Here is a 56541-nt window from a genome sequence, read left to right as displayed (position 1 = left end):
GCTGGAGGCCGAGATCGCCGTGCTGGAGAAGACGCGCCAGGACCTGCGCGAGGCGATCGTCAGGTCCGCCGCCGTCCGCAAGGAAATGGAGGGGAAGATCCTCGACGGCGAGAAGCGCCTGGAGGGCATGCGTGCGGAGGAGGATGCCGTGCGCGCCTCGCTGCACGAGCGGCGCGGCCTGCTCGCCGAGGTGCTGGCGGCGCTGCAGCGCATGGGCCGCAACCCGCCGCCTGCGCTCCTCGTCAAGCCCGAGGATGCGCTCTCCTCCGTGCGCAGCGCCATCCTGCTCGGCGCCGTCGTGCCCGGCATCCGCAGCGAGACGGAGGAGCTCGCCGCCGACCTCACGGCGCTCTCCGACGTGCGCCGGCAGATCGAGGCGGAGAAGGCCGATCTCGCCTCCGCCATGCGCCTGCGCATCGAGGAGGAGAAGCGCTCCGAGCTCCTGATCGCCCGCAACGAGGCGCTCAAGGAGACGAACAGCCGCACGCTCGCCGCCGAACGCCGCCGCGCCGAGGAGCTCGCCGCCCGCGCCGGAAGCCTCGAGGGCCTGATCGGCAGCCTGGAGCGCGAGATCGGCTCGGTGCGCGATGCCGCGGCACTCGCGCGCGCCAGGGAAGAGGAGCGGCGCAACCAGAGCGAGGCCGAGCGCGAGAGGGCGAGGGCGCTCGCCCAGAGCGGCGTGCCCGACAAAAACCGCATTGCTCCGGCATATCCGTTCCAGGAACTGCACGAGAAGCTCGACTATCCGGTGGCCGGCGACGTGCTGCGCCGATTCGGCGACGCCGACGGCACGGGCCACGAATCGCAAGGGGTGATCCTCGCCGCCAATCCCGGCGCGCTCGTGACCGCCCCCGCCGACGGATGGATCGTCTTCGCCGGCACGTTCCGCAGTTACGGCCGCATGATCATCCTCAACGCCGGGGACGGCTTTCACCTCGTCCTGTCCGGCATGGACCGGGTGAACGTGCGGGAAGGGCAGTTCGTCGTCGCCGGCGAGCCGCTCGCCGTGATGGGTGAGAAAAGGGTGGCGAGTGTCAACGCCTTGACGCTGGAAACGGACAAGCCGACACTTTACATTGAGTTCCGAAAGAATGGAAAACCGGTTGATTCCCGGCCCTGGTGGTCCGCGAAAGACTCTGGAAAGGCACGCAATGATTCGTAGGGCTTCACTTGTTCTCGTCGGCGCACTGATGGGTGCGACGGCCATGAGCGTCATCAACACGGCGACCCTGCCTGCGGAGGCCGCCGGTTCGTCGACCTACCGCGAGCTGTCGATCTTCGGCGACGTCTTCGAGCGCGTGCGCGCGCAATACGTGACGCCGCCCAAGGAGGACCAGCTGATCGAGAACGCCATCAACGGCATGCTGACCTCGCTCGATCCGCACTCCTCCTACATGAACGCCAAGGACGCCGAGGACATGCGCACGCAGACGCGCGGCGAATTCGGCGGGCTGGGCATCGAGGTGACGATGGAGGACGAGCTCGTCAAGGTCATCGCGCCGATCGACGACACGCCCGCCGCCCGCGCCGGCGTGCTCGCCGGCGACTTCATTTCCAAGATCGACGGCAAGGACGTGCGCGGCCTGAAGCTGGAAGAGGCGGTCGAGAAGATGCGCGGCGCGGTCAACACGCCGATCAAGCTGACGCTGATCCGCAAGGGCGCCGACAAGCCGATCGAGCTGACGATCATGCGCGACATCATCGCCGTCAAGGCGGTGAAGTTCCGCGTCGAGAACGACGTCGGCTACCTGCGCGTCCTCTCCTTCACGGAGAAGACCTACGACGACTTGGAAAACGCCTTCGCCAAGATCAAGGAAGAGGTGCCGGCCGACAAGCTGAAGGGCTACGTGCTGGATCTCCGCCTCAACCCCGGCGGCCTGCTCGACCAGGCGATCAACGTCTCCGACGCCTTCCTGGAGCGCGGCGAGGTGGTCTCCACCCGCGGCCGCAACGAGGACGAGACGCGCCGCTTCAACGCCTCGCCGGGCGACCTCTCCGACGGCAAGCCGGTGGTCGTGATGATCAACGGCGGCTCGGCCTCGGCCTCGGAGATCGTCGCCGGCGCGCTGCAGGACCTGCGCCGCGCCACCGTGCTCGGCACGCGTTCCTTCGGCAAGGGCTCGGTGCAGACCATCATCCCGATGGGCGAGGCCGGCGCGCTGCGCCTGACGACGGCGCTCTACTACACGCCGTCGGGCAAGTCGATCCAGGGCACGGGCATCACGCCCGACATCATCGTCGACCAGCCGCTGCCGCCCGAATTGCAGGGCAAGCTGGAGGCCGCCGGCGAATCCAACCTGCGCGGGCACATCCAGGGCCAGAACGAGACGGAGGAAGGGTCCGGTTCGGCCGCCTACGTGCCGCCGGAGGCCAAGGACGACCTGCAGCTTCAATACGCGCTGCAGCTCCTGCGCGGCGAGAAGACCGATCCGTCCTTCCCCGCCAGTCCGGAAAAGGCGGAACTGAAGCAGTAACCTCCGTCCGGGCTCCCGGTCGCCGGGGGCCCGGATGCCTTTCGTTTCACGCAATTCCGGACAAACCGCTACACATTTTTGCTGGAATTGCCGCAGCATATCCGGCGGGCCGCGAGCGACCTTGGGCACTGACATTCACGCACCACTCGGCCGGGACCGCAAGGCGAGGCCGGATCCGGCGGGACCGTCGCGGTTCTCCGCCGGAACGGTCTTTTCCGCGCTCGCGGCGGTCGGGCTGCTCGCCTTCTCCGGCTGGACGGCGCTTGCGCCGAGCGGCCTCAGCCATGCGCCCCCGACGGTGCCCGCCGAGGAGGCCGCCACCGACGGCGACACGGCCGTCGCCGGCCGGGCGCCGGCGGAAAGGGATGGCGTGCGGCGCGAGAAGGGCCTGTCCGGCGCCCGCGTTTCCGAGACGATGACCGACGACGGCAGCGTGGTGCGCACCTTCACCCCCGGCACGCGCGACGGCAAGGGCCCGCTGATCCTGGAGGCGAGCCGCATCGGCCAGGACGCGCGCTCGGCCGCCTTCCCCAACGAGGACCTGCTGGAGGAGACGCCGGAGGGCAGGATCCCCGTCATCGGCCTCGACGGCACGCGGCCGATGGACCAGTACGCCCGGCCCTGGTCCGGCGCGCGCGGCACGCGCATCGCCATCGTCGTCGGCGGCCTCGGCCTCAGCCAGACCGGCACGCAGCGGGCGATCCGCGAGCTGCCGGGCGAGGTGACGCTCGCCTTCGCCGCCAGCGGCAACAGCCTCGCGCGCTGGATGCAGGATGCGCGCCGCGACGGCCACGAGATTCTGCTGCAGATGCCCATGGAGCCGTTCGACTATCCGCAGAACGATCCCGGCCCCTATACGTTGCGCACCGACACCGGCCGGCAGAAGACCATCGCCGACCTCCATCGCGCCATGGCGCGGATCACCAACTATACCGGCATCGTCAATTTCATGGGCGGCCGCTTCCTCGCCGACGCCGACGCGCTGGAGCCGGTGATGCGCGACATCGCCGGCCGCGGCCTCCTCTTCCTCGACGACGGCAGCTCGGCGCAGTCGCTCTCCGGCACGATCGCCGGCGCCATCGAGGCACCGCATGCCTTCGCCGACCTGCAGCTCGACGGCGAGCTCGCCCGCGAGGCGATCCTGAGGAAGCTCGACGAGCTGGAGCGCATCGCGCGGCGCAACGGCACGGCGATCGGCATCGCCTCGGCCTTCGACGAAAGCGTGGACGCGATCCGCGAATGGTGCGAAGAAGCGGGCGGGCGCGGCATCGAGATCGTCGGCGTCGCCTCGCTTGCCGGCATGCCCGCCGGACAATAGCTTTTCCGGGGAATTTCCATGGCCAAGACCGTGCGCGCCGAAGACCTGCCCTATCGTCCCTGCGTCGGCATCATGGTGCTGAACGCCGAGAACCGCGTCTGGGCCGGCCACCGGCTCGCCGTCGGCAATTCGGAATACGACGGCTCGCCGCAGCTCTGGCAGATGCCGCAGGGCGGCATCGACAAGGGCGAGGACCCGCTGGAAGCCGCCCATCGCGAGCTCTACGAGGAGACCGGCATCAGGAGCGTCTCGCTGATCGCCGATGCCGGCCGCTGGATCAACTACGACCTGCCGGAGCACCTGATCGGCATCGGCCTCAAGGGGAAATACCGCGGCCAGACGCAGCGCTGGTTCGCCTTCCGCTTTACGGGCGACGAGAGCGAGATCGCCATCAATCCGCCGCCGGGCGGCCACGCCCCGGAATTCGACGCCTGGGACTGGAAGCCGATGCGCAACCTGCCGGAGCTCATCGTCCCCTTCAAGCGCAAGGTCTACGAGGAGGTCGTCGCGACCTTCGCCCATCTTGCGCCGTGAACGCGAAAAGCCCTCCCCGGCAAAGCCGGGGAGGGCGTTCTCCGTCGCCGCTCAGAGGAGGTCGAAGTCGCCCGTCGACAGCGTCCTGACACCCTGAAGCGTGGCGACCAGCTCGAGATCGGCCGCCGTCCCCTTGCCGTCTGCATCGAACCAGAGGCGGCCGTTGTCGGTCTCGAACAGGAACGTCCCCTTCGCACTCGTGGCCACCGGATCGGCACCGATCGCCAGCGTCACCGCCTTGTCGCCCGAAGCGATGCCGTAGGCCGCCCGGTCGATCACCAGCTTGTCCTGGCCGCGCGCGAAGTCGGTGATCGTGTCGCCCTCGCCGTCGCGCCCGGCGCGATCGAAGACGAACAGGTCGCGGCCGGCGCCGCCGCTCAGCCAGTCGTCGCCCGCCCCGCCGACCAGCGTGTCGTTGCCGGCACGCCCCTGCAGCACGTCGTCGGCGCCGTTGCCGTGGAGCACGTTGGCACCGGCGTCGCCGCGGATGTCGTCGTCGCCCGCGCTGCCGTGGATGACCTCGACGTTCCTGACGGTGAGGCCGAGCGCCATGCCCTTGTTCTTCGCCTGGTTCTCGAGGTCGATCACGACGGACGTCTGCCCGAGCCCGAACATCAGCGTGTCGGTGCCGGAACCGCCGTCGAAGACGTCCTTGCCGGTGAACTCGGAGCGCAGCAGGCGGTCGTTGCCCGCGTCGCCGAACAGCTGGTCGCTGCCGGCGCCGTCCTCGAGGAGGTCGTTGCCGCCGCCGCCGCGCAGCACGTCGTTGCCGGCATTGCCGTCGAGCGTGTCGGCGAGGTTGCCGCCGGTGACGGTGTCCACGCCCTTGCTGCCGGAATATTCCAGCGCCTCGAAGCCCTTGAAGCTCGTCGTGCCGTCGACCTTGACGGTGCCGGTCGAGAACTTGAAGGAGATGGCCTTGGACTGTTCCGCCACGTTGAGGTTGAGCACGTCGCTGCCCGTGCCGCCGTCGGCGAAGTCGCCGATGCCGGCATGCGCCCGGTCGTTGCCGGCGCCGCCGTAGAGCTTGTCGCGCCCGCCGGTGCGGCCGAAGCCGTCGCCGTAGAGGATGTCGTTGCCGTCGCCCCCGTTCAGCGTGTCGTGACCGGCGTCGCCCGACAGCAGATCGTTGCCGGCGCCGCCGCTGAGGCGGTCGTTGTTGTTCCCGCCGCGCAGGTCGTCGGCGAGCTTGCCGCCGGTGAACGTGTCCTTGCCGGAACCGCCGACGAGGCCGACGCGCTCGACGTTCTTCACGACGACCGGCGCGTTCTTCACGATGACGTTCGGCGACAGCGTGAAGGTGATGTCCTTCGAGTAGCGGCTGAAGTCGATGGCGGCGAAGTCCGTTCCCGTGCCGCCGTCTAGCTTCAGCTTGCCGGTGGAGGCTGTGCGGTAGAAGCTGTCGTTGCCGGAACCGAGGCTGACGGTGTTGTGGCCGGTCACGCCGCTGAGGCTGTTGCCGACCTCGACGCGGTCGTTGCCGGAGCCGGCGCTGATCTTGTTGACGCCGCCGAAGTCGTAGAGCCGGTCGTTGCCGGAGCCCGACACGAGGGAGTCGTTGCCCGTGCCGCCGTCGAGAACGTCGCCGCCCTTCGTGCCGATCAGCTTGTCGTTGCCGGCGCCGCCGGAAAAGACCACGGACTTCGCCGAGCCGACCGACTTCACCACGTCGTTGCCGGCACCGAAGGACACCTCGATGTGCTCGAAGTTCTTCAGGCTCGTGCCGTCGCTGAGCTTGGCCGAGGCGCCGGTCGCCTGGAAGGTCAGCGAGGACTTGCCGTCGCGGCGGTCGACGGCGACCGTGTCGGTGCCCGTGCCGCCGTCGGCCGCATCCGCGCCGCCGCTGCCGAGGCTGACATAGTCGTTGCCGGCACCCGCCGACACCTTGTCGCGGCCGGTGCCGGCATGCAGCCGGTCGTAGCCGGCGCCGCCGCCGAGCACATCGTTGCCCGCACCCGAATCCACCACGTCGTTGCCCGAGCCGGTAGTGATCCGGTTGGCGCCGGAGCCCGTCGCATAGATCGTGTAGTGCTCGATCCCCTTGAAGGACGTGCCGCCGTCGATCGTGTTGGCGAGGCTTGCGGCCTTGGCGGTGAAGTTGCCGTTGAAGGCGTTGATCGCCAGCCGGTCGCTGCCGGCGCTGTCGGTGATCGTGTCCCGGCCCTGGCCGAAGGTGTAGACGATCGTGTCGTGGCCGGCGCCGCCCTCGATGCGGTCGTTGCCGCGGCCGCCCTCGAGGTAGTCGTTGCCCTCGCCGCCGTTGACGGTGTCGTCGCCGTCGCCGCCGGAGACGACGTCGTCGCCCCGGTCGCCGGCAAGCCGGTCGTTGCCGGCATCGCCGTAGACATAGTCCGCGCCGTCGCCGCCATAGACCGTATCGACGCCGTCGCCGCCGTAGAGCAGGTCGCTGCCGGCGTCACCGTAGAGCGTGTCGTTGTCCGCGCCGCCCGTGACGTAGTCGCTGCCGTATCCGCCGCGCAGCGTGTCGCTGCCCTCGTCGCCCGACAGCATGTCGGCGCCGCGGCCGCCCGACAGGATGTCGTTGCCCCGCCCGCCGGTCAGCATGTCGGCATAGTTGCCGCCGGTGATGCGGTCGTTGAAGTCCGTGCCGGTGATCTGGAAGCTCTCGACATTGGTCACGCGCACGTTGCCGGTGAGCGTCTGCGGCGAGATCCAGTCGCGGATGGTGATGTCGAGCCCAGCGCTCTGGTCGGAATAGTCGATCATCAGCCGGTCCGTGCCGGAGCCGCCGTCGACGACGTCGCCCGAGGCGGTCTCGAGCCGGCCGACCATCAGCGTGTCGCGGCCGGAGCCGCCGTTCAGCGTGTCGGCACCGTAGCCGCCGTCGATCATGTCGTCGCCGCTGCCGCCCGAGAGCGTATCGTTGCCCTCGTCGCCGATGATGAAGTCGCCCTGGAAGGCGCCGTCGACGACGTCGTCGCCGCTGCCGGCGAAGATCTGGTCGGCGCCCATGCCGCCGTCGACCCTGTCGGCGCCGTCGAGCGCCATGATGAAGTCATTCTCGAGATCGCTGCCGACCAGCGTGTCGGCGGCGTTCGTACCCATGATCGTACCCATTCGGTTCTCCTGGTCTATCCCGGCACGGCTCCGCCCTGCGCGTCCGCCTGCAGGCGGATCGCGCCGGAGCATCCGGGGTTCTGGGAAGGCGTCCTGCCGGACGCCGGGGAGGCATTTCGTCCGATCGAGCACGGACGGATGCGTCCGTGTTCTTGCCGGCTATATTCGGCAGAAAAATTTGCTTCCCTGTTCCCCCGGGAACTGACGGAGGGGCAAGACCGGGTGCGCCGGACGGACCCTGTTCCCGCGGGAACAGGGTCGGAAACGAAAAATCCCCGGACGAGGCCGGGGATTTCTTCGATCTTCGCGATGCGGGAGGCTTATTCGGCTTCGTTCGCCGGGGCGGCGTTGAGCTGGCCGTACTTCTCCTCGCCGAGCTTGCCGAGCAGCTCGAGCTGGGTCTCGAGGAAGTCGATATGCCCTTCCTCGTCGGCCAGCAGTTCCTCGAAAAGCTTCATGCTGACGTAATCGCCAGCGTCATGACAGATGTCGCGCGACTTCTTGTAGGCCGTGCGGGCGTCGTATTCGCCGGCGAGGTCGGCTTCCAGCACTTCCCGGACGGTCTGGCCGATGCGCAGCGGCGCCACGGTCTGGAGATTGGGGTGGCCTTCGAGGAAGATGATGCGCGAGACGAGCTTGTCGGCGTGGTGCATCTCCTCGATCGACTCGGCACGCTCCTTCTTGGCGAGAAGCGTGTAACCCCAGTCTTCGAGAAGGCGGTAGTGGAGCCAGTACTGGTTGACAGCGCCCAGCTCGAGATAGAGCGCTTCGTTAAGCTGCTCGATGACTTTTTTGTCGCCTTTCAAGGTCCGCTCTCCTGTTATCTTCATGGAATTGTTTGAGGCGGATCATGAAATCAAATATCTCGGCTTCCGTCGAGTCGCGGCGGGCGTGATACTGCTCGGTGGTGCGGACGATGATGTCGACGACGTTGGGGAAACAGCCGCAGCAACGGCCCCGTTTCTGCATCGCATGGTAGACTTTCGCGGGCACGATCAACTGCCAACAGTCCTCGTCGAGGAGGGTGTTGATCACATCCACGATTTCCTTTTCGGAGATGAAATTGCAGCTGCAAACCAGCATTTCGTCGTGCCTGCCATACGCAATGTACTGAGTTTCCGGGATTAAGCAAAAGAGGACATTTGCTGTCAAGAAAGAACAGGTCAACCCTGCTGTCCCATTAATTTAGACCGATTCTAAACTTGACAAATAACATCGTATTTTCATGCCGTTACGTGAGAGGAAACGCGCGGGCGGCGACCATTTTGTCGCAGGCGCCGGCCGATCACATTTTATTGCAATCCCCCGATTCCGGCCCCGGCCGGCGGATGGCCCGTGCCGGCCGCCGCCGGGTCGAATCGATGCCCGCCGCGGCGGCGGCGGCCGGTTTCGCAAAATCCGCCCTCGAAAAGCGGGAAAAATCGTCTATATGACGGGCAAAGGAGACCCCATGGCCCGCATCGACCAGACCGAGGATTGGCGCAACCGCCACGCGCCGACGATCAGCACGTTCGAATCGCTGGCGCTCGAAGCCTATGGTCATCTGCCGGAGGAGTTCCGCGCGCTGACCGGCAACCTCATCATCGAGATCGCCGAGTTCCCGAGCGACGACGTCTATGAGGACATGGCGCTGGAAACGCCCTTCGACCTGCTCGGCCTGTTCGAGGGCCGCGGCATCGGCGAGCGCTTCACGGTCGAGACCGGCGAGATGCCGAACCGCATCACCCTCTACCGCCGCCCGATCCTCGACTACTGGGCGGAGAACGAGGAGACGCTGGGCGACATCATCACCCACGTGCTGATCCACGAGATCGGCCATCACTTCGGCCTGTCGGACGACGACATGGAGAGGATCGAGGCGAGCGCCGAGATCGCGGCGGGCTGAGCCCGCACGCCCTCTACTGTTCCGAGAGCTTGATGTCCGGCGTGTAGTCCTTGCCCGGCACGTCCTTCACCACCGCCTGGCCGCACTGCATCTGCCGCGTCTCGTCGTTGTAGGCATAGGACGGCGAGCCGTGCAGCTCCCAGCCCCTGTTCAGCGCCAGCGTGACCTTGTGGCAGAAGGAGGCGTCGTCCGGACCGGTCAGGAATCGATAGACTTTCATCGGCGCTTCTTCCTCTCGTTGATCAGGTCGGCCTTGGCGAGCAGCCGCTCGGCCTGTTCGGCATGCAGCTTCTCGACCATCCGGCCGCGCAGGTTGACGACGCCCCTGCCGGCATTTTCCGGCGCCGAGAAGGCGGAGACGATGGCGAGCGCCTCGGCCGCGTCCCCCTCGTCGACGCCGAAGGCCTCGTTGGCGACGTCGATCTGCGCCGGATGGATCAGCATCTTGCCGTCGAAGCCCATCAGCCGGCCCTGCCGGCATTCCGCCGCAAGCCCCTCGCTGTCGGCGAAGTCGTTGAAGACGCTGTCGACGACGTCGAGCCCCGAGGCGCGCGCGGCGACGATCACCTGCATCAGGAGCGGCACGAGGTAGGGCCGGCCGGCGACGTCGGCGATGCCCGTTTCCTTGCGCAGGTCGTTGAGGCCGACGACGAAGCAGTCGAGCCGGCCGCCATGGGTGCGCCCCGTCTCGGCGATGGCGCCGATGTTGAGGAGGGCGGCGGCCGTCTCGATCATCGCCCAGAGGCGCGGGGTCTCGTCCGCCCCGGCTTCCGAAAGCCAGTCCGCGGCCGTCAGGATGTCCTGCGGCTCGCTCACCTTCGGCAGCAGCACCGCATCCGGCATGCAGGCGAGCACCGCCTCGAGGTCGGCGGCTCCGTCCGGCCCCGACAGCGCATTGATCCGGATGACGTGCTCGCGCCCGACCGACCGGTCGAACGCCGCGAAATGGGCGACGAGGGCCTCGCGCGCCTCCGCCTTCTTCTCCGGCAGGACGGAATCCTCCAGGTCGAAGATGATCGCGTCGCAATCGAGGCTCGCGGACTTCGCGAGCGCCCGGGCGTTCGCGGCGGGAACGCTCAGCACCGAACGGCGCAGGCGGAGCGGATGGTGGTGGGGCGTCCTGTTCATGCGACCCTTTTTGCCGCGCTTTGCCGCAGCCGGCAAGTCCGACCGAATTCCGCCTTGCAATGGACAAGATCGCCCCCCACATTGCCTTCAGAGAAAGGGCACAATCCAATGCAGCGCATCCGCTCCGCCATCTTCACCGTCTTCGCCATCCTCGTCGCCGGCGCGACCGTCCTGTTCGCCGCCTCCGTCGGCCTCGCCATCGCCGGCATCCTCGCCGTGCTGGCGCTCGGCAGCATGCTCGCCGGCAAGCTCCAGCCGGCCCCGGTCCGCGCCACGGCGCGCTGCCGCAAGGCCGCGCCCGGCGGGCGCGAGCCGCGCATCTGGAACGACGGCCGCGGCACCATTATCGACCTCTGAGCCTGCAGCCCGGCGGCTCCACCGGGTGCTCCGGCGCCCGGTTTCCCGCGCGTCTGCGCGGCGAAGGCCAAGATTTCCCTTCAAATCGCGGGGAAACTGATCTAAACGCTTGGCCACGACATCATTCCCATTCGAGGTATCCGCCATGGAAAAGTTCGTCAGGCTGACCGGCGTCGCCGCGCCGCTTCCCGTCGTCAACATCGACACGGACATGATCATCCCGAAGGACTACCTGAAGACCATCAAGCGCACCGGTCTCGGCAAGGGCCTCTTCGCGGAGGCGCGCTATCTCGAGGACGGCAGCCCGAACCCGGATTTCGTGCTGAACAAGCCCGCCTACCAGAACGCGACCATCCTGGTCGCCGGCGACAATTTCGGCTGCGGCTCCTCGCGCGAGCACGCGCCCTGGGCGCTCCTCGACTTCGGCATCCGCTGCGTCATCTCGACGAGCTTCGCCGACATCTTCTACAACAACTGTTTCAAGAACGGCATCCTGCCGATCGTCGTCAGCCAGGAAGACCTCGACAAGCTGATGGACGACGCCAGCCGCGGCTCGAACGCCGTCCTGACGGTCGACCTGGAAGCCCAGGAAATCACCGGCCCGGACGGCGGCCGCATCGGCTTCAAGATCGACGCCTTCCGCCGCCATTGCCTGCTGAACGGCCTCGACGACATCGGCCTGACGCTGGAGAAGGCGTCGGCCATCGACACGTTCGAGAAGCAGACCGCCACGTCGCGTCCCTGGGCCTGATCCCTTGGTTCTAATCCCTTGGTTCTAATCCCGGGGGCCCGATGCGCCGGCTGATCTCCTCCGGCTCCCCCTTCGAGACGACGGCGGGCTATTCCCGCGCCGTCGTCGACGGCGACTGGTGCTTCGTCTCCGGCACCACCGGCTACGACTACACGACGATGACCATGCCGGAGAGCGTCGAGGACCAGACGCGCACTTGCCTCGCCACCATCGGCAGGGTGCTGGAGGACGCGGGCTTTTCCCTCGCCGACGTCGTGCGCTGCCATTATTACGTAACCGACGCCGCCTTCGCCGACCGCGTCTTCCCGATCCTCGGAGAGACCTTCGGGCCGGTGCGGCCGGCCGCCACCATGGTCGTCTGCGGCCTCATCCGCCCGGAGATGCTGATCGAGATCGAGGTGACGGCGCTGCGCCGCGAGCGCGCCTGAGCCGCGCAAATTTCTTGCCGGATAACGATTTTCCTTGAACGGAAGTTGCGCTAAGAAGCGCGCGAACGTCTTCCCGCCCTCCGCGACCAAGGATATTCCCATGACGACCCGCACCCTTCTCCTCCTGCCCGGCGACGGCATCGGCCCGGAAGCCATGGCGGAAGTCCGCAAGATCATCGCCTACATGAACGCCGAGCGCGGCGCCGGCTTCACGACCGACGAGGGCCTCGTCGGCGGCTGCGCCTACGACGCCCATGGGGCGGCGATCTCCGAAGGCGACATGGAGAAGGCGCTTGCCGCCGACGCCGTGCTGTTCGGCGCCGTCGGCGGCCCGAAATGGGACGCGGTGCCCTACGAGGTGCGCCCGGAGGCGGGCCTCCTGCGCCTGCGCAAGGACCTGAAGCTCTTCGCCAACCTGCGCCCGGCGATCTGCTACCCGGCGCTCGCCAGCGCCTCCTCGCTGAAGCCGGAGCTGGTCGAGGGCCTCGACATCCTGATCGTGCGGGAGCTCACGGGCGGCGTCTATTTCGGCGAGCCGAAGGAGATCATCGACCTCGGCAACGGCCAGAAGCGCGGCATCGACACGCAGGTCTACGACACCTACGAGATCGAGCGCATCGCCGGCGTCGCCTTCGAGCTCGCGCGCACCCGCAGGAACCGCGTCTGCTCGATGGAGAAGCGCAACGTCATGAAGTCCGGCGTGCTCTGGAACCAGGTCGTGACCGAGACGCACAAGCGCAGCTACTCCGACGTCCAGCTCGACCACATGCTCGCCGACGCCGGCGGCATGCAGCTGGTGCGGGCGCCGAAGCAGTTCGACGTGATCGTCACCGACAACCTGTTCGGCGACATGCTCTCCGACGTCGCCGCCATGCTTACCGGCTCGCTCGGCATGCTGCCGTCCGCCTCGCTCGGCGCCCCCGACCCGAAGACCGGCAAGCGCAAGGCGCTCTACGAGCCCGTGCACGGCTCGGCGCCCGACATCGCCGGCAAGGGCATCGCCAACCCGATCGCCATGATCGCCTCCTTCGCCATGTGCCTGCGCTACTCGTTCAACCTCGTCGAGGACGCCGACAGGCTGGAGCAGGCGATCGCCGAGGTGCTCGACAGCGGTATCCGCACCGGCGACATCATGGCCGAGGGCTGCCGCCAGGTCGGCACCGCCGAGATGGGCGACGCGATCCTTACGGCGTTCAGGAAGCACTACGCCTGAGGCTTCCGGCGTCGGGAGGGCAGGGCCCAAGCCCCTCATCCCGTCTGCCGGCCACCTTCTCCCCGTAAACGGGGAGAAGGAGACATGCCGTATCGTTTTCCCGAACCATCATCGTCTCATGAGGCAGGTCCCCTCTCCCCGCTTGCGGGGAGAGGGTTAGGGTGAGGGGCGTTTTTCCCCTCCCGGACACCCTTGAAAAGCCCGCTTGTTCACGCACATCAGGCCTGCATCGCTTTGAAAGGCCGTCATGTACCGTCCGCTCGCAACGTCCTCGCTCTGGCTGCTCGCCGCCACCGTCGTCCTCGTCGTGGCACTCGTTCCCTTCGATCCGGCGCTGTCGCAGCGTGCCCAGGCGCTTCCGGAACGGATCGTTCTCTTCAACCATGCGATCACCGATTTCGGCACCTTCCGCTGGATGATCTACGGCTCCGGCCTGCTCGTCATCGTCGCCTATGTGCTCGGGCGCGCGAGCCGCAGCGCGACGGTCGCGGGCAGGGCGCGCACGGGGCTGCGCCTCTCCCTCTATTTCTTCCTCACCATCGGTGCGACGAGCGCGCTCGTCCATCTCGCCAAGCTCGTCGTCGGCCGGGCGCGCCCGGCGCTTCTCTCCGAGCGCGGCGCCTACGACCTGACGCCGCTTTCCTTCGACACGCTGTTCCAGAGCTTCCCGTCCGGCCATTCGGCGGCGGTCGGCGCCTTCTTCGGCGCCTTCTCGATGCTGGTGCCGGGGCTGAGGCCGCTCTTCCTCGCCGGCGCGCTGACGATCGGCGTGTCACGCGTCGTCGTCGGCGCGCACTATCCGAGCGACGTCGCCGCCGGCCTCCTGCTCGGCCTCTGGACGGCGATCGCCGCCGCCTTCCTCTTTGCCGGCCGGCAATGGCTCTTCCGCTTCGATGCCGCCGGATGGCCGCAACCGAAGCGCCTGGGTCTTGACTCCTGACGCGATCGGCGTATTGAGCAGCCACGCAAAGGAACCGCCATGCACCGCCCTGGTCCTGCCATCGCCCGCATCAACGTCCCGGCCTTCGACGCCGGGCGGGTTCGCCCTTGCGCATCGTTTTCCAAGACAACGGCCAAAACGACGACGAAAACCGTCTGACGTCTCTGGCCCGCCGCTCTCTCCCCGGCAAGGCCGGGGACCGGAACCCGCGTCGAAGGCCGGCGGGTTTCCCCTCCTGGACCCGCGGAGAGACAGAGAAAGAGAGCTTGCAATGGGTTTCAAGATCGCAATCGCCGGCGCGACCGGCAATGTCGGCCGCGAGATGCTGAACATCCTGTCGGAGCGCGGCTTCCCGGCGGACGAGGTCGTGGCGCTGGCGTCGAGCCGCTCCGTCGGCACCGAGGTCTCCTTCGGCGACAAGACGCTGAAGGTCCATAACCTGGAAACCTACGACTTCTCCGACACCGACATCTGCCTGATGTCGGCCGGCGGCTCCGTTTCGCAGAAGTATTCGCCGAAGATCGGCGCGCAGGGCTGCGTCGTCATCGACAATTCGTCGGCCTGGCGCTACGACGCCGAGGTGCCGCTGATCGTGCCGGAAGTGAACCCGGACGCCATTTCCGGCTTCACCCGCAAGAACATCATCGCCAACCCGAATTGCTCGACCGCCCAGCTCGTCGTCGCGCTGAAGCCGCTGCATGACCGCGCCACGATCAAGCGCGTCGTCGTCTCGACCTACCAGTCGGTCTCCGGCGCCGGCAAGGACGGCATGGACGAGCTCTTCAACCAGACCCGCGCCGTCTTCGTCGCCGACCCGATCGAATCGAAGAAGTTCACCAAGCGCATCGCCTTCAACGTCATCCCGCACATCGACGTCTTCATGGAGGACGGCTACACGAAGGAGGAGTGGAAGGTCGTGGCCGAGACCAAGAAGATGCTCGACCCGAAGATCAAGGTCACCTGCACGGCCGTGCGCGTGCCGGTCTTCATCGGCCATTCCGAATCGGTCAACATCGAGTTCGAAAACGAGATTACCGCCGAGGAGGCGCGCGAGATCCTGCGCGAGGCTCCGGGCTGCCAGGTGATCGACAAGCAGGAGAACGGCGGCTACATCACGCCGTACGAATCGGCCGGCGAGGACGCCACCTACATCTCGCGCATCCGCGAGGACGCCACCGTCGAGAACGGCCTCAACATGTGGGTCGTCTCCGACAACCTGCGCAAGGGCGCGGCGCTGAATGCCGTGCAGATCGCCGAGCTTCTCGTCGACCGCGGCCTCATCAAGGCCAAGAAGCAGGCGGCCTGATCAGCTTTTGGTAAATAATTTGCAATAAATCTCCCGTCGGCGCCGTCAATGGAGCTGACGGGCTCGCTCTCGGCAAGTTGCGGTGACAGGTTTTGCGGGACATGGCATGTTCCGCGGCAGGATAGACGGATCACGGGGTTTTTCATGGGCATGACAGCAAAGGCGGCCGGGCTGCTGGCCGCAATGATCACGACGGCGGCCTTGCCGGCCACCGCCTACGCCGCCAGGTGCGGCAACGACGCCGGCGGCTTCCCCGCCTGGGTCGAGGCCTTCAAGCAGGAGGCGTCCGCACGCGGCATCGACAAGGGCACCCTGAACAAGGCCTTCGCCAATGTCGGCTACGCCAAGGCGACGATCCGCGCCGACCGCGGCCAGAAGAGCTTCAAGCTCTCCCTCGAGCAGTTCATGCAGAAGCGCGGCGGCGCGACCATCATCCGCCGCGGCAAGAGCCTGAAGCAGCAGAACGCCGCGCTCTTCAACCGCATCGAGAGCCGCTACGGCGTGCCAGCCGGCCCGCTGCTGGCGATCTGGGGCATGGAAACCGGCTTCGGCGGCTTCCTCGGCAAGGAGCACACGCTCTCGGCCGTCGCCACGCTCGCCTATGACTGCCGGCGCCCGGAATATTTCACCAACCAGCTCTATGCCGCCCTGCAGCTCGTGCAGAAGGGCATCCTCAGCCCGTCGGCGCGCGGCGCGGCGCACGGCGAGATCGGCCAGACGCAGTTCCTACCGGCGAACGTCCTGAAATACGGCGTCGACGGCGACGGCAACGGCCGCATCGACCTCGTCGGCTCCAAGGCCGACGCGCTCGCCTCGACCGCGAACTTCCTGCGCGGTCACGGCTGGACCCCCGGTGCCGGCTACCAGCCGGGCCAGGCCAATTTCGGCGCCCTGCAGGGCTGGAACGCGGCGAGCGTCTACCAGCGCGCGATCGCCATCATCGGCGCGGAGATCGACGGCAACTGACCGTCCCCGATCGCGGAGGGAATCCACCCGGTGCGGGAGACCGCGCCGGGTTTTCCTTTGTTAGCGCCTACGTTCCCGGCCGCTGGAAATCGCCGGTCTTGGCGTCCATGATCCAGAGTTCGCCGGTCGAGATGTCGAACCAGGCGCCATGAAGCTGGAGGCGGCCGCGCTCCTCCAGGATGCGCACGCAGGGGAAGGTCCGGAGATTGGCGAGCGAATTGCGGATGGAGACCCGCTCCAGCGCCCGCTGGCGCTCGCCCGCCGTGAGGATCTCGGCGTTCTGGATCTGCTCGGCCACGGGTTTCAGCATGCCCATCCACTTGCCGATGAAGTCGCCGGGCGACAGCGGCTCGGCATCCGGGTCGAGCGCGGCGGAGATGCCGCCGCAGCGGCCGTGGCCCATGACGACGATGTCGCTCACCTTCAGCGACTGCACGGCGAATTCGAGCGCCGCGGAAGTGGCGTGGAACTGCCCGTCCGGCTCGTAGGGCGGCACCAGGTTCGCCACGTTGCGCACCACGAAGAGCTCGCCCGGCCCGCTGTCGAAGATCGTCTCCGGCGCCGCGCGGGAATCGCAACAGGCGATCACCAGCGTCTTCGGCTTCTGCCCGGTTTCCGCAAGCGCCTTGTAGCGCAGGTGCTGCTCGCTGTAGCGGCCGGCCATGAAGTTGCGGTAGCCGTTGAGGAGACGGTCGGGAAAGCGGTTCATGCGGTCGAGTACCCCCTTTGCGACGTTCGGCCTGGGCGGCCATCCACAGCAGGCATAAATCACTCCGCGCACGGGCGCGCAAGGGCGGATGCGGGGATCAGCGGCGCCGTCCCTGCGCCGGATGGACGAGCCGGCGCATCTGCACCATGGCCATGGGCGTGGCGATGCTGGAGGCGTCCTGTTCCAGCGTCAGCTCGTCGGCGCCGCGCTTGGCCGTGCGCGCCACGATCTCGAAGACGCTCGCCGTCGCCATCATGAGCGCCCGCTCCTCCGGCAGGCCCTCCATCAGCCGCGACAGGAAGACCGCCGCCAGCAGGTCGCCGGTGCCGTTCGGCGGATCGGAGACGAGGCGGTGCTCGGCCAGCAGCGCGGCGCGGCCGGAGAGATAGAGGTTGCCGGTGCTCCCCGCCATCATCGGCAGCGCCGAGGTGACGAGCACCTGCGCCGGCCCGAGCGCCAGCGCCGCGTCGATGATTGCCGCATTCGACGCAAGCGGCGCGCCCGACAGCCAGGCGAGCTCGAAGCGGTTCGGCGTGGCGATGGAGGCGAGCGGGATCAGCCGGTCGCGGATCGCCCGCGCCGTCTCCTCGGCGATGTAGAGCCCGTCCTCGTCGCCCAGCACCGGATCGCACATGTAGACGAGGTCGGGCCGCTCCGCCCGCAGCGCCTCGACCAGCCGGGCGACGGCCTCGGCCTGGCCCGCATGGGCGAGATAGCCGGAGAGCACCGCCTTTACCTCGCCGCGCCAGGGGGCGCGGATGAGGTCCGAGACGACGGCATCGAAATCCTCCGGCCCGATGGCGATCCGCGTCGACGGGCCGTGGCCCGGATGCCAGGGCAGGATCACCGTCGGCACCGCCCAGACGGGATGGCCGAGCGTCTCGAGCGCGAAGACGGCCGCGCGGTTGCCGACCGTGCCGCGCACCACATGGCTCGAAACCACGATGACCGTTCCCTTGCCGCCTTCCATGTCCGCCTTTCCCGATCGCTCGCCCGAGTGATCGCAGGGGGCTCGGAGCCTGTCAACCGCCCTCGTCGCATGGTCCTGCCGGTCGCCATTTTCGCCATTTCGAGCGGAAACGGCGCTGTTTTTCCTCGCTTTTACGGTCGCGGAGGGCTCCTGCGGACAAAATCGATTGAATTTTCTCGGAAAATCACAAATTTCGCCGCGCCGCAATTTTCTTCTGCTAACGTCCGGCCATCGGATTCGGGGATAGATCCATGGGTGCCAGGACCATCATGAAACGCGAAAAATACATCGAAGCAGCCAAGACCGCGGCCGCCGCCCTCGGCGCGAACATACTGAGCCCGGAAATCCTGTTCGGGCGTGCCAGCCAGGACGATCTCGACCACTACAGCGGCGAGATGCTCGCCATCACCGCCGCCCATGCGATGAGCGAGATTGCCGCCTGGGACGGCAAGGAACCGCGCGTGACGGTGACGAACCTCGCGGGCGTCGCCCCGCAGCGCCAGCCCGTGACGGTGCTTTCCGTCACCGACCGCAACCAGCCCTTCCTCTACGATTCGGTGATGGGCGAGGTCACGAGCACGCATCGCGAGCTGCATCTCGCCGTCCACCCGATCCTCGTCGTCAACGGCGACGAGCCGCCGAAGCTCTTCTCGCCGGACGAGGAGAGCGACCCGGCCCACCGCGTGAGCCATATCGAGATCCACCTGTCGGAGCTCGCCCCCGGCGAGGCCGCGGCCCTTGCGGAGCGCGTGCGCCACGTGCTCGACCAGGTGCATCTCGCCGTCGGCGACTGGCCGGCGATGGTCGAAAAGCTCGACAGCGCCATGGCCGACATGGAGCGCTACGCGACGGCGAAGCGCGGCGGCGACAAGGAGGAGGCGCTCGCCTTCCTGCGCTGGCTGCGCGGCAACAACTTCACCTTCCTCGGCATGCGCGAATACACCTACAGCGGCAAGGGGGAGGCGGCGACCGTCGAACGCGGCGGCGAGGGCCTCGGCATCCTCTCCGACCCGGACGTGCGCGTGCTGCGCCTCGGCAAGGACGCCGTGACGACGACGCCGGAGATCCTGGAATTCCTCGAAGGCCCGGATTTCCTGATCGTCACCAAGGCCAACGTGAAATCCGTCGTCCACCGCCGCGCCTACATGGACTATGTCGGCATGAAGCGCTTCGACGGGAACGGGCGGGTGATCGGCGAACTGCGCATCGTCGGCCTCTTCACCTCCACCGCCTATACGCACGCCGCCGGGGAGATCCCGCTGCTGCGCTCCAAGGTCGCCGAGATCATCGAGCATTTCGGCTACGACCCGCAGAGCCACTCCGGCAAGATGCTGATCAACACGCTGGAATCCTATCCGCGTGACGACCTCTTCCAGATCGACACCGCCCTGCTCGCCAGCTTCTGCGAGCAGATCAACGAACTGTCCGACCGGCCGCGCATCCGCGTCCTGCCGCGCATCGACCGCTTCGACCGCTTCGTCTCCGTCATCGTCTACGTGCCGCGCGAGCAGTACGATTCCGACGTGCGCGAGAAGATCGGCAACCACCTGAAATCCGTCTATGACGGCCGCGTCTCCGCCTATTATCCGGCCTTCCCGGAAGGGGGGCTGGCGCGCGTCCACTTCATCATCGGCCGCTCCGGCGGCAAGACGCCGCGCATCGCGCAGGGCAGGCTCGAGCAGGCCGTGCGCGAGATCGCCACGCGCTGGAGCGACCGTTTCGAGGCGCTCGCCGGCGCCGACGGCATCCGGCTCGTCGCCGACCAGAGCTACCAGGAGGATTTCTCGCCCGCCGAGGCGCATGCGGACCTGCCCTTCATCACCGGCGCCACGCCGGAAAGCCCGATCCGCATCTCCTTCTACCGCAAGGCCGCCAATACCGACCTGCGCTCGCTGGAGCTGAAGATCTTCCACGCCGAGACCGCCGTCTCGCTGTCGCGCCGCGTGCCGCTCCTGGAAAACCTCGGCTTCAGCGTCGTCAGCGAGCAGACGCACGAGCTCCTGCTCGTCACGCCCGGCGGGGCGGAACGGACGATCGTGCTGCACGACATGGAGCTCACGCACCGCGACGGGCTCGAGATCGACCTCGGCCGGCTCAGCGCCGTGCTGGAGGAGGCCTTCCTCGCCGCCTGGCACGGCACGACGGACGACGACACGTTCAACAGGCTGATCCTCACGGCCGGCCTCGACGTGCGCGAGATCATGGCGCTGCGCACCTATGCGCGCTATCTCCGCCAGACCGGCATCGCCTATTCGCAGGACTACATCGCCGACACGCTCAACAAGTATCCGGCGATCGCCGCCAACCTCTTCCGCCTGTTCGAGATCCGCCTCGACCCGCGCGTCTCCGCCCGCCAGCGCGAGAAGAAGTCGGCGGAGATCGCGGCAAGCATCGAGGACGCGCTGGCGAACGTGCCGAGCCTCGACGAGGACCGGATCCTCCGCCGCTACGTCAACGCCATCGAATCCACGCTGCGCACCAACTACTTCCAGCGCGACGAGGGCGGCAGGCCGCGCGCCACGCTTGCGCTCAAGCTCGACCCGAAGCAGCTCGAAGGCCTGCCGGAGCCGCGGCCCTACCGCGAGATCTTCGTCTACGGCGCGGAGGTGGAGGGCGTGCACCTGCGCTTCGGCAAGGTCGCCCGCGGCGGGCTTCGCTGGTCGGACCGCGCGCAGGACTACCGCACCGAGGTGCTCGGCCTCGTCAAGGCGCAGCAGGTCAAGAACGCCGTCATCGTCCCGGTCGGCGCCAAGGGCGGCTTCTATCCGAAGCAGCTTCCGGCCGGCGGCAGCCGCGACGCGGTCTTCAAGGCCGGCACCGAGGCCTACAAGACCTATATCCGCACGCTGCTCTCCGTCACCGACAACATCGTCGGCCAGGACGTCGTGCCGCCGCCGGACACGGTGCGCCTCGACGGCGACGACCCCTATTTCGTCGTCGCCGCCGACAAGGGCACGGCGACCTTCTCCGACACCGCCAACGCACTGGCGCAGGAGGCCGGTTTCTGGCTCGACGACGCCTTCGCCTCCGGCGGCTCGGCCGGCTACGACCACAAGAAGATGGGTATCACCGCCCGCGGCGCCTGGGAGACCGTCAAGCGGCATTTCCGCGAGATGAACATCGACATCCAGGCGACGCCCTTCACAGTGGCGGGCGTCGGCGACATGTCGGGCGACGTCTTCGGCAACGGCATGCTGCTGTCGCGCAAGATCCGGCTCGTCGCCGCCTTCGATCACCGCGACATCTTCATCGATCCTTCGCCGGATACCGATTCCGCCTTCGCGGAGCGACGCCGGCTGTTCAACCTGCCGCGATCGAGCTGGCAGGACTACGACAGGTCGCTGCTCTCGAAGGGCGGCATGATCGTCTCGCGCACGGAGAAGTCGGTCACGCTCACGTCCGAGGCGATGGCCGCCATCGGCATCGACAAGCAGAAGGCCACCCCCTTCGAGATCATGTCGGCGATCCTCAAGGCGCCGGTCGACCTCCTCTGGTTCGGCGGCATCGGCACCTATATCCGCAGCCAGGCGGAGACCGACGCGGAGGTCGGCGACCGCGCCAACGACCCGATCCGCGTCGCCGCGGAGGACGTGCGGGCGAGGGTGATCGGCGAGGGCGCCAATCTCGGCGTCACCCAGCGCGGCCGCATCGCCTACAGCCTCAAGGGCGGCCGCTGCAATTCCGACGCCATCGACAACTCGGCCGGCGTCAATTCCTCCGACGTGGAGGTCAACATCAAGATCGCGCTCGCCTCGGCGATGCGCGACGGGCGCCTGACGCGCGCCAAGCGCAACACGCTGCTCGCCTCGATGACCGACGAGGTGGCGGCCCTCGTTCTGCGCAACAACTACCTGCAGTCGCTGGCGATCTCGCTCACCGAGCGCCAGGGCGCGGCCAACCGCGCGCCGCTCTCCCGCCTGATGACGCGGTTCGAGGCCTCCGGCCAGCTCAACCGCAAGGTCGAGACGCTGCCGGACGACCAGGCGATCGCCGAGCGCTACCAGGCCGGCAAGGGGCTGACGCGGCCGGAGATCGGCGTGCTGCTCTCCTATGCCAAGCTGGTCCTGTTCGACGAGTTGATCCGCAGCGACCTGCCGGACGAGCCCTATTTCGAACCGACGCTTTCGGGCTATTTCCCGGCGAAGATGCAGAAGGTCCACGCGGAGGACATCCGCAGCCACCGCCTGCGCCGCGAGATCGTCGCCACCGTGCTCGCCAACGAGGCGATCAACCTCGGCGGCCCCGCCTTCGTCAGCACGCTGACGGACGGCACCGGCTTCGTCACCGCCGACGTGGTGAAGGCCGCCGTCGTCGCCCGTGACGGCTACGGCCTGCAGCCGCTCCACGCCGGCATCGACGCGCTCGACAATGCGGTGAACGGCGCGGTGCAGAACGAGCTCTACGAGGAGCTCGGCCGCATCTACGCCACCGTCACCGGCCTGCTTCTGACGACCGGCGCCGTCGCCGGCCCGATGAACGAGGCGGTGCACAAGCTGAAGCAGGCGCTGAAGCAGCTCCGCCCGCACATGGCGACGCTCGTCTCCGAACAGGCGGGCGAGGAGGCGCGGCGCCGCTCGCAGGCCTATCAGGACAGCGGCGTGCCGGCGGCGCTCGCCGACGAGATCACGCTGCTCTCGACGATGACCTTCGTGCCGGAGGTCATGCTGATCGCCGCCGCCACCGGCGACACGCTCGGCAAGACGGCGCAGGTCTTTGCCGGCATCAGCGGCGCGCTCAACATCGGCCGGCTGATCGCCGCGGCCGGCCGCGTGCCGACCACCGACCTCTACGAGGCGCTCGCCCTGCAGCGCAGCCTGACGGACATCGCCAATGCGCGGCGCGACCTCGCGACCGCCGTGCTCTCCCGCCACAAGGGCGACAAGGCGCCGCTTGCCGCCTGGCTGCAGGCCGACAGCGAACGCCTCGCCCGCGTCACCGGCCGCCTCTCCGCCCTGACGGAGGGGGGCGAGGCGACGCTCGCCAAGATCAGCGTCGCCGCCGGCATCCTGAGCGACCTGGTGCAGGACCGGGCGCGGTAGGGGAGGGACGCGAAGGAGGACAGGCCCCCACATCCGGCCTTCGGCCACATTCTCCCCGCCGGGGAGAAGGAGAAGATCGCCGACGTCTCGTCATGCCCCTTCTCCCCGCCGGGGAGAAGGGGCCGGCAGGCGGATGAGGGGGCTTTACAGTGCCTCCGGCAGTTGAATCACGCCGACTGCAAGTGCTAGCCTCGCCTCACAACAAAGCGAGGGACGATGGCAAGCGTGACGGAATCCGGCGGCGGACGGGCAAGCCGGCTCAGCATCGGCGCCTGGATGCTGTTCGACTGGGCCGCGCAGCCGTTCTTCACGGTCGTCACCACCTTCGTCTTCGGCCCCTATCTCGTCTCCCGGCTGGCGGAGGACCCGGTGACGGGGCAGGCCGCCTGGAGCTACACGCTGACGATCTCCGGCATCGCCATCGCGCTCGCCGCGCCGGTGCTGGGCTCGATCGCCGATGCCTCCGGCCCGCGAAAGCCGTGGATCGGCGCCTTTGCCGTCGTGAAGATCCTGTCGCTCGCCGCCCTCTGGTTCGCTGCCCCCGGCAGCGGCCTCGTCTTTCCGCTGGCGATGGTCGTGCTGGCGACGGTGGCGGCGGAATTCTCCATCGTCTTCAACGATTCGATGATGCCGCGGCTGGTGCCGCCGGCCGAGACCGGGCGCATCTCCAACATCGCCTGGGGGTTCGGCTATCTCGGCGGCATGATCGTGCTGATCGCCGTCGTCACGCTGCTCGCCGCAAGCCCCGACACGGGACGCACGATCGCCGGGCTGGAGCCGCTCTTCGGTCTGGATCCGGCGAGCGGCGAGGATGCGCGCGTCACCGGGCCGGTCTCCGCGCTCTGGTACCTCGTCTTCGTGCTGCCGATGTTCCTCTTCACGCCGGACCGGCCGAGGGGCCCGCCGGTTCGCGGCGCAGTCCGGACCGGCCTTGCCGAGCTTCGCCACACGCTCGGCGAGCTCCGGCAGAGGTCCGGCATCCTGCGCTTCCTGATCGCCCGCATGATCTACCAGGACGGCGTCAACGGGCTGATCGCGCTCGGCGGCACCTTCGCCGCCGGCATGTTCGCCTGGCAGACGGTCGAGCTCGGCCTCTTCGGCATCATCCTCAACGTCGTGGCGATCGGCGGCTGCCTCTATGCGAGCCGGCTCGACCGGAGGCTCGGCTCGAAGGTCGTGGTGGTGGCGAGCCTCGTCTGCCTCGTCGTCGCCACGCTCGGCATCGTCTCGACCGGGCCGGGCTTCACCCTGTTCGGCCTCGTGCCGCTGCCGGCCGGGGATACCGGCGGCCTGTTCGGCACGGCGGCGGAGAAGGCCTACATAATCTTCGGCCTCCTCGTCGGCGTCGCCTTCGGTCCGGTGCAGGCCTCCGCCCGCTCCTATCTCGCGCAGAGCGTCCATCCGGACGAGGCCGGCCGCTATTTCGGGCTCTACGCGCTCTCCGGCCGGGCGACCTCGTTCCTGGCGCCCCTCTCCGTCGGCCTCATCACCACGGCCACCGGATCGGCGCGAGCGGGCATGGCGGTGCTGATCGTCTTCCTCGTCGCCGGCCTGATCCTTCTTCTCCGCACGCCCTATCCCGCGGGCAGGGCGCGCTGAATCCGGCTATCGATTCCCGCCCGGCGTTCACCCGCCGCGCATTTCAGTGCCGGAAATGCCGCATGCCGGTGAAGACCATGGCGACGCCTGCCTCGTCCGCGGCGGCGATGACTTCCGCGTCGCGCATCGAGCCGCCCGGCTGGATGACGGCGGTGGCGCCCGCCGCGATCGCCGAGAGCAGGCCGTCGGCGAAGGGCAGGAAGGCCTCGGAGGCGACGGCGGAGCCGCGCGTCAGCGGCTCGGCAAGGCCCATCGCCTTCGCCGCTTCCTCGGCCTTGAGGCCGGCGATGCGGGCGGAATCCACCCGGCTCATCTGCCCGGCGCCGATGCCCGCCGTCCGGCCGCCCTTGGCGTAGACGACGGCGTTGGACTTGACGTGCTTGGCGACCTTGAAGGCGAACTTCATGTCCTCCAGCTCCTCGGCCGTCGGCGCGCGCTTCGTCACGACCTTGAGCTCGAGATCCTCGACCATGCCGTTGTCGCGCGTCTGCACCAGCAGGCCGCCCGACACGGTCTTGGCCGAAAGGCCGGGCACGCGCGGATCGGGCAGGCCGCCGGTCACCAGCAGGCGCAGGTTCGGCTTGGCGGCGATGACCGCGCGGGCCGTCTCGTCGGCATCCGGCGCGATGATGACCTCGGTGAAGAGCTTGACGATCTCCTCGGCCGTCTCGCCGTCGAGCGTGCTGTTGAGCGCGATGATGCCGCCGAAGGCCGAGACCGGATCGCAGGCGAGCGCCCGGACGTAAGCGTCCTTCAGCGTCTTGCCGACCGCGACGCCGCACGGGTTGGCATGCTTGATGATCGCGCAGGCAGGCCCGTTCTCGGGCAGGAACTCGGCGACCAGCTCGAAGGCAGCATCCGTGTCGTTGATATTGTTGTAGGAAAGCTGCTTGCCCTGCAGCAGCGTGGCGGTGGCGACGCCCGGCCGGTTCTCGCCGGTGACGTAGAAGCCCGCCTTCTGGTGCGGGTTCTCGCCGTAGCGCATCTCCTCCTTCAGCACGCCGCCGAGCACGCGGTGGCGCGGCATGGCGATGTCGAGCGCCTCGGCGAACCAGTTGGAGATCGCCGCGTCGTAGGCCGCCGTGCGCGCGAAGGCCTTCGCCGCCATGCGCTGGCGGAAGGCATAGGAGGTCGCGCCGCCGGCGATCTCCTCGATCAGTGCCGGGTAATCCGAAGGATCGGTGACGATGGTCACATAGGCGTGGTTCTTCGCCGAGGCGCGGATCATCGCCGGGCCGCCGATATCGATGTTCTCGACGGTCGTCGGATAGTCGCCGCCCCTGGCGCGGACCTCCTCGAACGGATAGAGGTTGATGACGGCAAGGTCGATCGCGCCGATGCCGTGCACCTCCATCGCGTGGCGGTGCTCCTGATCGTCGCGGATGGCGAGCAGGCCGCCGTGGACGGCCGGATGCAGCGTCTTGACGCGGCCGTCCATGATCTCCGGAAAGCCCGTGACCTCGGAGACGTCGGTGACGGCAAGGCCGGCGTCCTTCAGCGCCTTGTGCGTGCCGCCGGTCGAGAGGAGCCGCACGCCCTTTTCCGAAAGCGCCCGCGCCAGCTCGACGATCCCCGCCTTGTCGGAGACGGAGAGGAGCGCCGTTCGGATCTCGACGCGGTCGGGGGCGGGGATTTTCTTGGAAATGACGGCCATGGCACGCTCCGTTCTGACGGCCCCGCGCGGGAGGAGGGCAGGGGCCGGGTGGACATGCGCCCCGTTATCATAGCGCCGGGCCGGAGAAAACCTCGAAACCGTGCGGAATCAGCGCCGCCGCGTCAGAAGCCACTGGACGTCCGGCACCGTGCCGAGCGGCATGGTGAGCGTGAGCTGCCGCGAGGCGCGCACGCCGGAGGGATCGGCGAAGAACACATCCTCCTCCTCCTCCACCGGCACGTCGATGCAGGTGAGCGCCCAGGCCTCGCCGTCGGGCGCCACCAGCCGCGTCTCGTTCGCCGACGCGTGGTAGAGCTGGATCGCCGGATGGATGTGGAAGCGCACGACCGCCGTGCCGGCGAGCGTCGCATCGGCGTCGTTCGGGTTGAAGAAGCGTTCGCGGCCGCGCACCTCGCCGCCGGATGCGGCGAGATGGATGTCGCGCTCGTAGATCAGGCCGAATCTCTTGAGATAGCCGTCGTGGGTTGCGCGGATGCCGTCGGCGCCGGCCTGGCTCTCGTAGCGCGACGCCTCGACCCTGTGCACGCCGCTGACGAGGATCGGGCCGAGGAAGCGCGAGGTCGAGATACGCGAGGAGGAGGTGTCGTTGAGCGTCGCCACCGAATGGGCCGCCGTCGCGCGCGCCATCTGCCGGAGCGCCTCGCCGGCAAAGCGCGGCCGCCCGGAATTGACGATGAAACGGTTGCGCGCCGAGGACATCTCGATCGACAGCGCGCCCGCCGCCGCCGTCGCCGACAGGTCGACCGACAGCGGCAGCCCGGTATCCATCAGCACGACGGTCTCCTTCGCCGCCAGCCGGTCGTAGCGGCTCGACGGCAGCGCCTTGAAGGGCGCTCCGCCCGTCTCGTCGTAGCGCAGCACCGACATCAGCTCGTGCGCCAGCGTGTAGGTCGCGCCGTTGAAGAGCGCGAGCTCGCCGCCCTGGTGGCGGAAGAAGCGCAGCGCCGGATAGATGCGGTCGATCGAGGGGATGAGCTGCGCCGGCATCTCGTGGCCGAGGTTCACGTAGGTCTGGCGCAGCGGCAGGAGATCGAGCAGCACGTCGAGCGCGGCGCGCGGGTTGCGCGACGCGTGGCCGCCGTCCGGCAGGATCTGCCGCATCAGCTCGCGGTCGAGGTCGCGCGCGGCCCGGCGCATGCGCGACGCGGAGGCCGGCATGGCGATGGAGGCCATGGCGAGCGCGAGGCGCGCGCGAAGCCGCGGCTCGCCGTCGCGCGTCGTATCGGCGATGTGCCGGAGATAGCGGACCTGGAAGGCGAGGCTCTTCAGGAAGCGGCGGTAGAAGGCGTAGTCGGCATCCTTCAGCACGACCGGCGAATGGGAAAGCCAGGCGATGATGCGCTGTGAGATGACGTCCGGCCGCCAGGAGAGCCCGCCGATCACCCTGCCGTGGCTCTGCAGCCAGTCGTCGACGATGAAGCGGGCGGCGAGCGCCGCCGCTTCCGGCTCGACGAGGCGCATGTGGCGCAGCCAGCCGAAGGAATGGAGGCGGACGGCGAATTCCTCCGAGGGAAGCTCCAGCGCGAAGGGCGATTCGCCCTCGCAATCGAGCACCCGGCCGGCGAGCGGAAAGCGCCCGCCGAGAATCTCCTCCCCGACGAAGGAATCGGCCGGATGGAGATCGGTCGGCGCGACGATCAGGCGGTCCGGCGAAAGGCCCGCGAAGCGCAGCGCGGTGATGCGCCCGAGGGCGAGCCTCCGCGAGAAACGGCGCCACCCCTCACGCAGATACAGATAGAGAAGCCGCTGCCGGTCGGAAAGCTGCATGGTTAAAAGTTGCCTCCACCGGCCTATTGGTAGGCCGAGGAATGGAGGGCCGTCAATCGACCCGCCGGCGATCCGCTGTTGATGAGCGGCGGGCCGGTCATGCCTCCCGCCGCAGGTGCACGGCGTAGAAACCGTCCAGCCCGCCCGCAAATCCGCCCGCGGCCGGCAACATGGCCGGCGTGGTGCGGAATTCGCCGAGCGGGGTGATCGCCGCCTCCAGCCCCGGCCAGTTCGCCGGATCGACGGGCACGCGGCGCCAGCCGGGATTGTCGGCGAGCACCCGCGCCGTCACCGCCTCGCCCTCGTCGGGATCGAGCGAGCAGTTGGAGAAGACCAGCTCGCCGCCCGGCCTGACCAGCGTCAGCGCGTGGCGCAGCAGCCGTTCCTGCAGGCGCGCGAGCTTCTCGATGTCCTCCGGCCCCTTGGTCCACAGCACGTCGGGATGGCGGCGGATGGTGCCGGTCGAGGAACAGGGCGCGTCGAGCAGCACGGCGTCGAACGGCTCGGCCGGCCGGTAATCCATCATGTTGGCCTCGACGGCCGTGGCCGACAGGCCGAGCCGGACAAGATTGCCGACGAGGCGCTTGAGGCGGTTTCCCGACTGGTCGAGCGCGGTCACCTCGGCACCGGCGAGCGCGAGCTGCGCCGTCTTGCCGCCGGGGGCCGCACAGAGATCGGCGACGCGCTTGCCGGAAAGGTTGGAAAACAGCTTCGCGGGAATGCTGGCGGCGGCGTCCTGCACCCACCATTCCCCCGCCTCGAAGCCTTCGAGCGCGGGAATGGCGCCGGAGCCGGCGGGCAGGCGCACCGAGCCGGTCGGCAGCACCCTGCCGGAAAGCCGCGCCGCCCAGCCCTCGGCATCCGACTTGACGGTGAGGTCGATCGCCGACGGCTCGAGCAGCGCCTCGGCGATCCGCGCCGCATGCTCGGCGCCGTAGACGGCGACGAGACGACGGTGGAACCAGTCCGGCACGGCCGGAACCGCATGGGTCGCCGTCAGGTGGGAGGCCTTCTCCCGCGCGAGGCGGCGCAGCACGGCATTGACGAGGCTGGCGAAGCGCCGGTTGCGCGGGTCGATCTGCGCCTGCTCGACGGCGAGGTCGACGGCGGAATGGTCCGGGACGTCGAGATAGAGGATCTGCGCGGCGGCGACCGTCAGCACGTGGTGGAGGGCGCGCGCGCCTTCCGGCAGCGGCGTGCCGACCAGCGAATCGAGGATCGCCTCGATGCGGGGGAGGTGGCGCAGCGCCGTGTTGAGGATGGCGCGCACCAGCGCCCGGTCGGCCTCCGGCAATTGCCGGTAGACGGGATTGCCGTTCTCCGCGTCCAGCATGCCGTCGAGCGGGGTCCTGCGGTCGACGACGGCCGCAAGGATGCGGGCGGCGGCCTGCCGTGCCTTCAGCCCCGGCTTCTCGTGCCGGGCCGGCGCGGACGGGTTCGCACCGTGCGGTCGCTTCGGATGGGTTCTTCGCTTCGCTTCGTCGTCGTTCAAGACTTTGTCATCTTTCAGCGTCTTCACGCAATTCCGCACGCAAGACCGCGACACGCTTCTGCTGGAATTGCTCTAGGACCAGGGGCCCTTGGGCGGTTCGCCACCGCGCCCCCAGCCGGTCGTCGGAACGGAGCGCGATTTGCGCACCGCAGTATCAGCGCGGACCGGTTCCGTCGAGCGCTGCCGCGCACCGCGCGCCATTTCTTCCAGCGCGGCGATGCGGTTTTCCGTGTTCGGATGGGTCGAGAACAGGTTGTCCATCCGCTCGCCCGACAGCGGATTGATGATGAACATGTGCGCGGTCGCCGGATTGTGCTCGGCCTCCTCGTTGGGAATGCGGCCGGCGGCGATGGCGATCTTCTTCAGCGCCGAGGCGAGCCACAGCGGATTGCCGCAGATCTCCGCGCCGCGCCGGTCGGCGGAATATTCGCGCGTGCGGCTGATCGCCATCTGCACCAGCATGGCGGCGAAGGGCGCGACGATCGCGGCGATCAGCACGCCGACGAAGCCGAGCGGATTGTTGTTCTCGCGGCTGCTGCCGCCGCCGAAGAACATGGCGAAATTGGCGAGCATGGAGATCGCGCCGGCGATCGTCGCCGTGATCGTCATCGTCAGCGTGTCGCGGTTCTGGACATGGGCGAGCTCGTGCGCCATGACGCCCGCCACCTCCTCGTAGGACAGCGAATGGAGGAGGCCCGTCGAGGCGGCGACGGCGGCGTTCTCGGGGTTGCGGCCGGTGGCGAAGGCGTTGGGCTGGTCGCTGTTGATCACGTAGACGCGCGGCATCGGCAGGCCGGCGCGCGCGGCGAGATCGCGCACGATGCCGTAATATTCCGGGGCGGAACGCTCATCGACCTCCTTGGCGCCGTACATCGACAGCACCATCCGGTCGGAGTTCCAGTAGGAGAAGATGTTCATGGCGAGCGCGACGAAGAAGGCGATCATCATGCCGCCCTTGCCGCCGATCAGCAGGCCCACGCCCATGAAAAGCGCCGTCATGACGGCGAGCAGCATGGCTGTGCGAACGATGTTCATGCTTTTTCCGGCTCCTGTCTGCCTCGTTGCCCTGGTCGCTTCCCTTGCTGTCAAGGAATGTTTCACGTGAATCAACGCTTTCCACAGCGAACCCACGCCCTTATATGATGGTCATCCGACAGGACTTCTTCAATATCCGGGAAGGATGCCGATTCTCATGCAAAGCGACAACGACAATCGTAGCGATGGCCGGAAGGTCCTTTCACCCGCCGCGTTGCGCGCGCTGAAGGAAGCGGAGGAACGGCGCAGGGCGGCGATGCCGGCCGAGCCCGCGCCGGAGATCGGCGGCCGCGGCGGTGCCGACCCGGCCCGCTACGGCGATTGGGAGATCAAGGGCCGAGCGATCGATTTCTGAGAGAATCCGGCTCAGGAAATGCCGGTGCGGGCCGCGACCCGCTTCCCTCTCCGAATGGCAGAAGGGACAAAAGCGGAGGGCGACCTCCTGAACGAGAACGGCGGCCCGCAGGCCGCCGTTTCCATCCGTAGGGCGGTCAGCCCGCCGCCTTGTTCTGCCGGTTGGCGATCAGGTCGTCGACGACGGCCGGATCGGCAAGCGTCGAGGTATCCCCGAGGGCGCCGAAATCGTCCTCGGCGATCTTGCGCAGGATCCGGCGCATGATCTTGCCCGACCGGGTCTTCGGCAGGCCGGGGGCGAACTGGATCTTGTCGGGCGTGGCGATCGGGCCGATCTCCTTGCGCACGTGCTTGACCAGCTCCTGGCGCAGCGCATCCGTCCCCTCCTCGCCGGCCATCAGCGAGACGTAGCAGTAGATGCCCTGGCCCTTGAGGCCGTGCGGATAGCCGACCACGGCCGCCTCGGACACCAGATGGTGCGAGACGAGCGCCGATTCGATCTCGGCCGTGCCGAGGCGGTGGCCGGAGATATTGAGCACGTCGTCGACGCGGCCGGTGATCCAGTAATAGCCGTCCTCGTCGCGCCGGCAGCCGTCGCCGGTGAAATACTTGCCCTTGTAGGTGGAGAAGTAGGTCTCGATGAAGCGCTTGTGGTCGCCGTAGACCGTGCGCATCTGCCCCGGCCAGCTGTCGACGATGCAGAGGTTGCCGTCGGTCGGGCCGGTCAGCACATGGCCCTCGTTGTCGACGATCTCCGGCTTGATGCCGAAGAAGGGCCGCGTCGCCGAACCCGGCTTCAGGTCGGTCGCGCCCGGCAGCGGCGAGATCATGATGCCGCCCGTCTCCGTCTGCCACCAGGTGTCGACGATCGGACTGCGGCCCTCGCCGACCACGTGGTAGTACCATTCCCAGGCTTCCGGGTTGATCGGCTCGCCGACCGAGCCGAGCAGGCGGATCGACGAGCGCGAGGAGCGCTTGACGAAGGCGTCGCCCGCGCCCATCAGCGCGCGGATCGCCGTCGGCGCGGTGTAGAAGATGTTGACCTTGTGCTTGTCGATCACCTCCCAGAAGCGGCCGGCATCCGGGAAGTTCGGCACGCCCTCGAACATCAGCGTCGTCGCGCGGTTGGCGAGCGGCCCGTAGACGATGTAGGAATGGCCGGTGACCCAGCCGACGTCGGCCGTGCACCAGTAGATGTCCCCGTCCTGGTAGTCGAAGACGTATTTGTGCGTCATCGAGGCGAAGACGAGATAGCCGGCCGTCGTGTGCAGCACGCCCTTCGGCTTGCCGGTCGAGCCGGAGGTGTAGAGGATGAAGAGCGGATCCTCGGCCTTCATCTTCGCCGGCGGACAATCGCGCGGGACGGTGGCGATCTCCTGGTGGTACCAGAGGTCGCGGCCCGGCGCCCAGCCGGTCTTGCCGCCGGTGCGGCGCACGACCAGCACCTTGTTGACGATCACGAACTGCTTGGCCGCGATGTCGATGGCGATGTCGGTGTTTTCCTTGAGCGGGATCGGCTTGCCGCCGCGCACGCCCTCGTCGCAGGTGATGACGAAGGTCGATTCGCAGTCGACGATGCGGCCGGCCAGCGCATCCGGCGAGAAACCGCCGAAGACGACCGAATGGACCGCGCCGATGCGTGCGCAGGCGAGCATTGCGTAAGCCGCTTCCGGGATCATCGGCATGTAGATGGTGACGCGGTCGCCCTTCTTGACGCCGTGCTTCTTCAAGACGTTCGCCATGCGGCAGACGTGCTCGTAGAGCTCGTTATAGGTGATCTTCTTGTCGATATACGGGTTGTCGCCTTCCCAGATGATCGCCACCTGGTCGCCATGCGCCTTCAGATGCCGGTCGATGCAGTTGTAGGAGACGTTGGTGATGCCGTCCTCGAACCACTTGATCGAGACCTTGCCGGAAAAGGACGTGTTCTTGACCTTGGTATAGGGCTTGAACCAGTCGATCCGCATGCCGTGCTTGTCCCAGAAGCGGTCCGGGTTCTCCACGCTCTCGCGATACCATTTCTGGTAGGTCTCGTTGTCGATGAGCGTGCGGCTCCTGGCGGACTTCAGAACCGGATAGGTCTTCGTGGACATGAAATTCCTCCCTCGATGCACTCGATGCAAACGCGCGGGGGCCGTCTCCTGCGGCCGCGCAAGTCTCGCCCATACATATCAGGTCAAACCCTTCCGGCAATTAGACGAAGGTCATTTGCCTTGCGGAGAATTGCATTTCTTGCGACGCGGCGTTATAGAGGGCGCAATTCCCGGAAATTAGAGTGGTTAACATTCCACGGCCCGCGACACCGGCGCGGACGGACAAGAGGACTATATCCATGGCTCAACAGCTGCTCATGCCAAAGGCGACCGCCGTCTGGCTGGTCGACAACACGGCGCTCTCGTTCGACCAGATCGCACAGTTCTGCAAGCTGCATCCGCTCGAGGTCAAGGCCATCGCGGACGGCGAATCGGCGCAGGGCATCAAGGGTCTCGACCCGATCGCCACCGGCCAGCTCTCCCGCGAGGAGATCGCCCGCGCCGAGGCGAACCCCGCCCACAAGCTGAAACTCTCCGAACCGAAGGTGCGCGTGCCGGAATCCAAGCGCAAGGGCCCGCGCTACACGCCGGTCTCCAAGCGCCAGGACCGCCCCAACGCCATCCTCTGGCTGGTGCGCAACCATCCGGAGCTGAAGGACGCGCAGATCTCCCGCCTCGTCGGCACCACCAAGTCGACGATCGAGCAGATCCGCGAGCGCACCCACTGGAACTCGGCCAACCTGACGCCGATGGACCCCGTCACGCTCGGCCTCTGCTCGCAGATCGACCTCGACCTCGAGGTGGAACGCGCCTCGAAGGGCCGCCCGCTGCCGACGGCGGCGGAAGTCGGCGCCACGCTCGAATCCGCGCAGGAAACGGAAAAGCTGCCCTACAGCGACCGCGAGGAGGAGAAGGAGATCGACGCCGACGCCGTCTTCGCCAAGCTGAAGTCGCTGAAGTCCTCCTCCCCCGACGAGGACGAGGAGGACGACCGGTTCTGAGACCGGCCGGCCCATCCCTTCACAAAAAACCCGGCCGCCATCCGCGGCCGGGTTTTTTCATGCGCCGATGCCCCGGGTCTGGAGCGCGGCGGCGATCTCGTCGAGGATCGACGGATCGTCGATGGTGGCGGGCATCTTCCACGGCTCGTGGTCGGCGATCTTCTGCATCGTCCCGCGCAGGATTTTTCCCGAGCGCGTCTTCGGCAGGCGCTTCACGCAGATCACCGTCTTGAAGGCCGCGACCGGGCCGATGCGGTCACGCACCAGCCCCACCACCTCGCGCTCGATCACCGATGATTCACGTGAAACACCGCTGTTGAGCACGAGGAAGCCCGCCGGGATCTGCCCCTTCACCGTGTCGGCGACGCCGATCACCGCGCATTCGGCGACGTCCGGATGGCTGGCGCAGACCTCCTCCATCGCCCCCGTGGAGAGGCGGTGGCCGGCGACGTTGATGATGTCGTCGGTGCGCGACATGATGAAGACGTAGCCGTCCTCGTCGACATAGCCGGCGTCGGCCGTCTTGTAGTAACCGGGAAACTCGTCGAGGCAGGCGGCGCGGAAGCGGGCGTCGGCATTCCAGAAGGTCGGCAGGCAGCCCGGGGGCAGCGGCAGCTTCAGCGCGATGTTGCCGAGCGTGCCGGGCGGCACCTCGTGGCCGGCATCGTCCAGCACGTGCAGCTCGTAGCCGGGCATCGGCACGGTCGGCGAGCCGTGCTTGACGGGAAGCTGGCCGAGGCCGAGCGGATTGCCGGCGATGGTCCAGCCCGTCTCCGTCTGCCACCAGTGATCGATGACCGGCACGCCGAGCACCCTTTCCGCCCATTGCACCGTGTCCGGATCGGCCCGCTCGCCGGCGAGGAACAGCGCCCGGAGGCTGGAGAGGTCGTAGTCCTTCACCAGCGCCCCTTCCGGGTCCTCCTTGCGGATGGCGCGGAAGGCGGTCGGCGCCGTGAAGAGCACGGAGACCTTGTATTCCTCGACGACGCGCCAGAAGGCGCCGGCATCCGGCGTGCCGACCGGCTTGCCCTCGTAGAGCACCGTGGCGCTGCCGTTGAGGAGCGGCGCGTAGACGATGTAGGAATGGCCGACGACCCAGCCGATGTCGGAGGCCGCCCAGAAGACCTCGCCGGGCGAAACGCCGTAGATCGCCCGCATCGACCAGGCGAGCGCCACCATATGGCCGCCGTTGTCGCGCAGCACGCCCTTCGGCTGGCCGGTCGTGCCGGACGTATAGAGGATGTAGAGCGGATCGGTGGCGGCGAGCGACGCGCAGGGCACCGTGCGCCCGCGCGCCGCCTCCAGCGCCGGGCCGAGATCGACGTCGCGCGCCTCGCCAAGCTCGGCCTCATGCTCCGGCCGCTGCAGCACGAGGCAATGGTCCGGCTTGTGATGCGACAGGCCGATCGCCGCGTCGAGCAGCGGCTTGTAGGCGACGATGCGGTTCGGCTCGATGCCGCAGCTCGCCGAGACGACGAGCTTCGCCTGCGAATCCTCGATGCGCGCGGCAAGCTCGTTCGCCGCGAAGCCGCCGAAGACGACGGAATGGATCGCGCCGATGCGGGCTGAGGCGAGCATCGCGAAGACCGCCTCCGGGATCATCGGCATGTAGATGACGACGCGGTCGCCCTTCTCCACGCCGTGGTCGGCGAGCACCGCCGCCATGGCGTTCACCTCGCCGAGCAGCTCGGCATAGCTGTAGCGCGCCTTCCGGCCGGTGACCGGGCTGTCGTAGATCAGCGCGGTGCGCTCGCCGTGCCCGGCCTCGACATGGCGGTCCACGCAGTTGTGACAGGTGTTGCCGCGCCCGTCCGGGAACCAGCGGCCGTAGACGCCGAGCGTCTCGTCGAAGACGGTGGCCGGATGCTCGAACCAGTCGACGCCGCGCGCCGCCTCCGTCCAGTGCGCGACGTGATCGGACCGCCAGGCCCGGTAGATTTCCCCGTAATTGCTCTGCATTGCATCCTCCCGACGGGACGGCCGAACCGGCGGCCGTCGCTCCTCGGGGTCGAAGGATAGGAGAGCGCGGGGCCGGCGAAAAGCCAGACCAAAGGGTTAGGACGATAGGGGAGGGCGCGGATGCGCCTGCCGGGACTGCTAGCGCGTGCCGAAGATCGCCGAGCCGACGCGCACGCTGGTGGCACCGAAGGCGATCGCCGTCTCGTAGTCGCCCGACATGCCCATGGAGAGCTTCTCCAGCCCCGCCCGCGCGGCGAGCTTGGCGAGCAGCGCGAAATGCGGCCCCGGGTTCTCGTCGGCCGGCGGGATGCACATCAGCCCCTCGATCGGGAGCGCGAGTTCGTCGCGGCAGAAGGCGACGAAGGCGAGCGTCCCGTCCGGCGCAATGCCGGCCTTCTGCGGCTCGAGGCCGGTGTTGACCTGGACATAGAGTCGCGGTCGCCGGCCCTGCCGCGCCATCTCGGCGGCGAGCGTCCGGGCGATCTTCTCGCGGTCCACCGTCTCGATCACGTCGAAGAGCGCCACGGCGTCGGCCGTCTTGTTCGATTGCAGCGGGCCGATCAGATGAAGCTCGATGCCGGGCGTCCCGGCGCGCAGGGCCGGCCACTTGCCCTGCGCCTCCTGCACGCGGTTCTCGCCGAAGACGCGCTGGCCGGCGGCGAGCGCCGGGCGGATCGCCTCCGCGTCGAAGGTCTTCGAGACGGCGACCAGCGTCACCGCGCCGGCAGGCCTGCCGGCCTCGCGGCTCGCCTTATCGATGCGCGCCCGCACCTCTTCGAGACGGTCCTGAAGCTCCATGGTCGTTCTCCCCGCTGTCGGTCCTGCCGGACCTAGCGAAATCCGGCCGGAAAGCCAAGCGCGAGCCCGCAAAACTTGACGCTCCGGCGGTTTCATGGTGAAGGTCAGCGCGACAACTTCGCATGGGCGCACCGCCCGCCGAGAACTTCCCCAAAAGACTTCCGGAACATCACAGACATGGCCACCGAACGCTACAATCCGCGCGATGCCGAGCCCCGCTGGCAGGCGAAATGGAACGAAGAGAACGTCTTCCTGACGAAGAACGACGACCCGCGCGAGAAGTACTACGTGCTGGAGATGTTCCCCTATCCGTCGGGCCGCATCCACATGGGCCACGTGCGCAACTACGCGATGGGCGACGTCGTCGCCCGCTACAAGCGCGCCCGCGGCTACAACGTGCTGCACCCGATGGGCTGGGACGCCTTCGGCATGCCGGCGGAGAACGCCGCCATGCAGAACAAGGTCCACCCCAAGGGCTGGACCTACCAGAACATCGAGACCATGCGCGGCCAGCTGAAATCGATGGGCCTGTCGCTCGACTGGTCGCGCGAGTTCGCCACCTGCGACGTCGAATACTATCACCGCCAGCAGCACCTCTTCCTGGACTTCCTGGAGAAGGGCCTCGTCTACCGCAAGCAGTCGAAGGTGAACTGGGACCCGGTCGACCACACCGTGCTCGCCAACGAGCAGGTGATCGACGGCCGCGGCTGGCGCTCCGGCGCGCTGGTGGAGCAGCGCGAGCTGACGCAATGGTTCTTCCGAATCACCGATTTCAGCCAGGACCTGCTCGACGCGCTCGACACGCTCGACCAGTGGCCGGAGAAGGTGCGGCTGATGCAGAAGAACTGGATCGGCCGCTCCGAGGGCATGCTGGTCCGCTGGGAGATCTCCGACGGCGCGGGCCTCACCGCCGCCAGGGACGTCACCGTCTACACGACGCGTCCCGACACGCTGTTCGGCGCCTCGTTCCTCGCGATCTCCGCCGACCATCCGCTCGCCCGCGAGGCGGCGGCGAGGAATCCGGCTATCGAAGCCTTCGCCGAGGAATGCCGGCGCGCCGGCACCTCGCTCGCCGCCCTCGAGACGGCCGAGAAGAAGGGCATGGACACCGGCATCCGCGTGCGCCATCCCTTCGACGCGGGCTGGGAACTGCCGGTCTATGTCGCCAATTTCGTGCTGATGGACTACGGCACCGGCGCGATCTTCGGCTGCCCCTCCGGCGACCAGCGCGACCTCGACTTCGCCCGCAAATACGGCCTGCCGGTCGTGCCCGTCGTCATGCCGGAGGACGGCGATGCCGCGACCTTCGCCATCGGCGACGAGGCCTATGTCTACGACGGCGTGATGATCAACTCCCGCTTCCTCGACGGGCTTTCCACCGACGCCGCTTTCGAGGCGGTGGCCGAGAAGCTGACGGCGACCATGCTCGGCGGCGCGCCGCAGGGCGAGCGCAAGGTGAACTTCCGGCTGCGCGACTGGGGCATCTCGCGCCAGCGCTACTGGGGCTGCCCGATCCCGGTCATCCATTGCGAGGCCTGCGGCGTCGTGCCGGTGCCGAAGGCCGACCTGCCGGTGAAGCTGCCCGACGACGTGACCTTCGACAAGCCGGGCAACCCGCTCGACCGGCATCCGACCTGGCGCCACGTCGCCTGCCCGGCCTGCGGCAGGGATGCCCGGCGCGAGACGGACACGATGGACACCTTCGTCGACTCCTCCTGGTATTTCGCCCGCTTCACCGCGCCCTGGGAGAACGACCCGACCGATCCGGCCGCCGCCAATGCCTGGCTGCCGGTCGACCAGTATATCGGCGGCATCGAGCACGCGATCCTGCATCTGCTCTATTCGCGCTTCTTCACCCGCGCCATGCGCGAGACCGGCCATCTCGACCTGAAGGAGCCCTTCAAGGGCCTCTTCACCCAGGGCATGGTGGTGCACGAGACCTATAGCCGCGAGACGGGCGGCAAGCGCGAATGGGTGACGCCCGCCGAGATCCGCATCGAGGAGGCGGACGGCAGGCGCCGCGCCGTGCACGTCGAATCCGGAGAAGAAATCGCGATCGGCTCGATCGAGAAGATGTCGAAGTCGAAGAAGAACGTGGTCGACCCGGACGACATCATCGCCTCCTACGGCGCCGACACGGCCCGCTTCTTCGTGCTCTCCGACTCGCCGCCGGACCGTGACGTCATCTGGTCGGAAGCCGGCGTCGAGGGCGCCCATCGCTTCGTCCAGCGCGTCTGGCGTCTCGTCTCGGAGGCCGCACCGGCGCTGACGGCGGTCGAGAGCCGGCCGGGCGCGGAAGGCGAGGCGCTGGCCGTCTCGCAGGCCGCCCACAGGACGCTGAAGGCCGTGCAGGCCGATTACGACAAGCTCGCCTTCAACAAGGCCGTGGCACGCATCTACGAGCTCGTCAACACGCTCGCCGCCCCGCTTGCGGCCGCCGCCGCCGGCAAGGCCTCGCCGGAGCTCGCCGCGGCACTGCGCGAGGCCGTCGGCATCCTGATCCGCATCGTCGCGCCGATGACGCCGCATCTCGCGGAGGAATGCTGGCGCGAGATCGGCGGCGCCGACCTCGTCGCCACCGCCGGCTGGCCGGCCTATGACGAGCGGCTTGTTGCCGAAAACGAGATCACGCTGCCGGTGCAGATCAACGGCAAGAAGCGGGCGGATTTGACAATCGCCCGCGACGCGGACCAGACTGCCGTCGAGGGCGCCGTGCTGGCGCTCGAGGCCGTGCAGGCGGCGCTCGCCGGAAAGCAGCCGAAGAAGATCATCGTCGTACCGCAGAGGATCGTGAATGTTGTTGTCTGACGGAACGGGCCGTTTTCGGCTGGCGAAGCTGGCCGGCGGACTGGCGCTTCTCGCCCTCGTCGCCGGCTGCCAGGTGCGGCCGCTCTATTCCACCGGCGGCGACACCGGGGGCAAGCTCGCCTCCGTCTCGATCTCCGAGGCGGACGACCGCGTCGAGCAGCAGGTACGCAACAGCCTGATCTTTCTCCTTGCCGGCGGCGCCGGCGAGCCGCAGACGGCGGCCTACCACCTCGACCTGAACGTCACGGTGCGCAATGTCGGCGTGCTGCTCGACATCAAGACGGACGTGCCCCGCGCCGGCCGCCTCGTCGTGACCGCCGACTACAACCTCGCCAAGATCGACACCGGCGAGACCATGGCCTCCGGCCGGCGCTCGACCGTCGCCTCGGTCGATTTCCCCGTGCAGGAATTCGCCAAGCTCAGGGCCGTGCGCGACGCCGAGAACCGCGCCGCCCGCGAGCTCGCCGAGCTGATCCGCGCCGACGTGGCCGCCGCGCTCGCGCGGCGCTGAACCGGCCATGGCCGAGATCAAGTCGCACGAATTCGACGCTTTCGTGAAGCGGCGGCCGATGCCCGTGCGCCTCCTCCTTGTCTACGGCCCCGACCGCGGCCTCGTCTCCGAGCGCGCCGTAGCACTCGCGGCCGCAAGCGGCGTCGCCCTCGACGACCCCTTCTCCGTGATCAAGCTCGACGCCGGCGACGTCGCGCAGGATGCCGGCCGGCTGATCGACGAGATGAACGCCATCGGCCTCTTCGGCGGCGACCGGCTCGTCTGGGTGCGCGGCGCGGCCAACGAGAAGGGCCTCTGCGACGCGTTCCAGCATCTCGCCGGGATGCCGCCCGGCCCGTCCACGCTGATCGTCGAGGCCGGAGACCTGAAGAAGGGCGCGGCCCTGCGCAAGCTCGCCGAATCCACGCCGCAGGCCGTGGCCATCCCCTGCTATGCCGACGACAGCCGCGCGCTCCAGAGCCTCATCGACCAGGAGCTCGCCGCCGCCGGCCTGCGCATCTCGCCGGCCGCGCGCGAGCGGCTGACGGAGACGATCGGCGGCGACCGGCTCGCCTCGCGCAACGAGCTGCAGAAGCTCGCGCTCTACTGCCGCGGCAGGGAGGTCGTCGAGGAGGCGGACGTGGAGGAGATCGTCGGCGACGCCAGCGCCATTTCCACCGACGACGCGGTGGATGCGGTCCTCCGGGGCGATCGCGAGGGCTTCCTTCATGCCATCCAGAAGATCGTCTCGTCCAGGACGCCGGTCTTCCTGGTGCTCCAGGGCTGCCTGCGCCAGTTCCAGCTCCTGGAGCTGATGCGCGCCGAGATGGACGAGAAGCGCATGCCTGCCGCACAGGCCCTGGCGACGCTCGGCCGGCACCTGCATTTCCGCCGCAAGCCCGTCGTGGAAAATGCGCTGAGAACCTGGACCGGCCCAGCCATCCGCCGCGAGACGCAGCGGCTTCAGGCGGCCATATTGCAAAGCCGCCAGCGTCCCGCGCTGGAGGACACGATCGCCATGCAGACCCTGCTGGCGACCGTCCTGCAATCCGGGCGAAAGAGCTCCTGAATCCGGCTAAGGAAACTCAGCGCCGCTCCAGCAGGCGGCAGATCTCTTCCAGCTGCTCCAGGGTCTTGTAGGCGATGCGCAGGTGGCCGCCATTGCCCTTGTGGTTGACGGTCACGTCGAGCCCGAGCACGTCGGAGAGCGTGCGCTCCAGCGCCAGCGTATCCGCATCCTTCTCCTGCGGCCGCGCCGCGCCGGCCGCATGGTCCGGATTGCCCTGCGCGCGGATGTCGTTCTGCGCCAGCCGCTCGGCATCGCGCACGGACATGCCCTTGGCGACGATGGCCCGCGCCAGCGCCACCGGATCGGAGGTCGGGATCAGCGCGCGGGCATGACCGGCCGACAGCGTGCCCGAGGCGAGCATCTCCCGGACCGGCTCGGGCAGTTTCAGGAGCCGCAGGCTGTTTGCCACGTGGCTGCGGCTCTTGCCGATGATTTCGCCGAGGTCGTTCTGCGTATAACCGTGGTCGGCGATCAGCAGCTCGTAGCCCATCGCCTCTTCCAGCGGATTGAGATCCGAGCGCTGCACGTTCTCGACGATGGCGATTTCCAGCGCCGTCCGGTCGTCCACGTCGCGGATGATCACCGGGATCTCCACCAGGCCGGCAAGCTGCGCCGCCCGCCAGCGCCGCTCGCCGGCGATGATCTCGTAGCGGTTGTCGGCGGTGGTGCGCACGACGACCGGCTGGACGATGCCGTGCTGGCGGATCGAGGACGCGAGGTCCTGGAGCTCGGACTCGTCGAAATGGCGGCGCGGGTTGCGCGGGTTGCGGCCGACGAACTCGATCGGCACCATCCGGTCCGGATTGACGGACGGCCGGCTGGAGAGATCCGCCGCCGGCAGCTGGTCCATTTCGCCGATCAGGGCGGCAAGGCCGCGGCCGAGGCGCCGCTTTGAGTTGTCTTCATTCATGACTTCTACTCACGGTACAGGGTCATGCGGCCTTGCGTTGCCGCTCGCGCTGGATCACTTCCGACGCCAGCTGAAGATAGGCCTGGCTTCCGGCGCATTTAAGGTCGTAGAGGATCGCCGGCTTCCCGTAGGACGGAGCCTCCGAGACCCGCACGTTGCGGGGGATCAGCGTGTGATAGACCTTCTCGCCGAGATGGGTTCGCACGTCGTTGACCACCTGCTGCGCCAGGTTGTTGCGCGAATCGAACATGGTCAGCACGATACCCTGGATGTCGAGATAGGGATTGACCGTGCGGCGCACCTGGTCGACCGTCTCCAGAAGCTGGCTCAGGCCCTCGAGCGCGAAGAACTCGCATTGCAGCGGCACCAGGACCGAGTGGGCGGCGGCCATCGCATTCATCGTCAGCAGGTTGAAGGACGGCGGGCAGTCCACCAGCACATAGGAATAGGCAAGCGCCTCTGCGGAGGCCAACGCACGCCGCAGCCGGAAGACGCGGTCGCTCTGCTGGGCGATCTCCATCTCGATGCCGAGCAGGTCCATCGTCGAGGGAATGATCGACAGGTTCGGCACGGCCGTTTCCAGCGCGGTTTCCGCGACCCCGTGGCTGCCGATCAGCAGGTCGTAGGAGGAAAATTCGCGGTTGCGGCGGTCGATGCCGAGGCCGGTGCTGGCATTGCCCTGCGGGTCGAGATCGACGATGAGCACGCGCTCGCCGATCGCCGCCAGCGCCGTCGCGAGGTTGATGGCCGTCGTCGTCTTGCCGACGCCACCCTTCTGGTTCGCAATGGTGATGATCCTGTTCTTCTCGCCTGCCATGGACGTCCGCCAATATCACGAGGGTCTTTGCGAAAGATTCGCAATCTCGAGCACGAACGAATCCGGCTCGACGATGCTTCGATGTTTTACCAGATCGAAACTCCAGCGACCAACCGCTTTATCGACCTCCCGCTGATAATCCCGGCCTTTGTGCAGGAAAAAGCGCAGATCGGCGTTCCGCTCGGCCCAGGGAAAGCCGAATTCGAGCAGGAGATCGAGATCGGCGAGGGCGCGCGCGGATATGGCGTCGCAATGTTCGATTACCCTGGGCGCCTCCTCGATGCGGATCGGATGGACCGAGGCGCGCGCACCGGTTTCGAGAATAGCGGTGCGCAGGAAGGCCGCCTTCTTGTTGTTGCTTTCGACCAGATGCACCCAGCCGTCGCCGGCTTCCGCCAGCAGGATGCCGGTGACGATCCCCGGAAAGCCGCCGCCGCTTCCGAGATCTACCCAGTGCCGCGGCCCCGGATGGAGGGCGTAGATCTGCGCGCTGTCGACGACGTGGCGGCGCCACAGCTCCGCAAGCGTCGACGGCGCCACCAGGTTGATCGCCCTAGCCCATTTGCGGAACAGGGCGACGAAGCCGTGCAGGCGGTCCATGGTTTCACGTGAAACACGCAGGCCGTTCAGGTCGCGGGGCAGACTCTCCATCAGTGTGCCGCCCGCACGGCATCGTCATTCTGCCCGCGCCGCAGGTGGGCGAGAAGCAGCGTCAAAGCAGCCGGCGTCATTCCGTCCACCTTGGCGGCCTGCGCCAGATTGGCTGGGCGTGCAGCCGTCAGCTTCTGGCGCAATTCGATCGAGAGCCCCGGCAAGGTGAGGAAGTCGAAAGCGTCGGGAATGCGCCGCTCCTCCTCCTTCTTCGTCTCGGCGATGTCCGCCTGCTGGCGCTCCATGTAGACCGCATAGCTCGCCTCGATCTCGATCGCTTCCCGCATGCGTAGCGCGACCGCGGCCAGGGCCTCCGGCCAGATGCCGGCAAGGCGTGCATAGTCGATGTCCGGATAGGCGAGCAGATCATAGGCGCTCCGGCGGGTCCCGTCCTGATTCACCTTGATCCCGGCATGGGCGGCCTCGTTCGGCGACAGCGTCAGGGCCTTGAGCCGGCCGCGAAGCCGATCCATGTCCGCCGACCAGCGCCCGAAGCGCTCGGCGCGCGCTTCGCCGAGCAGGCCGAGCTGGAGGCCGAGCGGCGACAGGCGCATGTCGGCATTGTCGGCGCGCAGCGACAGCCGATACTCCGCGCGGGACGTGAACATCCGATAGGGCTCCGTCACGCCGCGTGACGTGAGGTCGTCGATCATCACGCCGATATAGCTCTCCGTCCGGCTGAATACATGACCGTCCCCACCGCCGGCGCGGCGCGCCGCGTTCAGGCCGGCGACGAGACCCTGCGCCGCCGCTTCCTCGTATCCCGTCGTCCCGTTGATCTGCCCGGCAAGGAAGAGACCGGCGACGCGGCGCACCTCCAGCGTGGCCGACAGCTCGCGGGGATCGACGTGATCGTACTCGATCGCATAGCCCGGCTGAAGGATCCGAACCGTCTCCAGGCCCGGAATCGTGCGGATGAACGCCGCCTGCACATCGACCGGCAGGGAGTTGGAAATGCCGTTCGGATAGACCGTGTCGTCGTCCAGACCCTCCGGCTCGAGGAAGATCTGGTGTCCGTCCCGTTCGCCGAAACGGACGATCTTGTCCTCGATCGACGGGCAATAACGCGGCCCGACGCCTTCGATCTGCCCGGAATACATGGCCGAACGGCCGATATTCTCCTCGATGATCCGGTGCGTCTCGGCCGTCGTGCGCGTGACGCCGCACTCGATCTGCGGGGTGGTGATGCGGTCCGTCATGAAGGAGAAGGGCACCGGATCCTCGTCGGCCACCTGCCGGCCGACGGCGCTCCAGTCGATCGTCCGGCCGTCCAGCCGTGCCGGCGTTCCCGTCTTGAGGCGCGCGAGCCCGAGGCCCAGCCGCTCGAACGTCGCCGAAAGACCGATCGACGGCGCTTCGCCGACGCGGCCCGCCGGAATCTTTTCGTTGCCGATATGAATAAGGCCGCGCAGGAAGGTCCCGGTCGTCACCACGACCGACCCGCACGCGATCCGGCGCCCGTCCTGCATGATCACGGCAGACACCCGGCCATCAACGATCTCGACATCGAAGGCGTCGCCCTCGATCACATCGAGATTGTCGATCGCAGCAATCTCCGCCTGCATCGCTTCCCGATAAAGCCTGCGGTCCGCCTGCGTGCGCGGCCCCCGGACGGCGGGCCCCTTGCGGCGATTGAGAAGCCGGAACTGAATCCCCGCCTTGTCGGCGACACGGCCCATGAGCCCGTCGAGGGCATCGACTTCCCGCACGAGATGGCCCTTCCCCAGACCGCCAATCGCCGGATTGCAGGACATCGTGCCGATCGTCGCGGCCTTGTGCGTGACGAGGGCCGTCCGCGCACCGAAGCGCGCCGAGGCCGCGGCCGCCTCCGTACCCGCATGCCCGCCGCCGATCACGACGACATCATAGCCAAGCCGCTCTGTCATGTCTCAGTCCACCTGTTTCACGTGAAACGCGTCATGCGACTCGCTCACGTTGCACTGTTTCACGTGAATCATTTTCCGATGCAGAATTCGGAGAAGATCACATCGAGAAGATTCTCCACGTCGACGCGCCCCGCGATACGCCCGAGGGCGTGTGCGGCGCGGCGCAGGAACTCCGCCCGGATATCCAGCCCGACATGCGCCGCATCGATCGCCTGCCCCAGATTGTCTTCCACGACGCGGAGATTGTCGAAATGCCGCTTGCGGGTCGGGAGGGCCTGGGCATTGGCCGCCGAAATGTCCGGCAGGTACGCACCGATCCTTGCAAGCAGCTCCGGAATGCCGGCACCTGTCTCGACGGAAATCATAACATCCGCCGTGCCGGCCGGCCAAGCCGATTCCTGCCGGTCTACCTTCGTGCCGACGCGGATGACCGGCCCGGTATAGACGCTTTTCACGCTATCGATCTCCGCATCCGGCCGATCGCGGAGCAAAAGCACCAGATGGGCCTCGGCGAGCGACAGATGCGTCCTGCGAATGCCCTCCCGCTCGACGAGATCCTCGGTATCCCGCAACCCGGCCGTATCGTAAAGCCGCACGGCGAAGCCATAGAGATCGAGGTCGACATGCAGCACATCGCGCGTCGTGCCCGGAACATCGGTGACGATCGCCACATCCCTCTTGGCCAAATAGTTGATAAGGCTGGATTTTCCGGCGTTCGGCGGGCCGGCGATGACGACCCGCAGCCCGTCCCGGACGATCTCGCCCGCCTGCGCGGACGAAATATGGTTAACGACGTCCTGATGCAAGAGGCGCATGTCGTCCCATATGGTTTCGGCAACGGAGCCCGGGACATCCTCCTCGTCGGCGAAATCCAGCTCGGCCTCGATCATCGCCCGCGCATGGGTCAGGCGCTTCGCCCAGGATTCGTAGAGCCTGGACAGGCCGCCGGAGGCCTGCTCCGCCGCCAGCCGGCGCTGCATCTCCGTGTCCGCGGCGACGAGATCGGCAAGCCCCTCGACGGCGACCAGATCCATCTTGCCGTTCAGGAAGGCACGGCGCGAGAACTCGCCGGCTTCGGCCGCCCGCAGGCCCGGGATCGCGTCCAGCGCCGAGAACGCCGCCCTGACCGTCGCCCGGCCCCCGTGGATCTGCAATTCGGCGGTATCCTCACCCGTGAAGGAGGCTGGCCCGGGGAAATAGAGCACCAGTCCGCGGTCTAAAGCCTCACCGTTCCGGTTGCGAATCGGAAGGAGCGTCGCGAACCGAGGCTCCGGCATGCGCCCGCACAAGGCATCGAGAACATGCTGCGTCTGCGGCCCGCTGATGCGGATGACGGCGACGCCGGAAGGCAATCCGCCGCTCGAAAGGGCATAGATCGTTTCGTCGTTCATCGTTCAACGCCACAGGTTACGGAAGCGAATCGAAAGTTCGTTTCGGAGAAGAATCGATTCGCATCAACGAAAAATGGCCCCGCCTTGCGGGCGGGACCATCGCACACCGACCTGAATGGAAACCTCAGGTGTTCATCGAATCGAAGAAGTCGCCGTTGTTCTTCGTCTGCTTGAGCTTGTCGATGAGGAATTCGATCGCGTCCGTCGTGCCCATCGGTGCAAGAATGCGGCGCAGCACGAAGATCTTCTGCAGGTCCTGGCGCGGAACGAGCAGGTCCTCCTTGCGGGTCCCCGACTTGAGGATGTCCATCGCCGGAAAGATGCGCTTGTCGGCGACCTTGCGGTCGAGGACGATCTCCGAGTTGCCGGTGCCCTTGAACTCCTCGAAGATGACCTCGTCCATGCGGCTGCCGGTGTCGATCAGCGCCGTGGCGATGATCGTCAGGGAGCCGCCTTCCTCGATGTTGCGGGCCGCACCGAAGAAGCGCTTCGGCCGCTGCAGGGCGTTGGCGTCGACGCCGCCGGTCAGCACCTTGCCGGAGGACGGCACGACCGTGTTGTAGGCGCGGCCGAGGCGGGTGATCGAATCGAGCAGGATGACGACGTCGCGGCCGTGCTCGACCAGGCGCTTCGCCTTCTCGATCACCATCTCCGCGACCTGGACGTGACGGGCGGCCGGCTCGTCGAAGGTCGAGGAGACGACCTCGCCCTTCACCGAGCGCTGCATGTCGGTCACCTCCTCGGGCCGCTCGTCGATGAGCAGCACGATCAGGTAGCATTCCGGATGGTTCGCGGTGATCGAATGGGCGATGTTCTGCAGGAGCACCGTCTTGCCGGTGCGCGGCGGCGCGACGATCAGCGCGCGCTGGCCCTTGCCGAGCGGCGCCACGAGGTCGATCACGCGCGGCGACAAGTCCTTCGAGGTCGGAACGTCGAGTTCCATCTTGAAGCGCTCGTTCGGATAGAGCGGCGTCAGGTTGTCGAAATGGACCTTGTGGCGGATCTTCTCCGGGTCGTCGAAATTGATCGTGTTGACCTTGAGCAGCGCGAAATAGCGCTCGCCCTCCTTGGGTCCCCGGATCGGCCCCTCGACCGTGTCGCCGGTCTTCAGCGAGAAGCGGCGGATCTGCGAGGGCGAGATGTAGATGTCGTCCGGGCCGGGCAGGTAATTCGCATTGGCCGAGCGCAGGAAGCCGAATCCGTCCTGCAGCACTTCCACAACACCCTCGCCGATGATCTCCACGTCCTGCGCGGCCAGCATCTTGAGGATGGCAAACATCAGTTCCTGCTTGCGCATCGTGCTCGCGTTCTCGACCTCGAGCGATTCGGCGAAAGCGAGGAGGTCGGTCGGAGTCTTGTTCTTGAGGTCTTGTAGCTTCATTTCGGCCATGAATGGTCCATGCTGGAGGTCTTCGGGATGGGAGAAGGCGTGCGGGTCAAGGACGAACTGCGCGAGGTCCGGAGCAGTCCACTGAACGAATACACATGCCACGAAAGATGAGATGCGCGGAAAATAGCGGTTCCGGCCCTGGGCCGCAAGGGGGCGTCGGAATTTCTCCTTCCTGTCGCAACGGACGGCTCAGAACGGCTTCACGACGACGATCACGACGACGAGGATCATCAGGGCCGCCGGCGCCTCGTTCCAGACGCGCCAGGCGCGGCCGCTGCGGCGGTTCTCGTCGCGGGCGAAGGCTTCGACGGCGCGGCCGTAGAACTGGTGCACGCCGGTGAGAAGCACGACGAGAAGCAGCTTCGCATGCAGCCAGCCGCCCTGGAAGCCGTAGACCGACCAGGCGAGATAGAGGCCGAGCAGCCAGGCAAGGCCCATCGCCGGCTGCATGATGACGCGGTAGAGCCGCCGCTCCATCACCTTCAGCGTTTCCGAAAGCGGCGAACCCTTCGGCGCGTCGGTGTGATAGACGAAGAGCCGCGGCAGGTAGAGCAGGCCCGCCATCCAGGAGATGACGGCGATGATGTGCAGCGCCTTCAGCCACAGATAGGGATTTTCCGGCGGAAACAGCACGACGAGGCCGGCGACGAGGGCGAAGACGGCAAGGGCGATCGCCGCGCGGATGCGCGCGCGCCGGCCCGGCGCCTCGCCCGTCTGCCGCTCGGTCATGGCCGGCCCCCGCGCACCCGGTCCACGAGCCGCGCCACGTTCTCCGGATCGGCCTGCGGCGTGATGCCGTGGCCGAGATTGAAGATCAGCGGGCCGTTGCCGAGCGCCGTGAGGATCGCGTCGACGCCCTCGTCGAGCGCCGCACCGCCGGCGACGACGCGCATCGGGTCGAGATTGCCCTGCACCGGACCGTCCTTCTGCAGCTCGGCGGCGAAGGAGAGGGGCACGGACCAGTCGAGGCCGATCGCGTCGGCCCGCGTCTCCTGGCGGTAGGTCTTCAGGAGCAGGCCGGCCCCCTTGGCGAAGGCGATGACCTTCGCGGCCGGGCGGCGCGCGCGCACCGAATCGATCATGCGCCGGACGGGACGCGCCGCGAAATCGGCAAATTCCCGCTCGCCGAGAACCCCCGCCCACGAATCGAAGATCTGCACGGCATCGGCGCCGGCATCGATCTGCGCGACGAGATAATCGGCCGAGACGTCGGCGAGGAAATCGAGGAGATAGGAGAACGTCGCCCGGTCGCGATAGGCGAAGAGCCGGGCCGGCGCCTGGTCCGGCGTGCCGTGGCCGGCGATCATGTAGGTGGCGACCGTCCAGGGCGCGCCGCAGAAGCCGAGAAGGGCGGTCTCTTCCGGAAGGGCCGCGCGGATGCGGCCGACCGTCTCGATCACCGGCCGCAGGTGGTCGGCGACCGCATCGGGCTTCAGCGCGCGAATGCCGTCGGCGTCGATCGGGTCGAGCCTCGGTCCATGGCCCTCCTCGAAGCGGACATTGCGCCTCAGCGCATCGGGGATGACGAGGATGTCGGAGAACAGGATCGCCGCGTCGAAGCCGTAGCGCCGGATCGGCTGCAGCGTCACCTCCGTCGCGAGCTCCGGCGAATAACAGAGATCGAGGAAGCCGCCCGCCTGCTCCCGCGTCCGGCGGTATTCCGGCAGGTAGCGTCCCGCCTGCCGCATCAGCCACAGGGGAGGGGGAGAAACCGTCTTGCCATTCAAAACATCGACGATCTTCCGGCTTTTCCGAGACACCGCGGAACTCTCCCAAACAATGAAAAAATCTCTTTGAAGAGGTTTCTATTTCTTAGAGTCGGTGACTATCAAGGATTAAATCCGCTCCACAGGGAACCCTTGATGCGCCGCGGCGCCCGAATCCGGAGGATGGATTCGGATGCTTTTCCAGAAGATCGGGGATCATTCGGATTCCGGCTTTCGAATCAGGAGATTACGCCGGTCTTGGAAAATGCCGTTCCTGTGGGCCGGCTGTGGATGGACGCGACACTTTGCCGTTCCGCGAGTCTTGTCCACAGCCGCGGGACAAGCGGCCGGGCGTCACCCGCCTTTGTGGATAAATCGGACGTTGTCCCCTTGCCTCGGGGCCGCCGCCGTCATTAGCTCTTGGCCGTCCCGGCCTATCAACAGGCAGCGGAGGATATTGTGGAGAGCATGAAAAACTACTTCCATCTCCATCTGATTTCGGACTCGACGGGCGAGACGCTGATCGCCGCCGGCCGGGCCGCCGCCGCCCAGTTCCAGTCCTCGCAGGCGCTGGAGCACGTCTATCCGCTGGTGCGAAACCGCAAGCAGCTGATGGCGGTGCTCGACGCCATCGACGGCGCGCCCGGCATCGTCCTCTACACGATCGTCGACCGCGAGCTCTCCGAGATCATCGACCAGCGCTGCCGGGAGATGGGGCTTCCCTGCGTCTCCGTGCTCGAGCCGATCATCGACCTCTTCCAGTCCTATCTCGGCGCGCCGTCGCGCCGCCGCGTCGGCGCGCAGCACGTGATGGACGCCGACTATTTCGCCCGCATCGACGCGCTGAATTTCACGATGGACCATGACGACGGGCAGCTGCCCGCCGATATCGACGAGGCGGACGTGATCCTCGTCGGCATCAGCCGCACCTCGAAGACGCCGACGAGCATCTATCTCGCCAATCGCGGCATCAAGACGGCCAATGTGCCCATCGTGCTCGGCGTGCCGCTGCCCGAGCGGCTGGCGCAGGCCACCCGGCCGCTGATCGTCGGGTTGATCGCCACCACCGACCGGATCTCCCAGGTGCGGGAGAACCGCATTCTCGGCCAGACCCAGGATTTCCGCGGCGACGACTACACGGACCGCGCGCAGATCGCCGAGGAGCTGAAATATGCGCGCGCGATCTGCGCGCGCAACAACTGGCCGATGATCGACGTCACCCGCCGCTCGATCGAGGAAACCGCCGCGGCAATCGTTGCCCTTCGCCCGAGGCTCCGCTAACGCGGAGGGGCACCACCGGAGATATGCATGACGACCCCCCTGATCCTCGCCTCGCAAAGCCCGTTCCGGCGCATGCTGATGGAAAATGCCGGCCTCTCCTTCGAGGCCCGACCGGCGTCGATCGACGAGCGGGCGGTGGAGGCTAGGCTCGCCACGCGCGACCCGAGCCCGCCGGAGCTTGCCGGCGAACTGGCGGCCGCCAAGGCGCTCGACGTGTCGCGGGCGGTGCCGGGCGCGCTCGTCATCGGCTCGGACCAGACGCTGTCGCTCGACGGACGCGTCTTCCACAAGCCCGGCGATATGGCGGAGGCGAAGTCGCACCTGACGGCGATGTCCGGCCGCACCCATGCGCTCAACTGCGGCATCGCGCTTGCGCGCGACGGCACCGTCCTCTGGCGCCACGTCTCCATTGCCCGGCTCACCATGCGGCCGCTGTCGGAGGCCTTCATCGATCGGCATCTGGCGCGGGTGGGCAGCAAGGTGCTGGCGAGCGTCGGCGCCTACCAGCTCGAAGGGGAGGGCGTGCAGCTCTTCGAGGCGATCGACGGCGACTATTTCACCATTCTCGGCCTGCCGCTGCTGCCGCTGCTGGCCAAACTGAGGGAGCTCGGTGCCATCGATGCATGATTCACGTGAAACATCCTTCCGCCGCGCCTTCGTCACCGGCTTTCCGGTCCGGCATTCGCGCTCGCCGCTGATCCACGGCCACTGGCTGGAAACGCTCGGAATTCCGGGCAGCTACACCCGTGAGGAAGTGGCGCCGGAAAACTTCGCCGGCTTCATCGCCGCGCTCAAGAGCGGCGAATCCGGCTTCTGCGGCGGCAACGTCACCCTCCCGCACAAGGAGGCGGCCTTCCGCCTCGCCGACAGGCCCGACGCGCTGAGCGAGGAGCTGGGCGCGGCCAACACGCTCTGGCTGGAGGACGGGCTCATCCACGCCACCAACACCGACGGCCGCGGCTTCCTCGCCAATCTCGATGCAGCCGTCCCCGGCTGGAACGGCATCGGCAGCGCCGTCATCCTCGGCGCCGGCGGGGCGAGCCGCGCCGTCATCCAGGCCGTGCGCGATCGCGGCGTCGGCGAAATCCACGTCGTCAACCGCACCGTGGCGCGGGCGCGGGAGCTCGCCGACCGGTTCGGCGCGCGGGTGCACGCCCATCCGATGGAAGCGCTCGCCGAGGTCTCGAAAGGGGCGGGGCTCTTCGTCAACACGACCTCGCTCGGCATGGACGGCGAGGCGGCGCCCGACTTCGACTTCTTGCCGCTGGCCGAAGATGCCGTCGTGACCGACATCGTCTACGTGCCGCTGGTGACGCCGATCCTGAGACAGGCGGCCAAACAGGGTTTTGCCACCGTCGACGGGCTCGGCATGCTGCTGCACCAGGCGGTGCCGGGCTTCGAGAAATGGTTCGGCGTCCGTCCGGTCGTCGACGAGACGCTGCGCCGCCTGATCCTCGCGGACATGGAGAGGCATTGATGCTGGTCGTCGGCCTCACCGGATCGATCGGCATGGGCAAGTCGACGACGGCCGAGCTGTTCCGCGAATTCGGCGTGCCGGTGCACGACGCCGACGCGACGGTGCACGATCTCTACCGCGCCGAGGCCGTGGCACCGGTGGCCGAACGCTTTCCCGAGGCGCTGCGCGACGGCGTCATCGACCGGGCCGCCCTTTCGGCGACGCTCGCGAAGAGCCCGGAGCGCTTCGCCGAGCTGGAGGCGGTCATCCACCCGCTCGTGCGCCGCCGCGAAGCGGAGTTCGTCGCGGCCGAGCGCGCGAAGGGGACGGACCTCGTCGTGCTCGACATCCCGCTCCTCTTCGAGGTCGGCGGCGAGAGCCGGATGGACAGGATCGTCGTCGTCTCCTGCGCTCCGGAGATCCAGCGCGAGCGCGTGCTGTCGCGCCCGGGCATGACGGAGGAGAAGTTCGCCCTGATCCTGTCGCGCCAGGTGCCGGATGCGGAAAAGCGCCGCCGGGCCGATTTCGTGATCGATACGGGCAGGGGACTTGAAGCGGCGCGCAAACAGGTGGAAGAGGTGATTCGACGATTGAGGGAGCCTGCGGCCGATGCGTGAAATCATCTTCGATACGGAAACGACCGGTCTCGACAACAAGCTCGACCGCGTGATCGAGATCGGCGGCGTGGAGCTGGAGAACCATTTCCCGACCGGCAGGACGCTGCATCTCTTCATCAACCCGGGCGACCGCAAGGTCCATCCGGACGCGCTCGCCGTGCACGGCATCACCGACGAGTTCCTGAAGGACCATCCGCCCTTCGCCGACGTGGTGGAGAGGATCCTCGGATTCTTCGGCGACGCCCGCTGGGTCGCCCACAACGCCACCTTCGACATGGGCTTCATCAATGCTGAGCTCGCCCGGCTCGACCTGCCTCCGGTCGCCGCCGACCGGGTGACGGACACGCTGGCGCTCGCCCGCCGCAAGCATCCGATGGGGCCGAACTCGCTCGACGCGCTCTGCCGGCGCTACGGCATCGACAATTCGCACCGCACCAAGCACGGCGCGCTGCTCGACTCCGAGCTTCTGGCCGAAGTCTATATCGAGATGATCGGCGGCCGGCAGGCGGCCCTCGGCCTCGGCACCGCGGAAGCCGGGCGCCAGACCCTGGTCGAGATGGAGGACGACGTGGTCGTACCCCTCGGCATCCGCCCGCGGCCGCTCGCCCCCCGCCTGACGGCGGAAGAGGAGGCCGCCCACCGGGCGATGGTGGAAAAGATCGGCGCCAAGGCGATCTGGGCGAAATACGGCGCCTGACGCGATCCGGAGACATGCTCGAACAAAAAACGCCCGGTCCTTTCCTTTCCGAACCGGGCGTCTTCGATTTCCAGGAACGAGTCCCTAGTTGGCGGCCGAGTTGACCTTGGCCTTGACCTGCTCCTCGGCCATGCGCTGGGCGAACATCTGCGCGAAGTCGATCGGGTCGATCATCAGCGGCGGGAAGCCGCCGTTGCGGGTGGCGTCGGCGATGATCTGCCGGGCGAAGGGGAAGAGCAGCCGGGGGCACTCGATGAAGAGAAGCGGCAGCATGTGCTCCTGCGGGAAGCCGGAGACGCGGAAGACGCCGCCATAGGCGAGCTCGGCGTTGAAGAGGACCTTGTCGCCGTCCTTGGCTTCGGCGTTCATCGAGAGCACGACGTCGAAATCGTTCTCGGCGAGCGGATTGGCGTTGACGTTGACGCTGATGTTGATCGCCGGCGCCTTGTCGCGGGCCTGGAGCGAGCGCGGCGCACCCGGGTTCTCGAAGGAGAAGTCCTTCACGTACTGCGCCAGGATGTTGAGCGAGGGGCTCGCCGCGGGCTTCTCGGTTGCTGCTGCGTCGGTGGTCATCGATTGGTCCTCGAGGGTTCCGGAAAGTGAGGCCATCTAGCATTTCGGTCCCGGCCTTACAACCCTCGGCCTCCGTCCCGCTCGTCGCGGCGGAACTCGTCCTCGCCAAGCTCGATGGTGCGTTGCGGGCCGTCGTCCGGCGGGCTGCGGCGCGGTCCGGCGGAGATGTCGACCACGACGAAATTGCGCCGGATCCGGTTCCACAGCCAGCGCCGGAACGGCGGCAGGAACAGGAGGAGACCGATGATGTCGGTGAGGAAGCCGGGGATGAGCAGGAGGAAGCCCGCGAGCACGATCATCGCCGTGTCGAGCAGCGCCCGGCCGGGCTCGTCGCCGCCCGCCGCCGCCTGGCGCAGGCGGGCGAGCGCACCGAAGCCCTGGACGCGGATCAGGACGACGCCGGCGACCGCCGAAAGCACGACGAGGCCGAGCGTCGGCCAGACGCCGATGCGCCGCCCGACGAGGATGAAGCCGGCGATTTCCGCAAGCGGCAGCAGGAGGAAGAAGAGCGGCAGAAGAAGTCTCGGCATGGCTTCCCGGGAGCGCAGGGTTTTCGGTTCTTGCGAGGCCGTGTCCGTTCACGCCATCGCCATTTGAATGATGCGCCGTTGCGGACTATATGGGAAGGACACGAAAAATAGGAACATTGGCTGCGCGGATAATGGGCTCATTCGATTTTGTAACGATTTTCTTCCTCGTGGCTGCGGTCGTCATCTTCCTGCAGCTGCGCAACGTGCTCGGACGCCGGACCGGGCATGAACGGCCGCCCTTCGATCCGTACTCGCGGCGGGAGGCTGCCGACCAGGCCGAATCGCCCGACCGCGGCAAGGTGGTGACGCTGCCGCGCCGCGACGGGACGGACGAGGAAGCAAGCCCCTACGCCTCCGTCGACGCCTTCACGCCGCCCGGCTCGCCGCTCAACGAGCAGCTGCGCGCGATCGTGCGCGCCGATCCCTCCTTCGATCCGAAGGAGTTCGTCGCTGGCGCCCGCATGGCCTACGAGATGATCGTCGTCGCCTTTGCCGACGGCGACCGCAAGACGCTGAAGAACCTGCTCTCGCGCGAGGTCTACGAAGGCTTTGACGCGGCGATCTCCGAACGCGAGGCGAAGGGCGAGGTCGTCCGCTCCACCTTCGTCGGCATCGAGAAGGCCGACATCGTCGCCGCCGAGGTCAAGGGCGACGAGGCGAACGTGACGCTGCGCATCGTCAGCCAGCTCATCTCGGCGACTTACGACAAGGCCGGCGCGCTGATCGAGGGCGACGCCGAGAGCGTGGCCGAGGTCAACGATCTGTGGACCTTCGCCCGCGACATCCGTTCCCGCGACCCGAACTGGAAGCTGATCGCCACCGAGTCGGAAGGCTGAGCGGGGCCTGAACGATGGACTACCGTCTCGTCCCGGTCGGCTTCGCGGCGCTTCCCGGCTGGGACGAGGACGATCCCTCGCCGCTGATCGCGGCGATGAAGCGCTGTCGCCGCCATGTCCGCACGGTGAAGCCCTACCGCACCGGCGCGCTCGGCGTGACGGCGCAGGAGCTTCTGGCGCTGCTCGACGCGGCGGCTGAGGCGAGGCCGGAAGGCGCAGCCGCGACCCGAGCCTTCTTCGAGGCCGAATGCGTGCCCTTCCGCATCGAGAAGGCGGACGGCTCGGCCGGCTTCGTCACCGCCTTCTACGAGCCGGAGGTGGCGGTGCGGGCCGAGCCCGACGCGGAATACCGCCATCCCTTCTACCGCCGGCCCGACGACCTGGTCGATCTCGACGACGGCAACCGTCCGGCAGGCCTCGATCCCTCCTTCGCCTTCGCCCGTCGCCTGGAGGACGGCAGCATCGCCGAATATCCGGACCGCGGCGCAATCGAGGACGGCTTCCTCGCGGGGCGCGGATTGGAAATCGCCTGGGCGCGCTCGAAGGTCGACGTCTTCTTCGCCCATGTGCAGGGTGCGGCCCGGCTCGTCCATCCCGACGGGCGCATGCAGCGGATAACCTATG

51 protein-coding genes (2 of these 51 cut by a window edge) are annotated in these 56541 nt (G+C 67.7%); 27 read left to right on the top strand and 24 right to left on the bottom strand.

The window, feature by feature from the left end; genetic code table 11:
- The 4 genes from NNZ72_RS03375 to NNZ72_RS03360 form a co-directional block, all read left to right on the top strand.
- A protein-coding gene (locus NNZ72_RS03375) for a murein hydrolase activator EnvC family protein (RefSeq protein ID WP_371747685.1) crosses the window boundary here: on the top strand, positions 1–1162 show its 3' portion. Its footprint begins 248 nt before the window's first position; only the last 1162 of its 1410 coding nucleotides appear in the window; the start codon falls outside the window, past its left edge; its stop codon occupies positions 1160–1162.
- Entirely contained in the window at positions 1152–2474 is a 1323-nt protein-coding gene (locus NNZ72_RS03370) for a S41 family peptidase (RefSeq protein ID WP_257312742.1), read from the top strand. The genes NNZ72_RS03375 and NNZ72_RS03370 overlap by 11 nt, the downstream gene beginning before the upstream one ends.
- 121 nt (positions 2475–2595) lie before the next feature.
- Positions 2596–3792: a divergent polysaccharide deacetylase family protein gene (locus tag NNZ72_RS03365; protein ID WP_257312738.1), complete on the top strand. Its 1197-nt coding sequence runs from the start codon at positions 2596–2598 to the stop codon at positions 3790–3792.
- A gap of 18 nt (positions 3793–3810) precedes the next feature.
- Positions 3811–4326 (top strand): RNA pyrophosphohydrolase, encoded by a 516-nt coding sequence (locus NNZ72_RS03360; protein ID WP_257312737.1) that lies wholly within the window; start codon positions 3811–3813, stop codon positions 4324–4326.
- Between the two features lie 51 nt (positions 4327–4377).
- Here NNZ72_RS03360 and NNZ72_RS03355 read toward each other — a convergent pair whose 3' ends face one another.
- The 3 genes from NNZ72_RS03355 to NNZ72_RS03345 all read right to left on the bottom strand — a co-directional run bounded on the left by NNZ72_RS03355 (position 4378) and on the right by NNZ72_RS03345 (position 8487).
- On the bottom strand, positions 4378–7404 hold the full coding sequence (locus NNZ72_RS03355; protein ID WP_257312734.1) for a calcium-binding protein: 3027 nt from the start codon (positions 7402–7404) through the stop codon (positions 4378–4380).
- 320 nt (positions 7405–7724) lie between these two features.
- On the bottom strand, positions 7725–8210 hold the full coding sequence (gene bfr, locus NNZ72_RS03350; protein ID WP_257312731.1) for a bacterioferritin: 486 nt from the start codon (positions 8208–8210) through the stop codon (positions 7725–7727).
- On the bottom strand, positions 8176–8487 hold the full coding sequence (locus tag NNZ72_RS03345; RefSeq protein WP_257312728.1) for a (2Fe-2S)-binding protein: 312 nt from the start codon (positions 8485–8487) through the stop codon (positions 8176–8178). The genes bfr and NNZ72_RS03345 overlap by 35 nt, the downstream gene beginning before the upstream one ends.
- Before the next feature lie 119 nt (positions 8488–8606).
- Here NNZ72_RS03345 and NNZ72_RS03340 point away from each other — a divergent pair, with 119 nt between their 5' ends.
- On the top strand, positions 8607–8837 hold the full coding sequence (locus NNZ72_RS03340; RefSeq protein WP_257312726.1) for a hypothetical protein: 231 nt from the start codon (positions 8607–8609) through the stop codon (positions 8835–8837).
- Positions 8838–8854: 17 nt separating this feature from the next.
- Positions 8855–9289, top strand: a complete 435-nt coding sequence (locus NNZ72_RS03335) for a metallopeptidase family protein (RefSeq protein ID WP_257312722.1) — start codon at positions 8855–8857, stop codon at positions 9287–9289.
- 13 nt (positions 9290–9302) lie between these two features.
- Here NNZ72_RS03335 and NNZ72_RS03330 read toward each other — a convergent pair whose 3' ends face one another.
- Both NNZ72_RS03330 and NNZ72_RS03325 read right to left on the bottom strand, forming a co-directional pair.
- Positions 9303–9509, bottom strand: coding sequence for a DUF1737 domain-containing protein (locus tag NNZ72_RS03330; RefSeq protein ID WP_257312719.1), 207 nt, complete (start codon positions 9507–9509; stop codon positions 9303–9305).
- Positions 9506–10417: an HpcH/HpaI aldolase/citrate lyase family protein gene (locus tag NNZ72_RS03325; RefSeq protein WP_257312716.1), complete on the bottom strand. Its 912-nt coding sequence runs from the start codon at positions 10415–10417 to the stop codon at positions 9506–9508. The genes NNZ72_RS03330 and NNZ72_RS03325 overlap by 4 nt, the downstream gene beginning before the upstream one ends.
- A gap of 108 nt (positions 10418–10525) precedes the next feature.
- Between NNZ72_RS03325 and NNZ72_RS03320 the strand changes: the two genes are divergently transcribed.
- The 7 genes from NNZ72_RS03320 to NNZ72_RS03290 all read left to right on the top strand — a co-directional run bounded on the left by NNZ72_RS03320 (position 10526) and on the right by NNZ72_RS03290 (position 16378).
- On the top strand, positions 10526–10774 hold the full coding sequence (locus NNZ72_RS03320) for a hypothetical protein (RefSeq protein WP_257312713.1): 249 nt from the start codon (positions 10526–10528) through the stop codon (positions 10772–10774).
- Between the two features lie 145 nt (positions 10775–10919).
- Positions 10920–11525, top strand: coding sequence for a 3-isopropylmalate dehydratase small subunit (leuD, locus tag NNZ72_RS03315; protein WP_257312710.1), 606 nt, complete (start codon positions 10920–10922; stop codon positions 11523–11525).
- Between the two features lie 41 nt (positions 11526–11566).
- On the top strand, positions 11567–11953 hold the full coding sequence (locus NNZ72_RS03310) for a RidA family protein (RefSeq protein ID WP_257312707.1): 387 nt from the start codon (positions 11567–11569) through the stop codon (positions 11951–11953).
- 100 nt (positions 11954–12053) lie between these two features.
- Positions 12054–13166, top strand: a complete 1113-nt coding sequence (leuB, locus tag NNZ72_RS03305; protein ID WP_257312704.1) for a 3-isopropylmalate dehydrogenase — start codon at positions 12054–12056, stop codon at positions 13164–13166.
- 247 nt (positions 13167–13413) lie between these two features.
- Positions 13414–14106 carry a phosphatase PAP2 family protein gene (locus tag NNZ72_RS03300; RefSeq protein ID WP_257312701.1) on the top strand — a complete coding sequence of 231 codons (693 nt, stop codon included), beginning with the start codon at positions 13414–13416 and terminating at the stop codon, positions 14104–14106.
- Between the two features lie 271 nt (positions 14107–14377).
- Positions 14378–15412, top strand: a complete 1035-nt coding sequence (locus NNZ72_RS03295) for an aspartate-semialdehyde dehydrogenase (protein ID WP_257312698.1) — start codon at positions 14378–14380, stop codon at positions 15410–15412.
- Between the two features lie 144 nt (positions 15413–15556).
- Positions 15557–16378 (top strand): lytic murein transglycosylase, encoded by an 822-nt coding sequence (locus tag NNZ72_RS03290; RefSeq protein ID WP_257312695.1) that lies wholly within the window; start codon positions 15557–15559, stop codon positions 16376–16378.
- Positions 16379–16445: 67 nt separating this feature from the next.
- Here the strand turns inward: NNZ72_RS03290 and NNZ72_RS03285 are convergent, their stop codons facing one another.
- Positions 16446–17087, bottom strand: coding sequence for a carbonic anhydrase (locus NNZ72_RS03285; RefSeq protein WP_257312693.1), 642 nt, complete (start codon positions 17085–17087; stop codon positions 16446–16448).
- 97 nt (positions 17088–17184) lie between these two features.
- On the bottom strand, positions 17185–18057 hold the full coding sequence (pdxY, locus tag NNZ72_RS03280; RefSeq protein WP_257312690.1) for a pyridoxal kinase PdxY: 873 nt from the start codon (positions 18055–18057) through the stop codon (positions 17185–17187).
- Between the two features lie 251 nt (positions 18058–18308).
- Here pdxY and NNZ72_RS03275 point away from each other — a divergent pair, with 251 nt between their 5' ends.
- Entirely contained in the window at positions 18309–23096 is a 4788-nt protein-coding gene (locus tag NNZ72_RS03275; protein ID WP_257312688.1) for an NAD-glutamate dehydrogenase, read from the top strand.
- A gap of 216 nt (positions 23097–23312) precedes the next feature.
- Entirely contained in the window at positions 23313–24695 is a 1383-nt protein-coding gene (locus NNZ72_RS03270) for an MFS transporter (protein ID WP_257312685.1), read from the top strand.
- Positions 24696–24738: 43 nt separating this feature from the next.
- On the opposite strand, the gene purH is transcribed toward NNZ72_RS03270, so the two are convergent.
- The 4 genes from purH to htpX all read right to left on the bottom strand — a co-directional run bounded on the left by purH (position 24739) and on the right by htpX (position 30664).
- Positions 24739–26349, bottom strand: coding sequence for a bifunctional phosphoribosylaminoimidazolecarboxamide formyltransferase/IMP cyclohydrolase (purH, locus tag NNZ72_RS03265; RefSeq protein WP_257312682.1), 1611 nt, complete (start codon positions 26347–26349; stop codon positions 24739–24741).
- A gap of 108 nt (positions 26350–26457) precedes the next feature.
- Entirely contained in the window at positions 26458–28137 is a 1680-nt protein-coding gene (locus tag NNZ72_RS03260) for a heparinase II/III family protein (protein ID WP_257312681.1), read from the bottom strand.
- Between the two features lie 97 nt (positions 28138–28234).
- Positions 28235–29629 (bottom strand): RsmB/NOP family class I SAM-dependent RNA methyltransferase, encoded by a 1395-nt coding sequence (locus tag NNZ72_RS03255; RefSeq protein WP_371747684.1) that lies wholly within the window; start codon positions 29627–29629, stop codon positions 28235–28237.
- A 72-nt stretch (positions 29630–29701) separates the two neighbouring features.
- A complete protein-coding gene (gene htpX, locus NNZ72_RS03250; protein WP_257312678.1) occupies positions 29702–30664 on the bottom strand; it encodes a zinc metalloprotease HtpX in 963 nt (320 codons plus the stop codon).
- A gap of 157 nt (positions 30665–30821) precedes the next feature.
- Here htpX and NNZ72_RS03245 point away from each other — a divergent pair, with 157 nt between their 5' ends.
- A complete protein-coding gene (locus NNZ72_RS03245) occupies positions 30822–31019 on the top strand; it encodes a DUF1674 domain-containing protein (protein ID WP_257312676.1) in 198 nt (65 codons plus the stop codon).
- A gap of 136 nt (positions 31020–31155) precedes the next feature.
- Here NNZ72_RS03245 and acs read toward each other — a convergent pair whose 3' ends face one another.
- Positions 31156–33111, bottom strand: coding sequence for an acetate--CoA ligase (acs, locus tag NNZ72_RS03240; RefSeq protein WP_257312673.1), 1956 nt, complete (start codon positions 33109–33111; stop codon positions 31156–31158).
- Between the two features lie 239 nt (positions 33112–33350).
- Between acs and NNZ72_RS03235 the strand changes: the two genes are divergently transcribed.
- Entirely contained in the window at positions 33351–34052 is a 702-nt protein-coding gene (locus NNZ72_RS03235) for a DUF1013 domain-containing protein (RefSeq protein WP_257312670.1), read from the top strand.
- A gap of 57 nt (positions 34053–34109) precedes the next feature.
- Here NNZ72_RS03235 and NNZ72_RS03230 read toward each other — a convergent pair whose 3' ends face one another.
- Complete coding sequence (locus NNZ72_RS03230; protein WP_257312666.1) at positions 34110–36011, bottom strand: propionyl-CoA synthetase; 1902 nt, start codon at positions 36009–36011, stop codon at positions 34110–34112.
- Between the two features lie 138 nt (positions 36012–36149).
- Positions 36150–36809 carry a YggS family pyridoxal phosphate-dependent enzyme gene (locus NNZ72_RS03225; RefSeq protein WP_257312663.1) on the bottom strand — a complete coding sequence of 220 codons (660 nt, stop codon included), beginning with the start codon at positions 36807–36809 and terminating at the stop codon, positions 36150–36152.
- A 177-nt stretch (positions 36810–36986) separates the two neighbouring features.
- Here NNZ72_RS03225 and leuS point away from each other — a divergent pair, with 177 nt between their 5' ends.
- The 3 genes from leuS to holA are packed head-to-tail and all read left to right on the top strand — an operon-like array spanning position 36987 to position 41176.
- On the top strand, positions 36987–39617 hold the full coding sequence (gene leuS, locus NNZ72_RS03220; protein ID WP_257312660.1) for a leucine--tRNA ligase: 2631 nt from the start codon (positions 36987–36989) through the stop codon (positions 39615–39617).
- The gene (gene lptE / locus NNZ72_RS03215; protein WP_257312657.1) at positions 39604–40128 is read left to right on the top strand and encodes an LPS assembly lipoprotein LptE; all 525 of its coding nucleotides are present in this window, start codon (positions 39604–39606) and stop codon (positions 40126–40128) included. Before leuS ends, lptE begins: the two co-directional genes overlap by 14 nt.
- Positions 40129–40135: 7 nt before the next feature.
- Positions 40136–41176, top strand: coding sequence for a DNA polymerase III subunit delta (gene holA, locus NNZ72_RS03210; protein ID WP_257312654.1), 1041 nt, complete (start codon positions 40136–40138; stop codon positions 41174–41176).
- Between the two features lie 16 nt (positions 41177–41192).
- On the opposite strand, the gene NNZ72_RS03205 is transcribed toward holA, so the two are convergent.
- The 8 genes from NNZ72_RS03205 to hemE form a co-directional block, all read right to left on the bottom strand.
- Positions 41193–42086 carry a ParB/RepB/Spo0J family partition protein gene (locus NNZ72_RS03205; RefSeq protein WP_257312652.1) on the bottom strand — a complete coding sequence of 298 codons (894 nt, stop codon included), beginning with the start codon at positions 42084–42086 and terminating at the stop codon, positions 41193–41195.
- 22 nt (positions 42087–42108) lie between these two features.
- A complete protein-coding gene (locus tag NNZ72_RS03200; RefSeq protein ID WP_257312649.1) occupies positions 42109–42903 on the bottom strand; it encodes a ParA family protein in 795 nt (264 codons plus the stop codon).
- Between the two features lie 15 nt (positions 42904–42918).
- Positions 42919–43554 (bottom strand): 16S rRNA (guanine(527)-N(7))-methyltransferase RsmG, encoded by a 636-nt coding sequence (gene rsmG, locus NNZ72_RS03195; RefSeq protein WP_257312645.1) that lies wholly within the window; start codon positions 43552–43554, stop codon positions 42919–42921.
- Entirely contained in the window at positions 43554–45440 is a 1887-nt protein-coding gene (gene mnmG / locus NNZ72_RS03190) for a tRNA uridine-5-carboxymethylaminomethyl(34) synthesis enzyme MnmG (RefSeq protein WP_257312642.1), read from the bottom strand. The genes rsmG and mnmG overlap by 1 nt, the downstream gene beginning before the upstream one ends.
- A 68-nt stretch (positions 45441–45508) precedes the next feature.
- Positions 45509–46831 carry a tRNA uridine-5-carboxymethylaminomethyl(34) synthesis GTPase MnmE gene (gene mnmE, locus NNZ72_RS03185; RefSeq protein ID WP_257312638.1) on the bottom strand — a complete coding sequence of 441 codons (1323 nt, stop codon included), beginning with the start codon at positions 46829–46831 and terminating at the stop codon, positions 45509–45511.
- A gap of 124 nt (positions 46832–46955) precedes the next feature.
- Positions 46956–48221 carry a transcription termination factor Rho gene (gene rho / locus NNZ72_RS03180; RefSeq protein ID WP_257312635.1) on the bottom strand — a complete coding sequence of 422 codons (1266 nt, stop codon included), beginning with the start codon at positions 48219–48221 and terminating at the stop codon, positions 46956–46958.
- A gap of 189 nt (positions 48222–48410) precedes the next feature.
- Positions 48411–48950, bottom strand: a complete 540-nt coding sequence (gene hemJ, locus NNZ72_RS03175; protein WP_257312633.1) for a protoporphyrinogen oxidase HemJ — start codon at positions 48948–48950, stop codon at positions 48411–48413.
- Positions 48947–49981, bottom strand: a complete 1035-nt coding sequence (gene hemE, locus NNZ72_RS03170; protein WP_257312630.1) for a uroporphyrinogen decarboxylase — start codon at positions 49979–49981, stop codon at positions 48947–48949. The genes hemJ and hemE overlap by 4 nt, the downstream gene beginning before the upstream one ends.
- Positions 49982–50395: 414 nt before the next feature.
- Between hemE and NNZ72_RS03165 the strand changes: the two genes are divergently transcribed.
- Genes NNZ72_RS03165 through dnaQ form a run of 5 tightly spaced genes read left to right on the top strand, consistent with a single transcriptional unit; the run spans position 50396 to position 53978 of the window.
- On the top strand, positions 50396–51208 hold the full coding sequence (locus NNZ72_RS03165; RefSeq protein ID WP_306766167.1) for a pyruvate, water dikinase regulatory protein: 813 nt from the start codon (positions 50396–50398) through the stop codon (positions 51206–51208).
- Between the two features lie 27 nt (positions 51209–51235).
- Positions 51236–51835: a Maf-like protein gene (locus tag NNZ72_RS03160; protein ID WP_257312625.1), complete on the top strand. Its 600-nt coding sequence runs from the start codon at positions 51236–51238 to the stop codon at positions 51833–51835.
- Positions 51828–52685, top strand: coding sequence for a shikimate dehydrogenase (locus NNZ72_RS03155; RefSeq protein WP_257312622.1), 858 nt, complete (start codon positions 51828–51830; stop codon positions 52683–52685). Before NNZ72_RS03160 ends, NNZ72_RS03155 begins: the two co-directional genes overlap by 8 nt.
- Positions 52685–53281 carry a dephospho-CoA kinase gene (coaE, locus tag NNZ72_RS03150; protein WP_257312619.1) on the top strand — a complete coding sequence of 199 codons (597 nt, stop codon included), beginning with the start codon at positions 52685–52687 and terminating at the stop codon, positions 53279–53281. The genes NNZ72_RS03155 and coaE overlap by 1 nt, the downstream gene beginning before the upstream one ends.
- Positions 53274–53978, top strand: coding sequence for a DNA polymerase III subunit epsilon (dnaQ, locus tag NNZ72_RS03145; RefSeq protein ID WP_257312617.1), 705 nt, complete (start codon positions 53274–53276; stop codon positions 53976–53978). The genes coaE and dnaQ overlap by 8 nt, the downstream gene beginning before the upstream one ends.
- Positions 53979–54062: 84 nt before the next feature.
- Here dnaQ and secB read toward each other — a convergent pair whose 3' ends face one another.
- A complete protein-coding gene (gene secB / locus NNZ72_RS03140; protein WP_257312615.1) occupies positions 54063–54551 on the bottom strand; it encodes a protein-export chaperone SecB in 489 nt (162 codons plus the stop codon).
- 56 nt (positions 54552–54607) lie between these two features.
- Positions 54608–55081, bottom strand: coding sequence for an FxsA family protein (locus tag NNZ72_RS03135; protein ID WP_257312612.1), 474 nt, complete (start codon positions 55079–55081; stop codon positions 54608–54610).
- Positions 55082–55212: 131 nt separating this feature from the next.
- On the opposite strand from NNZ72_RS03135, the gene NNZ72_RS03130 reads away from it, so the two are divergent.
- Together NNZ72_RS03130 and mltA are read left to right on the top strand one after the other, a co-directional pair.
- Positions 55213–55917, top strand: coding sequence for a Tim44/TimA family putative adaptor protein (locus tag NNZ72_RS03130; RefSeq protein ID WP_257312608.1), 705 nt, complete (start codon positions 55213–55215; stop codon positions 55915–55917).
- 14 nt (positions 55918–55931) lie between these two features.
- Positions 55932–56541, top strand: the 5' portion of a protein-coding gene (gene mltA, locus NNZ72_RS03125) for a murein transglycosylase A (protein WP_257312606.1). 509 nt of this gene lie beyond the right edge of the window; only the first 610 of its 1119 coding nucleotides appear in the window; its start codon is at positions 55932–55934; the stop codon falls past the right edge of the window.

Source organism: Shinella pollutisoli, from assembly GCF_024609765.1.
Classification (GTDB): domain Bacteria; phylum Pseudomonadota; class Alphaproteobacteria; order Rhizobiales; family Rhizobiaceae; genus Shinella; species Shinella pollutisoli.
Note: the sequence above shows the minus strand (reverse complement) of the source record. Positions and strands in the feature narration are given on the sequence as shown.

Bases quoted from the DNA above. Each gene is read 5' to 3' on its own strand.
- NNZ72_RS03370 (WP_257312742.1), top strand. From the start codon at position 1,152: ATGATTCGTAGGGCTTCACTTGTTCTCGTCGGCGCACTGATGGGTGCG.
- NNZ72_RS03360 (WP_257312737.1), top strand. From the start codon at position 3,811: ATGGCCAAGACCGTGCGCGCCGAAGACCTGCCCTATCGTCCCTGCGTC.
- NNZ72_RS03355 (WP_257312734.1), bottom strand. From the start codon at position 7,404: ATGGGTACGATCATGGGTACGAACGCCGCCGACACGCTGGTCGGCAGC.
- NNZ72_RS03345 (WP_257312728.1), bottom strand. From the start codon at position 8,487: ATGCTGGTTTGCAGCTGCAATTTCATCTCCGAAAAGGAAATCGTGGAT.
- NNZ72_RS03335 (WP_257312722.1), top strand. From the start codon at position 8,855: ATGGCCCGCATCGACCAGACCGAGGATTGGCGCAACCGCCACGCGCCG.
- NNZ72_RS03330 (WP_257312719.1), bottom strand. From the start codon at position 9,509: ATGAAAGTCTATCGATTCCTGACCGGTCCGGACGACGCCTCCTTCTGC.
- NNZ72_RS03325 (WP_257312716.1), bottom strand. From the start codon at position 10,417: ATGAACAGGACGCCCCACCACCATCCGCTCCGCCTGCGCCGTTCGGTG.
- NNZ72_RS03320 (WP_257312713.1), top strand. From the start codon at position 10,526: ATGCAGCGCATCCGCTCCGCCATCTTCACCGTCTTCGCCATCCTCGTC.
- leuD (WP_257312710.1), top strand. From the start codon at position 10,920: ATGGAAAAGTTCGTCAGGCTGACCGGCGTCGCCGCGCCGCTTCCCGTC.
- NNZ72_RS03310 (WP_257312707.1), top strand. From the start codon at position 11,567: ATGCGCCGGCTGATCTCCTCCGGCTCCCCCTTCGAGACGACGGCGGGC.
- leuB (WP_257312704.1), top strand. From the start codon at position 12,054: ATGACGACCCGCACCCTTCTCCTCCTGCCCGGCGACGGCATCGGCCCG.
- NNZ72_RS03300 (WP_257312701.1), top strand. From the start codon at position 13,414: ATGTACCGTCCGCTCGCAACGTCCTCGCTCTGGCTGCTCGCCGCCACC.
- NNZ72_RS03295 (WP_257312698.1), top strand. From the start codon at position 14,378: ATGGGTTTCAAGATCGCAATCGCCGGCGCGACCGGCAATGTCGGCCGC.
- NNZ72_RS03290 (WP_257312695.1), top strand. From the start codon at position 15,557: ATGGGCATGACAGCAAAGGCGGCCGGGCTGCTGGCCGCAATGATCACG.
- NNZ72_RS03285 (WP_257312693.1), bottom strand. From the start codon at position 17,087: ATGAACCGCTTTCCCGACCGTCTCCTCAACGGCTACCGCAACTTCATG.
- pdxY (WP_257312690.1), bottom strand. From the start codon at position 18,057: ATGGAAGGCGGCAAGGGAACGGTCATCGTGGTTTCGAGCCATGTGGTG.
- NNZ72_RS03275 (WP_257312688.1), top strand. From the start codon at position 18,309: ATGGGTGCCAGGACCATCATGAAACGCGAAAAATACATCGAAGCAGCC.
- NNZ72_RS03270 (WP_257312685.1), top strand. From the start codon at position 23,313: ATGGCAAGCGTGACGGAATCCGGCGGCGGACGGGCAAGCCGGCTCAGC.
- purH (WP_257312682.1), bottom strand. From the start codon at position 26,349: ATGGCCGTCATTTCCAAGAAAATCCCCGCCCCCGACCGCGTCGAGATC.
- NNZ72_RS03260 (WP_257312681.1), bottom strand. From the start codon at position 28,137: ATGCAGCTTTCCGACCGGCAGCGGCTTCTCTATCTGTATCTGCGTGAG.
- htpX (WP_257312678.1), bottom strand. From the start codon at position 30,664: ATGAACATCGTTCGCACAGCCATGCTGCTCGCCGTCATGACGGCGCTT.
- NNZ72_RS03245 (WP_257312676.1), top strand. From the start codon at position 30,822: ATGCAAAGCGACAACGACAATCGTAGCGATGGCCGGAAGGTCCTTTCA.
- acs (WP_257312673.1), bottom strand. From the start codon at position 33,111: ATGTCCACGAAGACCTATCCGGTTCTGAAGTCCGCCAGGAGCCGCACG.
- NNZ72_RS03235 (WP_257312670.1), top strand. From the start codon at position 33,351: ATGGCTCAACAGCTGCTCATGCCAAAGGCGACCGCCGTCTGGCTGGTC.
- NNZ72_RS03230 (WP_257312666.1), bottom strand. From the start codon at position 36,011: ATGCAGAGCAATTACGGGGAAATCTACCGGGCCTGGCGGTCCGATCAC.
- NNZ72_RS03225 (WP_257312663.1), bottom strand. From the start codon at position 36,809: ATGGAGCTTCAGGACCGTCTCGAAGAGGTGCGGGCGCGCATCGATAAG.
- leuS (WP_257312660.1), top strand. From the start codon at position 36,987: ATGGCCACCGAACGCTACAATCCGCGCGATGCCGAGCCCCGCTGGCAG.
- lptE (WP_257312657.1), top strand. From the start codon at position 39,604: ATGTTGTTGTCTGACGGAACGGGCCGTTTTCGGCTGGCGAAGCTGGCC.
- holA (WP_257312654.1), top strand. From the start codon at position 40,136: ATGGCCGAGATCAAGTCGCACGAATTCGACGCTTTCGTGAAGCGGCGG.
- NNZ72_RS03205 (WP_257312652.1), bottom strand. From the start codon at position 42,086: ATGAATGAAGACAACTCAAAGCGGCGCCTCGGCCGCGGCCTTGCCGCC.
- NNZ72_RS03200 (WP_257312649.1), bottom strand. From the start codon at position 42,903: ATGGCAGGCGAGAAGAACAGGATCATCACCATTGCGAACCAGAAGGGT.
- rsmG (WP_257312645.1), bottom strand. From the start codon at position 43,554: ATGGAGAGTCTGCCCCGCGACCTGAACGGCCTGCGTGTTTCACGTGAA.
- mnmG (WP_257312642.1), bottom strand. From the start codon at position 45,440: ATGACAGAGCGGCTTGGCTATGATGTCGTCGTGATCGGCGGCGGGCAT.
- mnmE (WP_257312638.1), bottom strand. From the start codon at position 46,831: ATGAACGACGAAACGATCTATGCCCTTTCGAGCGGCGGATTGCCTTCC.
- rho (WP_257312635.1), bottom strand. From the start codon at position 48,221: ATGGCCGAAATGAAGCTACAAGACCTCAAGAACAAGACTCCGACCGAC.
- hemJ (WP_257312633.1), bottom strand. From the start codon at position 48,950: ATGACCGAGCGGCAGACGGGCGAGGCGCCGGGCCGGCGCGCGCGCATC.
- NNZ72_RS03165 (WP_306766167.1), top strand. From the start codon at position 50,396: ATGAAAAACTACTTCCATCTCCATCTGATTTCGGACTCGACGGGCGAG.
- NNZ72_RS03160 (WP_257312625.1), top strand. From the start codon at position 51,236: ATGACGACCCCCCTGATCCTCGCCTCGCAAAGCCCGTTCCGGCGCATG.
- NNZ72_RS03155 (WP_257312622.1), top strand. From the start codon at position 51,828: ATGCATGATTCACGTGAAACATCCTTCCGCCGCGCCTTCGTCACCGGC.
- coaE (WP_257312619.1), top strand. From the start codon at position 52,685: ATGCTGGTCGTCGGCCTCACCGGATCGATCGGCATGGGCAAGTCGACG.
- dnaQ (WP_257312617.1), top strand. From the start codon at position 53,274: ATGCGTGAAATCATCTTCGATACGGAAACGACCGGTCTCGACAACAAG.
- secB (WP_257312615.1), bottom strand. From the start codon at position 54,551: ATGACCACCGACGCAGCAGCAACCGAGAAGCCCGCGGCGAGCCCCTCG.
- NNZ72_RS03135 (WP_257312612.1), bottom strand. From the start codon at position 55,081: ATGCCGAGACTTCTTCTGCCGCTCTTCTTCCTCCTGCTGCCGCTTGCG.
- NNZ72_RS03130 (WP_257312608.1), top strand. From the start codon at position 55,213: ATGGGCTCATTCGATTTTGTAACGATTTTCTTCCTCGTGGCTGCGGTC.